The following is a 56,319-nucleotide window of genomic DNA, read 5'->3' as shown; positions in this document are numbered from 1 at the left end:
CGAGCCTGGAGCAGGTCGAGTACGCCGTCGAGTCGTGGCGCAGCGCCATCCACAACCGGACCGCGCAGGAGGGAGGCTGGCCGGTCTGGCTGAACGTGCCCTCGAAGGTGGCTCAGGTCGCCGCGGTCCGGGCGGTCGCCGCGGAACGCCGCGAACGCGATCTAGCGACGGGCACGCTGATCGCCTCCGTGTGCCCCGGCATGGTCGACACCGCCACCTCGCGCCCCTGGTTCAGCGACTACAGCCACGCCCAGTCACCCGCCAAGGCCGCCGCGGCCGTGCTCGACCTGGTCCTCGCCGAACACGTCGATCCCGCCCTCTACGGCGAGTTGGTCCGCTTCGGCAAGGCCCTGACCTGGCGCGACGGCACACCCCCGGTGGAGCAGGACCGGATGCTCACCCCCTGAGCGCACGGCCCCTGCAACCAGCTCGACCTGAGCGCCGGCCCCCTGCACGGCGCCGCCCGGTACGCCGTGGACCCTGTCGCAGGCCCTGCTCGGAGAACGTACCCCGCAGGCATGGGAGCGGCACACCTCACCCCATCTGGTCCTCGGCCGAGAGATGCTCCACCGTTCGGCCGGTCTCCGTGAACGTCCGGGTCACATGGCCCGACGAGTACACCCACAGGATGCGCAGCGGCCGGTCGCCGGTGTTGCGGAACAGGTGGGGGACCGGGGAGGGGACGTAGGTGGTGTCGTACTGCTTCAGCTTCGTCACCTCGCCGTCCACGACCACCTCAGCCTCGCCCTCCAGGACGGTGACGTGCTCGTCGCAGTTGTGCGAGTGCAGCGGTGCCCCGGAGCCGACCGGATAGACGCTCATGCCGCTGGTGATCAGGTTCTCTCCGCCCGCGGACGGCGTGGTGATCAGCGGCGTCGTCACGACCGATCCGCCCCGGTCGAGCAGGGGCACGGACGCGGCCTTGATGATCGTGGTCATCCGGGGTTCCTCTCCGGTGTTCCGGCTTGTGTCGGTGCTGCGCCGAACGACGTTAGGTCGCCGCCCCGCGAACGGCTGCCCCCTGGAGTGCAGCTTTACCTTGCATTTCGAGGAGGGTGAGCTTCTCGGACCCGCCGGTACCGTCCTCTGGCACCGCACGGCTGATGGACCCGTGCCCGAACACGCCGGAGAGAAAAGGCAGGTATCGGCTACATGAGGCTCCCCGTACTCACTGATGAGGAAATGGATCCGCGGCAGCAGGAGCTGGCCGCCCGGATCGCCGGCCGCCGCGGTGCCGTACGCGGCCCGTTCCGGGTCTGGCTGCACAGCCCGGAGATGTGCGAACGGGCCGAATCCCTCGGCGCCTTCGCACGTTTCGACTGCAGTCTGCCGAAGCACCTGCGCGAGCTGAGCCTGCTCATGGCAGCGCGCCACTGGGACGCCCAGTACTCCTGGAACGCGCATGTGCGGCAGGCGATCGAGGCCGGGATACCGGAGGCCGCCGTCGACGCCATCGCCGAGAAGCGCGCGGCCGTCTTCGACGACGAACGGGACCGGGCGTTCTACCAGTTCTGCCACGAGATCCTGGAAGACCACTTCGTCTGCGACGACACCTTCGCCCTGGCGCTCGGTCACTTCGGTGCCAGAGGACTGGTCGACACCATCGGCGCGCTCGGCAACTTCACCATGCTCGGCATGTGTCTGAACGCCTTCCAGGTGGACCTCCAGGCCGACAGGCAGCCCCCCTTCCCGGACGTGCGCGGCTACGGGCGTGTCGTCCCCGGCACCGACCGGTCGCAGCCGTGACACCCCTCACGGACCGGCCCACCCCGGGAGATACCGCCGTGACGCCACCGACACCGACATCGCCACCGACACCGGCCCGGCCGCCGGCCGTCGTCCGCGTACGAGGTCTCACCAAGGCCTTCGGCGGGGCGGCCGCGCTGAAGGGAGTCGACCTCGATCTGCACCCCGGCGAGATCCACGCGCTGATGGGCATGAACGGCGCCGGCAAGTCCACGCTGGTGCAGATCCTCTCCGGAGTTCACCAGGCCGACGCGGGCACCATCGACGTCGACGGGCAGCGGCGCTCCGCACTGACCGTGCGTCAGGCCCGTCGGCTCGGCATCTCCTGTGTGCCGCAGCGCCGGGAGCTGGCCATGGGGCTGACCGTCGCCGAGAACATCCTGTTGGGCAGCCTGCCGACTCGCCGCGGCGCGGTGCACTGGAGGGCGGTCGGGTCCGAGGCGTACGCGGCGCTCTCCGGCCTCGGCATCGACATCGGCGTCGACCGGATCGCCGGCACGCTCACCGTCGCCGAGCAAACCATGGTGGAGGTGGCGCGCGAGGTACGACGCGGCGGCCGCGTCCTCATCCTCGACGAGCCGACCGCCTGCCTCAGCGCCGGGGACGCGAACCGGATCCGCTCCCTGGTGCGGACCCTGCGGGACGAGGGCGTGGCCGTCGTCTACATCTCGCACTACATCGACGAGGTCATGGCCGTCGCCGACCGCGTCACCGTCCTGCGGGACGGTGACCTCGTCCGCAGCGCACCCGCCGCCGACTGGGACCGGACCTCCCTCGTACGCGGCATGGTGGGCCGGGACGTCGTCTCCCGGCGCCCCGAACGCCCGGCGCCCAAGGCCGAAAGCGGGCTCACCGTCAGCGGGTTGAGCCACGGCCGGGCCATCCGGGACTTCCGCGTCGAGGTGCGGAAGGGCGAGATCGTCGCCGTCCTCGGACCCGCGGGGGACGCCCAGTCCCGGCTCTTCGACCTGCTGTCGGGACGCCGGCGCCCCGACGCGGGCGCACTGTATGTCGACGGCAGGCCCGTGCCCTTCGGCCGTGTCGCCGCCTCCCTCGCCAGCGGGCTGCGCTGCGTCACCGGCGACCGCCGCTCCCTGGGCCTGGTGCCCGGCCTGACCCTGGACGAGAACCTGATGCTCGCCGACGACCGCTTCACCCGGCGCAGGCTGCACCGCCGCCGTGAACTCGCCCGCCGGGCCGCCCCGTTGCGCCACACGTACGGCGTGGTCGCCCTCACCGGCAACCCGCCGGTCGGCGCCCTCTCCGGGGGCAACCAGCAGAAGGTCCTGCTCGGCAAATGGCTGGAGACCGAGCCGGTCGCGTGCTTCCTGGAGGACCCCACCAACGGAGTGGACGTCGCCGCCATGGCCGACATCCACACACTCCTCGACGACCTCGCCTCGCGCGGCGTCGCCGTACTGCTCGCCTCCTCGTCCGCCGAGGAGGTCATGCGCCTCGCCGACCGGGTCGTCGTCGTCAGCGCCGGACGCACGGTCGCCGAACACGACATCTCCGCCATCACCCGCGACGAACTCGTAGCGACCGCTTTCGGAGGTCAGCCCCAGTGAGCCTCAAGACCCCCTCCGCCGCGCCCGAGGCCGTGGGCGGCTCGACCGACCGGGCCACCGCGCACCGTCCGACGCCGAAGCGGCTGATGCACGCGCCGCACGGGGGACTGGTCGTGGTCCTCCTCCTGGTGGCCGTGTTCACCACCGTCCAGGCCGACTCCTTCACGACCTCGCAGAACCTGCTCAACGTCCTCCGGCAGATCAGCGTGACCGCGGTGATCGCCGGCGGTCTGACCCTGCTGATGACCTCAGGCGGCATGGACTTCTCCATGGGCAGCAACGCCGCCGTCACCCTGTCCGTGGCCGCGCAACTGCTGCACGACGGCTGGTCCACGCCCGTCACCGTCGTCCTCACGCTGCTCCTGGCCACGGTGATCGGCCTGGTCAACGGGCTGGTGGTCACCTTCACCCGGGTCGCCCCGTTCGTCGCCACCCTCGCCTCCGCGATGCTGCTGGACGGCGTCGCCCTGCTCGTCCTGAACGGCATGAGCGTCACCATCGGCGACACGATGTCAGGGCTCGGCAACTCCGACGTCCTGGGCGTCCCGTATCTGCTCGTCGTGGCGCTGCTCGTGCTCGTGGTGATCGGTCTGGCCATGCGGTTCACCACCTTCGGCCGTGACGCCTTCGCCATGGGCGGCAACGAGCACGTCGCCCGGCTCAGCGGCATCAACGTCGCCGGACGCAAGCTCGCCCTGTACGCCCTGGCCGGAGGGCTCGCGGGCCTGGCCGGGCTGATGCTGCTGTCCCGGCTCGGCGCCGCCGCCCCCAACACCGGTGGCCTGCAACTGCAGTTGACCGCCGTGGCGGCCGTCGTCATCGGCGGCACGTCCCTCGCGGGCGGCCACGGCACCGTCGTCGGGACCGCCCTCGGCGTGGTGCTGCTCGGCGTCGTCGCCAACGCCCTCAACCTGCTCCAGGTCAACAGCTACTACCAGTTCGTCGTGACCGGAGCGGTGCTGCTCGTCGCGGCGGTCATCAACGAGTTCCAGCGACGGTCGGTGCCCGGGCACTGAGGCCGCGGCCCCCTTTCTCCCACCCCTGCAGGAAAGGCGTACCCAATGAAGCCAACCCCTCCTTCCCGTCGTGCGGTCGTGGCCTCCCTCACGGCCACCGCGGCCCTGGTGCTCGCCGGCTGCGGCTCGGAATCCGACGGCGCCGGTGCCGCCGGTTCGGTCAGCCTCGGTTTCGTCAACGGCGCCAACACCCACTTCCACAGCTGTCTGCTCAAGGCGGTCGAGCAGGAGGCCGAGGCGGAGGGCGCGACGGTCTACTCGGCCAACTCCAAGCAGGACGCCGGGACCGAGTTGTCCAACATCGAGGACATGATCTCCCGGAGCGTCGACGCCCTGATCGTCCAGACCGTCAATGTCGACGCCCTCGACGGCGACATAGCCAAGGCCAGAGCCGCGGGGATCCCGATCTACCTGACCTCGGTGGCCACCAGCGACATGTCCGACGTGCTGGGCGCCGCCGTCGTCGATCTGAAGAAGGTCGGCGGCCTGGACGCGGGCTGGATCGAGAAGGACGCGGCAGGCAAGGACGTGACGGTCGGGATCGTCGCGGGCGCCCCGGGCGCCGCGTCCGACCTCCTCGTGGGCGGGTTCCAGGCTGCTCTGCCGGCCAACGCGAAGGTCGTCGCGAACCAGCCCGGCATGTTCAACCCGGCCAAGGCGCAGGACGTCGCCGAGAACATGATCCAGGCCCACCCCGATCTCGACTACGCCTTCGTCGCCAACGAGGAGATGGGGCTGGCCGTACGCAAGGCGTTCGACGCGGCAGGTGCCGAGGACGTCAAGATCGTGACCGTCAACGGCACGGAGGACGGGCTGGCCGCCGTCGAGGACGGCCGCTTCTCCGCCACCGTCGCCAACTCCGCCATGACGATCGGGCGGACCGCGGTGAAGAACGCGATCGGACTCCTCGATGACGACAAGAGTGTTGACAAAATCTCCGACATTCCTCTTGTGTTGGTGACCAAGGACAACGTGAGCGAGGCCCCTCAGTACTGCCCCCAGTAGGCGCCGGCTCGTAGTAGGCGGAGGAACCATGGATCGCTTGCTCCTGATGCACAGCTTCGTCACCGTCGCCCACGCGGGCAGCTTCAATCAGGCCGCCAAGAAGCTGGGCTCATCGGGATCGCTGGTGTCACGGCACGTCGCCGAACTGGAACGGCAGGTGGGCGTGCGTCTGGTCAACCGCACCGCGCGCTCGGTGAGCCTCACCGAACCCGGGCAGCGGTACGCCGAGTTCGCCGCCCGGATCCTCGACGAGATCGACGCGCAGGACGCCGCCATCGCCCAGCTCCACGACCGTGCCGAGGGCTCCCTCAGCATCATCTGCCCCAAATGGATCGGCAGTCTGGACCTGGGCGACGCGATCGCGGCATTCTCCGCCGCCCATCCGAAAATTCAGGTCCGATTCGAACTCGGTGGTATGTCGGACCGCACGTACGACTTCCTGGACGGCGGATTCGACGTTGCTTTCCATACCCGCGACCTGCGGGATTCCAGCGTCCGCCTGAAAAAGATCGCCTCCCTGCCGTTCGTGCTGTGCGCGTCGGAGGAGTACATCAAGCGGTGCGGCCCGCTCGGCCATCCCAACGACATCGCCGTGCACGACTGCCTGGTGCACGTCAACGACCCGGTGTGGCGCATCGGGCACGGCCACGCGAGCACCCTGCACAAGATCCGCAACATCGCCTTCTCGTCCAACTCGTACCTCGCCCTGCAGAAGGCGGCGGTCCACGGGCGGGGCATCGCGCTGATCCCGCAGCGTCCGGCGTACGACGACCTCGTCACGGGCGCGCTGCGGGTCCTGCTGCCCGAACTGCCCGTACCCGACCGCCCGCTGTACGCGATCCACGGACCGGGGCAGGACACGCCACGCAAGATCAGCGTGTTCCTGGAGTTCCTCGCCGAGTGGTTCTCCCACCATCCCATTCCGGCGATCCGGCGCTAGCCGCAAGAAACGATTGCGAACTCGGGCGGCCTCGGGCCGTTGAGACGCCCACGTTCCGATACCTACGCTCACCGGGCGACCCGGAAGAACGAGGAATTCATGGGAATCCAGCGAATAGAATCGGTCACCTACGCAATCGACGACCTCGACGCGTGCGTGCGGTTCTTCGGCGACTTCGGACTGTTCCTGCTGGAGCGCACCGACGAGCACGCCGTGTTCGAGACGCTCACCGGCCAGACGCTCCACCTGGACACCCGCCCCGACCCGCTGCTGCCGCCGCCGGTGGAGAAAGGCCCCACCCTGCGCGAGGTCGTCTGGGGCGTCGACACCCCGCAGGAGGTGGAGCGGCTCGCGGCCGAGGCGGGCAGGGACCGCGAGGTCCGCCTGAGCGCCGACGGCGTCCACCACACCGTGGACCGGACCGGCTTCGGAGTGGGACTCACCCTCGCCCGCCCGAAGCCCACGGCCCTCACGCGCAGGCCGGCCAACGCGCCGGGCGACGTGAAGCGCTGGAACACCCCCGTGCGGGCCATCACCCGCGTACGGCCCCTGCGCATGTGCCACGTGGCGCTCAACATCCCCGCACAGGGCAAGGACGAAGCCGTCGCCTTCTACACGCGGCGCCTCGGCTTCCGGCCCACCGACGTGGTCGAGCCCATGGGCGTGTTCATGCAGGCACCGGGCGACGACGACCAGCACACCATGCTGCTGTGCCACCGCCCCGACAAGGCCGGCGTCAACCACATCGCCTACGAGGTCCCCGGCTTCGACGACGTGGTGGAGGGCGGCAACCACATGATCGAGCAGGGCTGGCGCGAGGCACGCCGACTCGGCCGGCACACCCTCGGCTCCAACGTCTTCCGCTTCCTGCACGCGCCGTGCGGCGGACGCGTCGAGTACGCCGCCGACATGGACCGGGTCGACGACTCCTACGAGACACGCGTCCACGAGACGGCTCCGCCCCATCACATCTGGGCGCTGCGAACCAACCGCGACCAGGAAGCCCCCGCATCCTGACCCGAGAGGGCACCCACCCATGAGCACCGACCACGCCTACCCCGCCGTCCGCATGCACATCGCGGGCGAGTGGTGCCAGGGCGCCACCGGCCGTACCGCCCCGATCGTCAACCCGGCCACCGAGGAGGTGATCGGAGAGGTACCGCTCGCCGCCGTCGCCGACCTCGACCACGCCCTCGTCGCCGCTGCCGACGGGTTCGAGACCTGGCGTGCGCTCCCCATCGCCCGGCGCACGGCCATCCTGCACAAGGCCGCCGACCTGCTCACCGAACGCGCCGCCGACATCGGCCGCATCATGACCCTGGAGCAGGGCAAGCCCCTGGCGGAGGCGGTGGGGGAGGCCCGCCGCGTGGCCGACACGCTGCGCTGGCACGCCGACGACGCCCGCCGCGCCTACGGCCGCATCGTCCCCTCCGCCCCCGGGACCGTGCTGACGGTGCGTCGTGAACCGATCGGCCCCGTCGCGGCGTTCGTGCCGTGGAACTTCCCGGCCGGCGGCCCGATGCGGAAGATCTCCTCGGCTCTGTCCGCCGGCTGCTCCCTCGTCATCAAGGCGTCGGAGGAGACCCCGGCCACGGCCATGGAACTGGTGCGCTGCTTCGCCGACGCCGGACTGCCGGCCGGCGCGCTCAACCTCGTCCTCGGTGAACCGGCGGAGGTCTCCACCCACCTGATCGCGTCCGAGGTCACCCGCCTGATCGCCTTCACCGGCTCGGTCCCCGTCGGCAAGCTGCTCGCCGCCGAGGCCGGGAAGGTCATGAAGCCCTCGCTGATGGAACTGGGCGGCCACGCCCCGGTGATCGTGTGCGCGGACGCCGACCCGGTCACGGCCGCCCGCCGCTCGGCCGGGGCGAAGTTCGTGAACGCGGGCCAGGTCTGCACCTCACCCAGCCGCTTCCTCGTCCACGAGAGCCTGGTCGAGGAGTTCACCACCGCGTTCGTACGGGCCGCCGAGGAGGTCGTCGTCGGTGACGGCCTGGCGGACGGCACGACCATGGGGCCGCTCGCCAACGAGCGCCGGCTGAAGGCCGTGGAAGAGCTGACCGCCGACGCCGTCGCGCGCGGCGCGAAGGTCCTCACCGGCGTCGAACGCCCCGGCCGCGCCGGGTACTTCCACCCACCGACCGTCCTGACCGACGTACCGCCGGACGCCCGGCTGATGCATGAGGAGCCGTTCGGGCCGGTCGCTCCCATCGTGCCGTTCACCGATCTCGACGAGGCACTGCGGACGGCGAACGCACTGCCGTACGGACTGGCCGCGTACGGGTTCACCGACTCCGCGGCCACCGCCGAGCGGCTGGCCGGCGAGCTGGAGGCCGGGATCCTGTCCATCAACCACTGCGGCGGCTCGGTCCACGAGGCACCCTCCGGCGGGGTGAAGGACAGCGGCTACGGCCGGGAGGGCGGGCCGGAGGCGCTGGACGCCTACCTCGTCACCAAGCGCGTCTCCCATCTGCTGGCGTCATGAGGTACGCCCGTGTCCTGGTGAACGGCCGGGCCGCATGGGGGCGGGTGGGAGACCGGGACGTCGAGCTGCTGTCCGGGTCGCCGATCGACGGCCGGCCCACGGTGAACGGCGCGATCCCGCGCGCAACCGCCGTCTGGCTGCCGCCGGTCGTCCCACCCGTGTTCTACGCGGTCGGCATGAACTACCGGCGCCACATCGAGCACGCCGGTGCCGCCCTCCCGGACCGCCCCGAGGTCGGCTATCGCGCCAACAACGCGCTCACCGGCCACGGTTCCCCCATCGTCAGACCACGCGACGTCGAGGGCCGCTTCGAGGCCGAGCCCGAACTCGTCGCCGTCATCGGCCGTACGGTCCGGCGCGCTTCCCACGAGGAGGCACGCGCGTCCGTCTTCGGCTGGACCATCGGCAACGACGTCAGCGCCCGCGCCTGGCAGCACCGGGACAGGACGTTCTGGCGCAGCAAGAACAGCGACACCTTCAAACCGATGGGCCCCTGGATCGAGACGGACGTCGACGCCCTCGCGCAGAGGACCACCCTGCGGGTCAACGGGCAGGAGCGTGCCGCGTTCCCCACCGGCGACATGGTCTTCGACCCCTACGACCACATGGTCGAGATCACCAAGTACATCACCCTGCACCCCGGCGATGTCCTGTGGATGGGCGCGGAGGCGACCTGCCAGTTGGAGCCGGGGGACACCGTGGACGTCGAGATCAGCGGCATCGGCGTCCTCACCAATCCCGTCCAGGAGGCACCGGCATGAGCCGAGAACCGCGCTACATCCACCACGTCAACTTCCCCACCACCGACCCCGACCGGACCGCCGAGTGGTACTCCAGGGTCTTCGGGATGAAGCGGATCATGCCCAAGTCCAACACCCGCGTGGTGCTGATGACCCGGGGCACCTTCGACCTGCACTTCACGCCGGTCGAGGAGATGGAACGCATGGCGCCCTACCACTTCGCCGTCGAGGTAGACGACTGGGACGACTTCCTCCAGCACCTGCGGGAGCTCGGCATCCGCCACACCCGCCCGATCGAACGCCCCGAGAACCAGTCCAAGTTCTGCTACATCCACGACCCCGACCACACCATGATCGAACTCGTCCACCACGGCAAGCGCCCCCACTGACCCGCCCGACAGGAGTGCGTCCGTCATGCCCTACGCCGACTCCGACGGCACCCCCATCTACTACGAGCGCCACGGCAACGGTCCCGCGATCCTCTTCGTGCACGGCAGCGGTGGGCACCACGCCGCGTGGTGGCAGCAAGTGGCCGCACTGCGCGCGGAGTTCACCATCGTCACCATGGACCTGCGCGGCTTCGGCAGGTCGGACTCGTCCACGCCCGAGTTCGACGGCCAGGACTTCCCCGGCGACGTCGTCGCCGTCCTCGACGCCGAGGACCTCACCGACACCATGCTGGTGGGCCAGTCCATCGGCAGCGTGGCCGCCCTGGGCGCCGCCCTGCTGCGCCCCGAGCGCGTCACCTCGGTCGTCCTCGGCCATTCCCTCGGCGGGATCAGCCACCCGGAACTCAGGGAAATGGCGGCCGCCGACCGTGCCGAGGCCGTCAGACTGCCCGTCCTCGACCGGCTGCTCACCTCCGGGTTCCGGCGGGAGCGCCCGGACCTCACCTTCCTCTTCCAGCAGATGGGCACCTTCAACGTCGCCAGGATGGCCGACCTGCGCAACCTCGACACGGGCGGCCCCTCCCTGCAGGACATCCAGCAGGCGGGTGTCCAGGTGGCCTTCCTGGCCGGCGAGAAGGACGCGGTGCTCGGCGTGAAGACGGTGACCCGCGCTCACGAGCTGCTGCCCGGCTCTCACCTGGAGATCGTCCCGGGCGCCCCGCACTCCATGTACTGGGAGGCGCCGCAGCAGTACAACGCCGCGATCGCCCGCCTGCGCCGCACCCCGACCCCACCGAAGGAAGCAGTATGAGCAGCCTGAGTCTCGACGCCGCCGAGAAGATCATCGCCGCCGCCCACCAGCGCGCCCAGGCGGTCGGCAAGGCGGTGAGCGTCGCCGTGGTGGACGCGGGCGGCTTCCCCGTCGCCATCCGTCGCGCGGACGGCGCGCGCCCGCTCACCCCGGACATCGCCCGCGCCAAGGCGTACACCGCGGCCGTCATGCAGCGCCCCGGCAAGATGCTGAAGACATGGCAGGAGAGCCAGCCGGTCTTCTTCTCCCAGCTCTCCCAACTGCCCGGCGCCGCCCTGCCGATCATGGCCACCGAGGGCAGCGTCACCCTCAAGAAGCACGGCGAGATCCTCGGCGGCCTCGGCATCGCGGGCGGCACGGCGGACGAGGACCAGCAGATCGCCGAAGAGGCCCTCGCGTCCCTCGGGTACGAACTGGAGTTCGCCGCCTGGGGTGTGGCGGGCGGGCCGGCGTCCCCCGATGGCGTCGACCGGTTGACCACCGCCGGAAAGGACTGACTCATGGCCGACACGTTCAACTACCGCATCGACCACCACGGCAGTCTGGTCCGGCCGGCGGGCCTGTCGCTCGACGACCCCGCGGCCGTGACGGCGGCCGTGCGGGACGGGGTGGCGTACCAGCGCAAGCTGCGTTCCACGGTCGTCACCGACGGGGACTTCCCCCGTGCGGACTTCCGCGGCGCGGTCCTCGACGCGGTGTCGGGCTTTCGGCGTACGGACGAGACCGACGCCGACGGCCTGACCCGCTGGGTGGCGGAGTCGCTGCCCAAGGCGGACGGCCCACTGGTGGCCGACCGGACCGCGCAGCTCGCCGATCTGACGGTGATCGCCCGCAAGGTGTCCCTGCCGTCCCCGGCCTATCTGGCGGCGACCACGTACCGGCCCGGCCTCGGCCCGGCCTCCGCACGTGCCCTGGGCGAGGCCCTCGCGGAGATCATCCGTGCCGAGATCGCGGACCTGGTCGCGGAGGGCGTACGCCTGATCCAACTCAACAACCCTCTCCTGTTGGGTCTGTTGGCTGGCGAACATCCCGGCGAGCTGTCCTTCGAGGACGCGCTCGCGGTCGACGCGCTCGCGGTACGGGTGGACGACCGCCCCGACGGCGTCCGCATCGGCGTCTGCCCCGGCTGGACCGCCCCCACCGAGGTCGACCGCTCCCGCGCCGAGCGGATGTACGCCGGGATTCCGGCCGACCGCTGGATCCTGCCCTTCGCCACGGGTACCGAGGCCGAACTCGACCTGGTCCGCGCGCTGCCGGAGCACCGGGACGTGTGCCTCGGCGCCGTGGACGCGGCCGTGCCCGACCTGGAGGACATCGACACGGTGATGACCCGCGTCGACGCCGCCGCCGGGATCAAGGACATCGAGGACATGGCAGTGTCCCCTTCCCGGGGCTTCGCCGACGTGGCCACCCGGCCGCTGCTCAGCGCCGAGGACCAGCGGCGCAAGCTGGTCCTCGTGGAGACGATCGCCCGGTACTGCTGGGGCAACGAGTTCTGAGCCCGTTCCTCACAGCACCTCGGCGAAGGTGACCGTACGGTCCGTCAGCAGCGGCCGTACGGTCGCCACGATCAGCTCGTCGAAGTACGCGGCGGACGCGTGGGCGTCGAAGCCCGCCCGGTCCGCGTACACCTCGTACAACACGAATCCGCCCGGCCGTTCCGCCTCGGCGTGCACCTCGTACACGAGGTTCCCCGGCTCGGCGCGGGTCTGCTCGCGCATCTTCAGCAGCGCCGCGCGCACCGTCGCCTCGTCGGCGGGCCGGCAGCGGTAGTGGGCGAAGACGGCGTAGGCCATGCGGTGCCTCCAGCTGGCTCGTTCGGTCCGCTGATTCCAGCACGGATCATGCGCGCACCGGCCTGCGCGCGGTGCAAGCAATGGCTGCCCTCGGGGAGCTGGTGGGCCGCCCTCACATGGTGTGTCGTCGCATCCGGCCCGCACCACCCGCCCTCGCGGACGACGAAGGAAGTGATCTCCATGCGCACCCTGGAAACCCTCTCCGGCGGGGAGTGGGTGACGACCGGCGACTGGATCGACGTCCACGACCCGGCCGACGTCCGCAGCCCGTTCGCCCGTGTCCCCGACCTCGCCGCCAAGGACGTCACCCACGCATACGACCACGCGGCGCGCGCCTTCCCCGTCTGGAAGCGCACCAGCCCCTTCGAGCGCTCCCGGATCCTCACCGACGCCGCCCGCCTGATCAGGGAGCGCGCCGACGCCATCGCGGCCGACGTCACCGCAGAGAACGGCAAGACGTCCGCCGAGGCGCGCGGCGAAACCCTGAAAGCGGCCGACTTCCTCGACTACTACGCCGGACTGGCCCGGCAGGGCTACGGCACCCTCCTGCACGACGCCCGCCCGGACACCCGAACCCACACCCAGCGCGAACCGATCGGAGTGATCCTGGTGATCAGTCCGTGGAACGACCCACTGATCACCCCGGCCCGCAAGCTGGCCCCGCTGCTCGCGACGGGCAACACGGCCGTCCTCAAGCCGGCCGGCGAAACCCCGCTGTCCGGCCTGCACTTCGCCCGGGCCCTGCACGACGCGGGCCTGCCGGCCGGGGTCCTGAACGTGGTCACGGGCCGTACCGCCCGGATCGAGGCGGCGCTCCTCGACGATCCGCGTCTGGCCGGCGTCACCTTCACCGGCTCCAACGCGGTCGGCAACCGGATCCGCCGCCGTCTCGCCGACCGCAACGTCCGCTTCCAGGGCGAGCTGGGCGGCAAGAACGCCTCCGTCGTCCTGCGGGACGCCGACCTGCCGAGCGCCGCGAAGGCCGTGGTCGCCGCCTCCTTCGGACAGGCCGGGCAGCGGTGCACGGCCACCAGCCGGGTCGTCGTGGAGCGGCCCGTGTACGAGGAGTTCGTCCGGCTGCTGCTCGCCGAGGCCGAAGCGCTCAGGACCGGCCCGGGCAGCGACCCGGCGACCACCCTGTGCCCGCTGTCCGGCCCGAAGCAGCGGGACTTCGTGCTCGCCGAGCTGAACAGGGCCGTCGCTCAGGGCGCCACCGTTCTCACCGGCGGTGGTGCGGACACGGAGGGGGACCGCGCACACGGTTGCCACGTCCAGCCGACCGTGCTCGCCGACGTGACGCCGGAGGCGGCCGTCTGGCGGGAGGAGGTCTTCGGGCCGGTCCTCGCCCTTCGCGTGGTCGACGACTTCGCCTCCGCCGTCGAGGCGGTCAACGACTCGGACTTCGGGCTCGCCGCCGCCGTCTTCACCCGCGACCTCACACAGGCGTACCGCTTCGTCGACGAGGCCGAGTGCGGGCAGGTGGCCGTCAACACGACCACCACCGGCTGGGACGTCCATCTGCCCTTCGGCGGGTTCCACGACTCCGGGACCGCCTACAAGGAGCAGGGCGAGGAAGTCCTGCGCTTCTCCACCCGCGTCAAGACGGTGGCCGTCCACCATGGCTGACGAGACGGTCGGCATCGTCGGCGCCGGCATCCTGGGCCTGGCCACCGGCCGCGAGATCGCCCTGCGCCGCCCGGGCACGCGGGTGGTGGTGCTGGAGAAGGAACAGCGGGTCGCCGTCCACCAGACCGGTCACAACTCGGGGGTCGTGCACGCGGGGATCTACTACACGCCCGGCAGCCTCAAAGCCCGCCTGTGCACCAGGGGCATGGCCATGCTCCGCGAGTACTGCCAGGACCGGAAGCTGCCCTACGACGAGTGCGGCAAGCTCGTCGTCGCGGTCACCGACGAGGAAGTACCGCGCCTGGAGGCCCTGTTCACCAAGGCCCGGCAGAACAGGGTGCCCGGCGTGCGACGCGTCGACGCGGCGGCCATCCACGAGGTCGAACCCCACGCCGGCGGCAGCGCGGCCCTTCACTCCCCGCGCACCGCCATCACGGACTACACCGCCGTCGCCGCATCCTTCGCGCGGGACATCGAGGAGTCCGGGGGAGAGGTACGGCTGGGCTTCCCGGTCACCCGCGTCACCCGGCTCGCCTCGGGCGCCGTCGAGGCCGGCTCGGTCGCCGGGACGCTGAGGGCCGACCGGCTCGTGCTCTGCGCCGGTCTGCACAGCGACCGCGTCGCCGGGCTCGCCGACGACGGCGACGAACCGCGCATCGTGCCCTTCCGGGGCGAGTACATGACGGTGTCCCCGGAGAAGGCGCACATGGTGCGGGGCCTCATCTATCCCGTGCCGGACCCCCGCTACCCCTTTCTCGGCGTGCATTTCACCCGCCGGGTCGACGGCGAGGTGGAGGTCGGCCCGAACGCGGTCCTGGCCCTCTCCCGCGAGGGATACCGCCTGGGCGACATCGACGTGCGCGAGCTGGGACGCATGGCCGCCTTCCCGGGCCTTTGGCGGCTGGCGAGACGTCACTGGCGCACCGGCCTCAAGGAGATGCGCGGATCGCTCTCCGTGAGGGCCTACATGAAGGCGGCCCGGGCGTACGTGCCCGACATCGGCGCCCGTGACGTGCGGCGCGGCGGCGCCGGTGTCCGCGCCCAGGCCCTCGCCCGGGACGGCGCGCTCGTGGACGACTTCGCCGTCCACACGATCGGGGCCGTCACCGCCGTACGCAATGCGCCGTCACCCGCCGCGACCTCGTGCATGGCGATCGCCGAGCACATCGCCGACCTCGTCCTCGGTGACCCGTCCCGAACCTGAAACGCCCTGCGTGCAGGGGTGTTTCACGCAAGAACAGCTTGCGCTCCCGGATCTCTGCAAGCCCTCCCCGGCCCCCTAGCGTTCGTGCCACACCCCCGCCAGGACCCCTCCGAATGCCACGAGAGAGAGCTGACGCCATGTTCGTCGTCGACACCCAGATCCACATCTGGAAGGAAGAGACCCCGGACCGCCCCTGGGTCCCCGGTGCGCGGGAGCGCATCCGCCTCAACGGCCACCGGGAGGAGCCCTTCTCGTACGACGAGGCCCTGGAGCTGATGGACGAGGCCGGCGTCAACAGGGCGCTGATCCTGCCCCCTTCCTGGGAGGGCAACCGCATCGACTACTCCCTCGAAGCCTGCGAGGCCCACCCGGACCGCTTCGGCATCATGGCCCGCATCCCGCAGGACAACGAGGCCGAGGGCACCGCCATGCTCAAGGACTTCGCCCAGAACCCGCACGTCAAGGGCACCCGCCTCACCTTCCACCGGCCGCAGGACCGCAACTGGATGATCGACGGCACCAACGACTGGTACTGGCCGGTCGCCGAAGGGCTCGGCATCCCGACCATGGTCCACGCGCCCATCTGGAAGCGGGAGCTGGGCCAGATCGCCGCCCAGCACCCCGGGCTGAAGATCATCATCGACCACATGGGCATCATGGCCCGCTGCGTCGACGACGCCATCGGCTACTGGGTGCAGGAGACCGCCGATCTGCACACGCACCCCAACATCTACGTCAAGGTCTCGGCCCTGCCGGGCTACTCCACGCACCCCTTCCCGAACAAGAACATCGAGAAGTACGTGCGCGAGATGGTCGACCGGATGGGCCCGCGGCGCTGCTTCTACGGCACCGACATCACCCGGCTCCTCGGTCACGGCATCACCTACACCGACACCGTCGAACAGTTCACCAAGCACTGGGACTTCACGCCCGAGGAACTGGAATGGATCATGGGCCGCGGCATCTGCGAGGTCCTCGACTGGCCGATCGAGGGCTGAGGACGCCGACATGACGGACGGCACGAACACACCCCGCACCGACCGACGCGACGGGGGCGACGCCCTCGTGTCCGCCTTCGACGCCGCCGGCGCCGACTACCTCTTCTGCTGCTCGGGGTCCGAGTGGGCCCCGGTGTGGGAGTCCCTGGCCCGCCGCCACCGTGACGGCGAACCGGCGCCGCGGTACCTGGACCTCACCCACGAGACGGTCGCGGTCGGCATGGCCACCGGCTACGGCCTGCTCACCCGCCGCCCGCAGGGGGTGCTCCTGCACGCGGCACCCGGCCTGCTGCAGGGCTCGATGGCGGTGCACGGCGCCCTGCTGGCCGGCGTTGCGATGGTGGTCGCCTCCTCGGAGTCGGCCACGTACGGGGACGGCCCCGGCAAGGACCCCGGCGGGCAGTGGTACCGCAACCTGTCCGTCGTGGGCGGCCCGCACGGGATCGCGGGCCCGTTCACCAAGTGGGCCACCGAGGCGGCCGCCCTGCCTGTCCTGCCCGCGATGATCACGCGGGCGGCGGAACTGGCCCGGCGCGCCCCCGCGGGCCCCGCCTACCTCAACATCCCGCTGGAGATCCTGCTGGAGGAGTGGGACGGCAGGGAGCCCAAGCCCGTCGTCGGGCCCGGCTCCACGCACAGTTCGCCCGACGAGGTCGACGCGGTCGCCGGGATGATCCGCGAGTCGACGCACCCGGTGATCGTCACCGAGACGGCCGGCCGGGAGGAGGGCGGCTTCGAGGCGCTGCTCGCCTTCGCCGAGGCGTGGCAGATACCCGTCGTCGAGCCCGACTCGGCGGTGTGCGGCAACTTCCCGCGCTCGCATCCCCTGCACGCGGGAGGCGACATCGGCCCGTGGCTGGACGAGGCGGACCTGATCCTCCTCGTCAACTGCCGCGCCCCCTTCTACCCGCCCTCACGCCGCCCGGCCAGGGCGAAGGTCGTCGTGATCGACGAGGTGCCCCAGCGCCCGCACATCGTCCACCAAGTGCTGTTCGCCGACCGGTACTTGGAGGGCGGCGTCGCCAACACGCTGCGTCAGCTGACCAGGCGCCCCCAGGAACTGGACGTCGCGGCCGTCACCGCGCGGCGCGCGGCACAGGAGGAGCGGCACCGCGACGAGCAGGCCGCGATCGCCGCGGCCGAGGCCAGGGCGGCACGGGCCGAGGGCGTCGACCCGGTGCACGTCGCCGCGGCCCTGCGCGCCCTGCTCGACGGCCGGGACGCGATCGTCGTCGACGAGACCATCACCCACAGCCGCGTCGTCAAACGCCATCTGCGCACCGACGCGCCCGACTCCTACTTCTACGTCCAGGGCGGACTCGGCCAGGGCATCGCGGTAGCGCTCGGCACCAAACTCGCCGCCCGGCAGCGGCCGGTGGTGCTCACCATCGGCGACGGCGCCTTCGCGTACAACCCTGTCATCGCCTCGTACGACGCCGCCCGGGCCTACGACCTGCCACTGCTGATCGTGATCTTCAACAACCGTGCCTACAGGTCGATGAACCTCAACCACCGTCGCTTCTATCCGGACGGCGCGGCCGCCGGAACCGGCGAATGGCTCGGCACCGAACTGCACCGGCTGCCCCGACTCGCCGCGTTCGCCGAGCCCTTCGGCATGCACACCGAGACCGTCGACGCCCCGGAAACGCTCACGCCCGCCCTGGACCGCGCGCTCAAAGCGGTGGCCGACGGCACCACCGCCGTCGTCGACGTGCTCGTCACCCGCTGACTCAGGAGCCCCCCGACCATGACCGACACACCGACCACCTCCCCGCAGCGCAAGGTACGCGTGCGCGCCGACGACCTGCGCACCCTCGCCGCCTCTCTCCTCGAAAAGGGAGGGCTCGGCCCCGAGCACGCCCGCACCACCGCCGACGTGTTCGTCTGGGCCGCCCTGCGCGGCATCGACTCCCACGGCATCGCCCGCATACCCGCCTACCTGGAGCTGCTGGCCAAGGGCGTCGTCAACGCGCGGCCCACCATCACGGTGCGGTCCGCCACGCAGGCGACCGCCGTGGTGGACGCCGACCGTGCGCCGGGCCCGGTGGCCCTGACCGTAGCGGCCGACGAGGCGGCGAACCGGGCCGGGGCGGGCGGTGTCGCGGCCGTCGCCGTGCGCGGTACCGTCCACACCGGTGCCATCGGCTACTACGTGTCGCGGATCGCCGAACAGGGCCTTGTCGGGCTCGGCTTCGTCGCGGGCATGCCCAACATGGGTTACACGGGCGCCAAGGGAGCCGCCGTGGCCACCAGCCCGCTCGCCGTCGCCGTACCCGCCCGCAGCCATGCCCCGCTGCTCCTGGACATGGCCACCGCGGCCATGGCCCTCGGCAGGATCCGCCAGGCGAAGGCGAGCGGCACCCCGCTGCCCGAGGGAACGGCCGCCACCGAGGACGGCACACCCACCACCGACCCGGAGAAGGCGGTCATGCCCGTCCCGCTGGGCGGCGCGAAGGGCTCCGGAATGTCGCTCGCCTTCGAGATGCTCACCAGCGTGCTCGTCGGCGCGCCGATCCTCTCCGCCTTCCACTCGGACGACCCTCAGGGCCGCAAGCACCGCCAGAACGCCCTCCTCATCGCCCTCGACCCGGCGGCCTTCGGGGACCCCGACGCCTTCGTCGCGGCCGTCGACACGACCCTGAGCACCGTCAAGACCTTGCCGCCGGCGGACGACGCGGTCGGCGTGCACTACCCCGGCGAGCGGAGCGCCGCGGTGGCGGAAGAGCGCACCGACCGGGGTGTGCCCGTGACGCCGAAGGTGTGGCGTGAGCTGACGCAGCACGCCGGGGCGCTGGGGGTCCCGCTGCCGGATATCGCCGCACAGGGCTGAGGCGCCGGGGCGACACCCGCCCCTCCTTTCCGGCCAAGACCGGAGACATCGCCGCCAACATTGTTGACGATATTGCCGACTTGCGGCACGCTCACCGCTCGGGCGGCGCGGCTGCCCGAGCCGCCCGCCCGCCCGAACCGATAGGGGTATCGATGCGTTGGTCCTTCGTCCGCGGCCGAACGAGATCGGCCGCAGCCGCCTGCGCGGCAGTGACGGCGGTACTCGTGGGAGTCCTGCTGCCCGCCACGAGTGCGAGCTCCACGAGCGGCGCGGCATCGTCACGCCATCCGGTGACCGCTCAGGGCCTGGCGGATCTGCCCGCCGTGACACCCGTGCTGAACTGCACCGAGGTGACGGGCCTCGACCTGAGCGACGTCACCGACGCGCCGGTCACGATCTCCTCGGCCAAGATCGTGACGACCGGAGCGGCTCCCTACTGCGAGGTGCGGGGGACCGTCACCCCGGCGAACACCGTCGTCATACGTCTGCCGGTGAACGCGTGGACACAGCGCTACGTCCAGACCGGCTGCGGCGGCCTGTGCGGGAGCGCCACCATCAACTACGGCCAGGCGTCGACCTGCCCCGTCATCAACGACGGCACCGTCGCGAGCGCCACGACCGACATGGGGCACCAGGGACAGAACGACGGCTCATGGGCCCTGAACAACCCACAGGCGCAGATCGACTTCGCCTACCGGGGCGTCCATGTCACCGCCCAGGTCGCCAAGGCGGTCATCACCAGGTTCTACGGAAAGCGCCCCGCCTACTCCTACTTCACCGGCTGCTCCGACGGCGGCCGTGAGGCCCTCATGGAAGCCCAGCGTTACCCCGACGACTTCGACGGCATCGCCGCCGGCGCCCCCGCGAACAACATGGTCGTCCAGAACACCTTCCACCACGCCTGGAACGTCACGACGAACAAGGACGACAACGGCGCCTACATCCTCCTCGCCGACCAACTGCCCCTGATCCACCGGGCCGTGCTCGACGCCTGCGACGCGCTCGACGGCCTGCAGGACGGAATCCTCGACGACCCGCGCCGCTGCGACTTCGACCCTGGGACGCTGGTGTGCGCCACCGGTCAGGACCCCTCGACCTGCCTGACGAAGGCTCAGGCCGCCGTGGTCCGGCGACTGCACGACGGCGCCACCGACGCCAAGGGCCGCAGGCTGGAACTCCCGATCTCCCACGAGTGGGGCTCCGAGCTGGAATGGACCCTGTTCGTACCGAAGGCGCAGGGCGAGAAGGTGGCCAGCGAGAACTTCGTGACGTCCTTCACCCGCTACCTGGCCTACACCAACGCCCCCGACCCGGAACTCCAGCTCTCCGACCTCGACTTCACCGCCCGGTCGTTCTGGAGGACGGTCCAGTCCTCCAGCTACCTCGCCGCCCTGGACCCCGACCTCGGCGCCTTCGCGAAGAGCGGCGGCAAGCTGCTCCTGTGGCACGGCTGGAACGACCAGCACATCTCACCGCAGGGGACCCTGGCCTACTACGACGCCGTGCGCAGGACGATGGGCGCGAAGACGGCGGACCGCTTCGCCAAGCTGTACATGTTCCCGGGCGTGGCCCACTGCGGCGGCGGCGAGGGACCGAACACCTTCGACGTCCTCACCCCGGTGATGGCATGGGCCGAGACCGCCACCGCGCCCGGCCGCATCATCGCCGGCGCCCTCACCGACGGCACCGTGACCCGCTCCCGCCCCGTGTACCCGTACCCCCGGGTCGCCCGCTACGACGGCACCGGCAGCATCGACGACGCCGCCAACTTCCGGCCGTACACCCCACGAACCCACGCGGACGCGAACGCCTACGACTGGCTCGGCAAGGACCTCTACTCCCACGGCTACCAGACCTCGTGCAAGGCCGTGGACGGCAAGCTGGTGTGCCGCCCGACGCGTACCTGGCTCACCGAACGGGAGTGAGGAGGCGTCCTTTTGGCAGGGAGCGGCGACATCCTCCGGGGCGGAGATGCCGCGGGCTACTGCCCCCCGGCGTCAGACCGTGCGTGACTGACGCGTGCCGCTGAGCGGTGCGGCCTGCGTGACGTGGGCCGCACCGACCGCGCTCCCTCCGTCGTGCCCTTGGCGGCCGCCGCGATCCAGCAGACGCCGGGCCAGAGCGAAGGCGTCCTCGGTCTTTGGATGGGTGCTGCCCAGACGGGTGCTCAGGATCAGCGCTCCCCTGCGCGCGAGGCTCGCCGCGGTCGGATCGTTCAACGCGTGTACCGCTTGAGCCTTGAGCAGCAGGGCGTACCCGATGTACAGGTGGTCCGGCGCGTAACTGGCCTCGCGGATCCGGAGCGCCCGGGAGATCAGCGGCACGGCCACGGCGTGGTCGCCCAGGTCGAGATGGACACTCGCCAGCGCGATCAAGTCGAAGCTCACGTACGGGTCGTCCGGCCCGTACGCCGACTCGTCGATCCGCAGCGCCCGTTCCGCCAACGGCACCGCCGCCTCGTGATCACCGAGAAGGTGCCGGATCCGCGCCAGCGTGGCCAGGTCCGTCGCGATCGCCGGGCTGTCCGCCGGCAGGCAGGACTCGTGCACGTTCAGAGCACGTTCCGCCATGGGACGCGCTCGCTCCGGCGCGCCGCGGTCCCGGTGGATCTGCGCCAAGGTGATCAGGTCGAAGCCGACTTCCGCAGCCCTGTGGTCGAGCGACTCGTCGATCGCGAGGGCACGCTCGCCCAGGGGCAGTGCCACCGAGTGGTCCCCGACCGACAGGAGGAACTCCGACGCGAGCCGCAGCAGCATCGCCGTCTCCGCGGCGCACTCGGCCGGTGGCGCGTCCTTGGTGACCACGAGTGCGTGGGGGAGCAGTTCCTGCCATCGCGACCGGGCGTCCGGGTCCCCGTGAATGTCGTGCGGCACGGCCGCGAGCAGCGCCCGGCTCAGCCGTACGCGGGCGTCGGTACGCACGTCGTCCGGCATCGCGGCGCGGATGGCAGCCTGCACCAGCCGGTGCAGCACCAGGGAGCAGGCACCGCGCCGCGCGAGCCCCAGGCCGGCCAGAGCCCCGACCGTCGTGTCCCACACCAGAGGGTCGGCCGCGGCCGCGATCAGTGTGTCCGCGTGGCCGCTGAACAGGGCCAGCGGGATCGGCTCGGGCGCCATCAGGGCACACAGCTCCAGGAGTCGCACCGCTTGCGGCCGCTCGACCTCCAGCCGCCGCACGCTGAGCTGCCACAGGGTCGCGACCACCACCGTCGGCCGGTCCGCCAGCTCGCCCAGCGCGATCATGTCCTCCAGCCGCGACGTCAGCAGCGCCAGGTACTCCTCGGGCGGGGTGTGGTTGTAGTCCATGTACCCGGCCGCCTGCTCCAGCGCCAGCGGCAGATCACCCAGGTGCTCGGCGATCCGGTCGGCGACCACCGGGGTCATGCCGCACACCCGCCGGGCCAGCAGCTCCACCGCCTCCTGCCTGCTGAACACGTCCAGATCCATGACGCCGGCGACGCTGGACCAGCCGCGCAGCCTCGTGGTGACGACGATGTGACCGCCGCTCGCCACGTCACCCGACGGCAGCGCGTGCCGGAGCGTGCCAGGTCGCTCCCCGTTGTCGAAGATGATCAGCCAGGGCCCGAGCTCCGGCAAAGTGCCGTACACCTGCGCGACGACCTGCTCGGAGCTCACCTCCGCCAGCCCCAGCTCCCTCGCCAGCGACGCGAACTGGGACGCCACCAGATCGGGATCCTCGGCGTCCACGAACGCCACGAACCGGTATTCCGACCGGTAGAGGTAGGCGTACTCCACCGCGAGCTGCGTCTTGCCGACCCCACCCAGCCCGCGCACGACCTGCCTCGCGCCCTCGGAGCCGGAGGTGAGGCGCTGCCGCAACTCCCGCAGCGCGGCGTCGCGGCCGGTGAAGTGGGTGTTGCGCGGCGGCAGCCGATAGGTCGCCGGGCGGGGCAGCGAGGCCGAAGAACGCGCCGCCGGTGCGCGGACCTCCTTGACACCTGTCTCGAAGAGGTCGGTCAGCGTGGCATGGTCACCGCGCAGGCGTGCGAGTTCCTCCTCGGAGGAGAGGTCGATCCGAACGGCGTGCGCGGCGCGGACGCACGCGGTCGCGTAGGCAGCGACCCGCTCCCAGGGGGGCGGCTTGGTGAACTTGCCGGTCAGCAGGTCCGACAACGACGACCGCGTGAGGACCTTGTTCTCGTCGTGGGTCAGCAACTGCGCCTGGGTGGGTGACCCCGAGGACGTGCGCAACCGCTGCAACCGGCCGACGAACCAGCTTTGTGGCGAGTTCGGTCCCCTCATGTACGCCGCTTCCCCCGTCTCGCTCTCCGGAGTCGTCCGGACTTCCGAGTCGAAAAACGTAGCTCATCCAGCGGGGGAGCCGATCGGATCCGGACTCCTCCGGGACTGCCGTGCCCGGGCGGCCCCACCCCTCAACGTAGACGGCGGCTCAAGTACCCATCCGAACCAGAGGGGATCGATCATGGAACTCAAGGGCAGCCTCATCCGACTCGCCGGTGCGGGCGCGGCGATCGCGTTCGGCTCCACGCTGCTGGTCGGCGGCGCGACCTCGGCGCAGGCGGCGCCGGTGAACTACCAGGTGATCAATGGCAACAGCAGCAACTCCTGTCTCCAGGTGAACATCTCGGGCGGCAAGGGCAACCTCGTCCTCGGCAACTGCGACCGCAGCGCCAAGCAGGTGTGGCAGATCAGCGGCGGCATCTTCAGGAACCCGGCATCGGGCCACTGCCTCGACGGGAACGGCGCGGACGTCTACACCTTCCCCTGCAACGGCGGCGCGTACCAGAAGTGGACGACCACGTCCGGCAGTCCGAAGTCCATCAAGCACAACCAGAGCGGCAAGTACCTGGACGCGAACGGAACGGTCGGTGCCCAGGTCGTCTTCCAGCCCACCATCGGCACGGCGTCCCGATGGGTGATCGACGCGGTCTGACGAACCGGCCGCCGCGCCTGAGGCCCGGGCCTCAGGGGCCGCTTCCGGAGGCTGGGACGTCGGCTGACCACCCGGGACCTGCTCCGGGGGGCAGCATTACGGGGACGGGTGTCTCGGTGGTGCTGACCGGAGCCGTCCGTCCTGCTCAGGAGAGCAACTCCGCGATGCTGCGGGCCGTCAGCCACAGGCCGAGGAGCAGGGAGAGCGTGACGACCAGTTGCTCCTGGTGCTGCTCCAGCCAGGTCCGCAGGGCGTTCAACCGGGCGTTCGCGACCGCGGGCGCTCGGACCACGTACAGCTCCATGACGATGAGGCTGAGTGTGGCGAGCAGGCAGTAGCCGATCAGGGCGAGCCAGGCGGTGAGCGTGGAGAGGTCGGCGTCGACGGCGGACGCGGCGCCGGCCCCGACCAGCGCCCAGGGCTGCAGCAGCCAGGCCAGGCCGGCAGCCGTGACCGCGGAGGCGTCGTCGATGCGGGCGGTCCAGCGTGGCGGGCCGTGCGGTCGGGGAGGCCGGTGGTGCCGGTACGCGCCGTACAGCACCAGCGCCAGACCGATGGCGAGCTTCAGATCGATCGCGGCGGTCGAGGGCGCGCTGTGCCGAGCGGGTGGCTGACCGCCCGTCAGCAGGACCACGACAGCGATCACCGCGACCAGGTTGGCCAGCCAGGACACCATGAACGCCAGGCCCTTGCGAACGCCGCGCCGTGAGGAGAGCAGCAGGATGAAGGCGCTGTTGTGCAAGGGCCCCAGCGTGATGGCCAAACCGATCACAACCAGGTCGAGGACCATGGATCAGCCGCTCCGGGGTGTCAGGGCCGTCTGTCGTCGGTGGACGGACGGCGGACCCTCCGCACCGCCTCCCGGATCGGGGCCGGGGCTGCGGATGGGCACTGGGCGTTCGTCGTCATGACAACGACGGTGCACCAACGCGACAGCCCCGCTCCGGCGACACGCCAAACAGTCCCTTACGCGTGTTGCCCGCCTGCGCGGGTGTGCTGGAGCTTGCGAGTGAAGCGGTGCATGTGGGGGTCGAGCACTTCGCCCGGCTCGTCCAGGACCTGATCGCCGGTCAGCCAGCGAATCGCACGGAATTCGCGTGGGTCGTACCAGGTGAGGGCGTCGGGATCGGTGACGAGGAGGTACCAGAGCGAGACGTCGGTGTGCGCGCCCTGCCCCCGGGTTCGGGTGACGGTGAGGAAGAGCGGTCGACGACCGGTGAGCGGCGACGCCACGGCCTCGACACCCAGCTCCTCCTCGCATTCCCGGGCCACGGTGGCCCATGGGTCCTCGCCCGGTTCGACATGCCCACCGGGCGGCAGCCACAGGCCCGCCTCGCGGTGGGCGACGAGCAGCAGCCGCTCGTGGGCGGTGTCGAGGACGACGAAGTAGCTCACCAGGTGCATCGGCGGGACGTCGGGCTTGCGGACCCGGTGGAGAGGGGCTCCGCCGGCGATCCACTGCGCGGCGGTCTCCAGATGGGTGCGCTCCAGGTCGTCCCACGGGGCGATCGTCCTGAGAAGCTCGAGGAGACCGGCACGTGGCTGATCGTCAGGGGCGCTGAACGGGTGGTCGGTTGTGGCCATCCGCGCATGCTGACAGAGGCCACTGACAACCGTCCGTGGCCTTGGCCCAGCTGCGTCAGACGGGAGCGCGCAGTGCGAGGAGTGCCACGTCGTCGTGGTTCTCGGGCGGGCGGACGCGGCGCAGTACCTCGTCGGCGAAGGCGGTGAGCGGGCGGTGGACGAGAGCTGCCGCGTGTCGGCGCAGGCGGTTCAGGCCGACGTCGATGACTTGGCCGGGATCCTCGACGAGACCGTCGGTGTACATCACCAGGGTGGAGCCGGGCTGCAGCACCACTTCGGCGTCCGGACGCGAGGTGCGCAGCCCCGTGCCCAGGGCGACACCGTGGCCGGCGTCGAGATAGCGGGCCACACCGTCCCGGCTGATCAACAGCGGCGGGGGATGGCCCGCGTTGGTCCAGGACAGCTGCCAGTGGCCGCCGTCCAGCACTTCGATCCGGGCGTAGATCATGGTGGCCATGCTGACGTCGGTGATGTGTTCCATCGCCTCGTCGAGCCGTGCCACGATCCGGCTGGGGGGTTCCTGCTGCGCCCAGGCGTAGGCGCGCAGCATGTTGCGGACCTGCGCCATCCCGGCCGCCGCCTCCAGGTCGTGGCCGACGACGTCGCCGATGGCCAGGGCGGTGGCTCCGTCGGACAGGGGGAACGCGTCGTACCAGTCGCCGCCCACCTGTGAGGCATCGGGCGCGGGCAGGTAGCGGGCCGTCATCTGCAGGCCCGGAACGCCCGGCATCTGCGGCAGCAGATGGTTCTGCATGGTCTCGGCGACCTTGCGCTGACGCTCGTAGAGGCGGGCGTTGTCCAGGGCGAGGCCCGCGCGGCGCGCGATGTCCTCGACCAGCGTGAGGTCGGCGGCGGTGAAGCCGACCGGGTCCTCGGCGCGCCCCAGGGTCAGCGCGCCCAGTACCTCGCGGGTGCCACGGATGGGTGCGATGGCCGCCGAGTGCATTCCGGTGGTGTCGAACAGCCGGCGCTGCTCGACCGCGATGCCGGAGTCCGGCGCCCGATGGTAGGTCTCGGGTCCGGTCACTGTGGAGGCCACCCCGCGCAGGGCCCGGGACAGCGGCATCAGGGACTCCTCCAGCACCGGAGGCATCGGTCCCTGGAGGTCCTCGTGGTGGGTGAGCGTCTCGCCGTCCGCGTGGACGACGACGGCACGCCACACCTCGTCGCGCTCGGTGAGCAGGTCGACGATCACCCAGTCCGCGAGCCGGGGCACCACGAGGTCGGTCAGCCGTCGCATGGCCTCCTCGATGTCGAGCGTCGAGGTCAGCTGTGCGGTGGCCTCCGCCAGCAGGGCCAGCCGTTCGAGCTCGGGCAGGGCGGATTCCGGCGGCGCGGGTCGCGAGCCCGCCTCCTGCCCGTTCTCACGGGAGTGGAAGACGACCAGGGTGCAGGCCTGGTCGTCGCCGATGTCGTACGGCGTGATCAGCCAGGAAATGGGCCGTACGGAGCCGTCGGGCAGCGCGAAGTAGTCCTCGTCGGCCTGTGCGGGACGCCCTGCGTGGAAGGCCTGCCGCATGGAGCACTGGCTCCGGGGGAGCGGCTGACCGTGGGGGCCGCGGTGCAGCAGGTCGTGCGCGTCGTAGCCGAGGAGGTCGTCGGCGGGCCTGCCGAGCTCGTCCTCGGCGCGGGCGTTCACCGCGATGATGCAGCCCCGCTCATCGACGACGTAGGCCCCGGCGCCGATGGCGTCCAGCGCCCGGGACAGCGCGGCGGACACGCTCGCTACCGTCTCTCTTCGAACGGCCCCCGCATCCTGCAGCCCTTCCACCTCATGCCTCCCAGCTCATCGGACCGACGCCCACCCACACGCCGGCACATCCGTGCAGACGGCGACCTGGCCCGCCGTCCCCACCCGTGTGCCCCCGGATGCCCAAAGTCCACCTGGTATCGACGCCGGTCGGGGCGGATGTGAGACCTGTCACCAAGAGGTGACCGTGGGTGGCCGCCGGGCCGGATTCCGGGATCGCGCCTGGGCGCGGACGTTCTTGCCGCGGCCCTCACGGGCGTCCGGCGGCGTGCGATGCCGGTGATCAGGATGTGGGGATCGGGTCGGTGCCGGGCTCCAGAGGCAGCCGGAGCGCCCTCACGGCGAACGAGATGGCGTGGTACCAACCGCAGATCAGGACCAGGTCCAGGGCGGCATCCTCATCCGCGACAGCGACCAGGTTCGCCCAGGTGTCGTCGCACAGATCAGAAGTCGCATGGAGCTCGTCGACTGCTTCGAGTACGGCTCGGTCGCCGGCGTCCCAGCAGTCGTCCGTCGGTCTTCCAGTGGCGAGGGACGCGAGCTGCGCGGCGTCGAGGCCCGCCTTCTCGGCGAAACCGGCGACGTGCACGGCCCACTCGTAGTCGGCACCGCACAACGCGGTCGTCCGGTCGATGACCAGCTCGCGCCGGCGGACGCCGAGCGCGGAGCGTCGAGAGAAGTAGTAGCTTCCCCAGCCCGCGATGGAACGGGCGAGCTCAGGGCGGCGGGCCCACACCCGGAACAGCTGGATGGGTGCATGCCCGAGGAGTTCGAGCGCCTGCCGAGCCTCCTCGTCGTACGGCGGTGAGAGCGGTTCGATGCGAGTCTGCTTCGATTTTCGAGGCATGCTCGCACGCTAACATGGGTGCTTCGGAAAGGGAAGCGGATGACGCGATCGACACCACTGCCGGGACGCCCGGTCCGGGGCTCGCACACCGGGCGGCCGATCATGGCGCTCCTCGACCTCCTCGGGCGACGCTGGACGCTGCGCGTCCTGTGGGAGCTACGGGACGGCTCGGCGCCGACCTTCCGTCAGCTCCAGCAGCGATGCGACGGCGTCTCATCAAGTGTCCTGGCGGACAGGCTTCGTGAACTCGGACAGGCCGACCTCGTCGAGCACCCCGGCGAGGGCTACCTGCTCACCGGCCAGGGCAGGAGCCTTCTGGAACATCTCGGCCCGCTGGACGCGTGGGCCTCCGGCTGGCGCCCCAAGGTCTGAACGCCGTCCCGCGGCAAGGCCGGGCGGGCTGCTGGGCTGCTGGGCTGTCGGGCTGTCGGGCTGCGGGGCTGCCTGGGCGTCGATGCCGCCGGTCTGCCGTGCGGGGCCCTCCGCCTTGCAAGGTCCGCAGCTTCTCGTGCAGTTGGTCTATACCAAGCACCCCCGGTCCCAGTATCCTCATCCGCAGCCGGCCGTTGAACACCGCTCTCTCCCCCCACCCGCACCAGGTTGCGCGTTGGCGCCAGCGGCATTGCACGACGAGCCTTCCAAGCCGCGTGACCTGCTGATTCACCGCCTCCAGGAGGAACACGGTGAAAATTCGCACCAGGAGCTCGGCGATCATCGGCACGATCTGTCTCGTGGCCTCGCTCGCACTGACCGCGGCGTCGGCCGATGAACAGACCCACGAACAGACCGATGTACAGCAGTCCGCGAAGGTCACCCTCAAGAACGTGGCCACGGCCAAGAATCCGATCGCCGGCGCCGCCGGTCCGGGAGGCAGGCTCTGGATCGCCGAACGCGCCGGCACTATAAGGGTTTTGGACGGCAAAGGGCTCGGCAGGCCCGTCCTCGACATCTCCGCCGAGACGACCACCGACGGCGAACGCGGGCTGCTGGGTATCGCGTTCGACAAGGGGTTCGCGCACTTCTACATCTCGTTCACCAACCTTGAAGGCACCAGCACGGTGGACGAGTTCGCCGTACGGCACGGCAGGATCCAGCCGCACACCCGCCGTACGGTCCTCACCCAGACGCAGCCCTATGCGAACCACAACGGCGGGGACATCAAGATCGGCCCCGACGGCTACCTCTACATCGCACTCGGCGACGGAGGGTCGGGCGGAGACCCGCACGGCAACGGACAGAACCTCGACACCCTCCTCGGCAAGCTCCTGCGGATCGACCCGAGGGGCGCCAAGCCGTACGCCATCCCGCCGGACAACCCGTTCGTGAACGACCCGAACGCGAAGGACGAGATCTGGGCTTACGGGCTGCGCAACCCATGGCGATTCTCCTTCGACGCCGGCACAGGCGACCTGTTCATCGGTGACGTCGGCCAGAACGACTGGGAGGAGATCGACTGGGCTTCGGCCGGCAGCAAGGGCGGAGAGAACTACGGCTGGGGCCAGATGGAGGGCACCCATCCCTTCCGGGGCGGCACGGAACCCGCGAACCATGTCCCGCCGGTCCACGAGTACGACCGCGCCAACTTCGGCTGCTCGGTGACCGGCGGCTACGTCTACCGGGGCAAGGCGATCCCGGCCCTCAGGGGCCAGTACGTGTACAGCGACTACTGCGACGGCACCGTCCGCTCCCTGCAGCTGACGAACGGCAAGGTGACCGCCGTGAACGACCTCGGAGTCAACGGCGGCGAGGTCATCTCCTTCGCGCAGGCCGGCAATGGCGAACTGTACGTCCTCGCCATCGGCGGCAGCGTCTTCCGCATCGACCCGGCCTGACAACTCCCACGAGCAGCCGCGGGGGAGCACAGCGTGGGCCGGAACACCTCCCGGAGTTCCGGCCCACCCGCCCCGGCACGCTCGTTCGGAGTCACACAGGCAGCTCATGAGCTCCAGATCGGGTCGTCCGCAGCGGGTCGCCCGGAGAAACGCTGAAGCGGACCTCCTGCAGGCGACAGCCGGCGGCGGGCGGTGACGATGAAGTTGTTCTGCGCTGATTCCACGTGTGCACGGAGATCGAACCAGTTCTCCTCGGGAGTCAGGCCGCGTCTGACCTTGGTGTGAAGGCGCCATATCTGCTCGTCAAGGACGTGAGCGGCTTCCGCGATGTCCTTGTCCGCGACGAGGTTCATCATGCTCAGGGCTTCGTTCCATGGTCGCCAGTCAATGGTGGTCCGGTGGACGACACCTTGAGGGACGGAACTGGGTCGCGCTGATTCAGCCTCGCTGAGGCTCACGAGCAACCCTGACGATTCACGGAGAACGTGAGCGCACGCTGTCGCCAGTTGCTCCCGGGCCCAATGCCTGTCTTGCGCCCTCGTGCTGACCGCACTTCCCACAAGGACACCGATCAGTGTGGTCGTGACGGCCCCTGCGGGGGCGGCAAGCAAGCTCCACAGCGCAGACATGGGATCCAGTTTGAAGCCACCCGGACGTCTCGGAGGGTCGATTCGCGGGCCGGCTGCCGCTGAACTCATCACTGCAACGCCTCCCGAGTTGGTGAACAGGCACCGACCGTTCTCGTGAACTCGGCGCAACGCCTGAGCGTCGAAATGGGCTTCGCACTTCAGCGCTACAACCGCCGGAGCGGCACAGGGGTCACACAGGTGTCCGCAGTACCCGCATCCGGGGATCGAGGGAACCCGATCCCGTCATCCGAGGGCTTTCGATGAGACTCCGTCCTGCTCTGGCCATCACCGCCGCGTTGATCCCGGCGGCACTCATGGCCGGGACCACCGCGTCCGCCACCGAATCGCCGGCGCCGTCCGCGTCCGCTTCCCCGGCCGCGAGCGATTCGCCGACCCCGAGCGCGTCCGGGACACCGTCCGTATCCGCTACCGCCGCCGAGCCCGTCGCGTCGACGTCCTCGTCGTCGACGGTCTCTCCACCGTCCACCGGTCCGCAGACGTGCCCCAGCGAACCGGGCGATGAGTTCCTGTCCGCCACCGTGGCCGGTGAGACCAGACGATTCGTCGCGGGAGGCGGCTGGCACGGTCTCACGATCGAGTTGGAGAACGTCTCCGACACCGCTCTGCGGAACGCAACCGTCGAGGTCGTCAAGAATGCCTACGAGATGGCGCCCGACGCCCCCGTGGAGCTGCAGGAATACGTCAACATTCAGCGCTGGGACGAGGAGTCCCGTACCTGGGCGGAGATCCCCTGGGATCAGTACGAGATGGAGGGGCAACTCCCGCCCGTCGACATAGCGCCTCGCAAGTCCGTAACGCTCAAGCTCCGTATGAGCGTTGAAAAGGACTTCCCCCACGGCACTTGGCCGGAGCTGGAGACCAAGTCCATCGGGACCGGCTACATCAACCTCCATGTCTTCGGCATCGGCGAGCAGGGCGTGTGCGGGTACGGGGAGATCTGGTACTACAACGTCGTCAAGCCCGGGACGGAAACCGGTGACGCGGGCGAGTCCACGCCGCCGAGCAGCAGCGAGCCCACACCGCAGACCGGCGCGACGGCGACCACCACGACGACTCCCGCACCCACCGGCGACCTGGCCCACACCGGCTCCTCCTCCGCCCTGCCGGTGATCGGCCTCGTCGGTGGCACGGCCGTGGTGCTCGGCGCGGGCGCGCTGTATGCCGTACGCCGCCGAAGGGCGGGCACGGACGCCGCCTGACGACCCCAAGCGCGAGCCCCAGGCCGTCAGGCACGCCCAGTCCGCGCCCGCCAGAAGACGAGATTGCGGCGGGCGAACCGCGTGAGCAGGTGCTCGGACCCCAATGCCTCCACACAACCGTCCAGGACCTGCTCCAGCTCCATCACCGCATCCGCCGGGTGGCCGCCCAGTGCGCGCCAGCAGGCCGCGATGCGGCGGATCGACAACGCGCTCTGCGCGTCCATCGGCGCTGTGCGCTCGCGCAGCAGGGATTCCCACAAACCAGCCATTCCGCCGGCCTCGTTGCGGAAATATCGTGAGCTGATGATGCCACGCATCTGCGACAAGAAGTATTCGTTGGAGCCGTGTTCGCGTTCGTACTCGTCCATCACCTGCCAATAGGCGCGGTGCCAATGGTGATCCAGCAGATCACGGGTGCTCTTGAAGTCCCTGTCGTCAGGTGACAACACGCGGCTCGCGTAGTTCATCGCGAGTTCCAGCTCGGCCAAAGCACCCACTTTGTCGCCGAGTTCGCTGTACGTGACGGCGAGATTTCGCCGCACCGCCAACGTCTCGCGGTGGTCCGCGCCGAACCCCCTGGTGAAATCCGCGAGCACTTCCTCCAGCTCGGCCGCGGCTTTGACTGTGTCGCCGCGTCTCATGCGGACGACCGCGAGGTTGTGCCGGGTGAGCAAAGCCTGCTCGCTGTTCCGGAGTAGCGCCTTCCTCTGATCCTCGATCAACTCGAGCAGGACCTCTTCGAGACCCGCCGTGTCGTCCTGGGACATGCGCAGCTCGGCCAGCAACTGTCGCGTGTGCAGCGTCCGGACGTCGCGGACCCCCAACCTCCGCCGCTGGTCCTTCAGCACCTTCTTGAGTTCGCTCATCCCGCCGTCGACGTCGCCGGACATCACCCGCAGGTAACCGAGGAGGTAGCGGGTGAACAGCGTGTCCGTGTCCTTGCTGCCCAAGACTCTTTGCTGGTCGGCCAGCACGTTCCGGAGTTCGTCGGCGCAGCCGCGGTCGCCGGGTGCGGGGGAGGCGTGGGCGAACGCCACCTGGCTGCGGGTGGCCAGGGTTGCCCGGCTGTCGGGACCCGGCGTCCGGGTCTGTTCCGCCAACAGTTTCTCGAGCTCGGTGACTGCACCGCGCAACGAGCAAGCTGGGTACGGTCAAGAGGTGGCCGTGGACGCTCCGGTCCCGTGGTGGTCTTCGCCCAGCCAGCGTTGCGCCATGCCGTGCAGGTACTGGAATTGGCTTCCTCGCCCATCTAAAGGCGGCCGATTCCCGCCTGCCGTGCCGTTGTCGGGCGTGGCTTCGGGTGGGTTCCTGTTTCATCGCGCTGTGCCGGGAGGAGTCCCGGTCTTACCCGCGCTCGGCAGGCTGATACCGCCAGTCCGGCGGCCTTGGCGACATTGACCGCCGCATTGATGTCCCGATCGAGATGGGCCCCGCAGGCTCCGCATTCCCAGGTGCGGACGTGCAGGGGCTTGGGGCCGTCCTTGACGCCGCACTGCGAGCACACCTGTGAGGTCGGCTCGAACCGGCCGATCTGGTTGAGGATGCGCCCGTACCGGGTGGCCTTGTATTCGAGCATGGCCACGAACTGCGACCATCCGGCGTCGTGAACCGATTTGGCCAGCTTCGTGCGGGCGAGTCCTTTGACCGCCAGGTCTTCCACCGCTATGGCTTGGTTTTCGCGGATCAGCTTGGTGGAGAGCCGATGGTGAAACTCGCGCCGCGCGTCGGCCACCTTCGCGTGTGCGCGGGCGACCTTGAGCCGGGCCTTTCCTCGGTTGCTTGACCCCTTCGCCTTCCGGCTCAGCAACTGCTGCGCCTTCTTCAGCTTCTTCTCCGCCCGGCGCAGGAAGCGCGGGCTGTCGATCTTAGTGCCGTCGGAAAGGATGGCGAAGTGCGACAGACCCAGGTCGATGCCGACCTCGCGAGTCACATCGGGCAGGACTTCGGATGCCGCGGTCTCCACCACGAAGGACGCGAAGTACCTTCCGGCCGCGTCCTTGATCACGGTCACGGTGGACGGGACCGAGGGCAGAGTGCGGGACCATTTCACCCGCACGTCGCCGATCTTCGGGAGCCGCAGAAAAGACCTATACCCCATTGCCACCACGCATCCCAGCGCCTCGACGTCTCTCCGCAGCCGTCCCGCGCTCGCGGTCCTCCCCGCCCGAAGACGATCAGGCCTTGAGCCCCACGCCACCGAACATGGCCACCTCGGCGGGCAGATCGGCCTCGCCGGCTTCCGGTCGCCAGCGGTTGCAGGACACGACGCCGGGCTGAAGGAGCTCGAGCCCGTCGAAGAACCGAGCCACGTCGGCCGGTGTGCGCTGGGTCAGCTTCGGCGTGCCGTGCTCGTTCCAGAACGCCACCGCGGCGTCCACGTCCGGCATGTCCGGCCGGGTGATCGTGTGCGAGAGCACCAGGTGACTTCCTGCGGGCAGTCGGTCCATCAGACGACGCACGATTCCGGACGCCTCGTCGTCGTCCTCGATGAAGATGACGACGCCGAGCAGCATCAGCGCCACGGGCTCCTTGAAGTCCAGGGTTCGCCCGGCCTGTTCCAGGATGGTGTCGACGTTGCGCAGATCCTCGTCGAGATAGTCGGTACGGCCCTCGGGCGTGCTGGTCAGCAGGGCTTCGGCGTGGGCCAGGACGATCGGGTCGTTGCCGACGTAGACGATGCGGGACTCCGGCGCGATGCGCTGAGCGACCTCGTGTGTGTTGTCGGCCGTGGGCAGCCCGGTACCGATGTCGAGGAACTGCCGTATCCCGCGCTCCCCGGCCAGGTACTGCACGGCGCGCCCGAGGAACTGCCGGTCGGCGAGGGCGTAGTCGCCGATGCCCGGGTGCAACGTGCGGATCTGATCTCCGGCAGCCTGGTCGACCTCGTAGTTGTCCTTGCCGCCCAGCCAGTAGTTCCAGATGCGGGCCGTGTGCGGCTGGTCGGTCTTGATTCGCTTGCGCGCCTCGTCCGAGGCGGCGGGAATCTCGGTCACGCGAAGTCCTCCAGGTCAGCCCGGTTCATGGGTCAAGGAGCAACCTAGCGGGACGAGTTGGGGAAGGCGACTTCGACCCGGGAGTGGTCGATCGAGGGGCACGCGTCGTCGGAGGGGGCGCGTCGGTTGAGGGGGCGCGTCCTCGCCGCCCTGCCGGGCCAGATCCGCTGACGGTTCGTGATGTCACCTTCCCCCGCCCCTCTTTACATCGATGTAATATCCGTGCTGCCATGGGCAACCGCCGCTTCACGCAACGCCGTCCGCAATCCGATGGACTTCGAGAGATGTGGGGAGTCGCCGATGCGCGCCCGTTCCGTCACCTCCCTGGTGACCGTCCTGTTCGCCCTGCTCGTGAGCCTGATCTGGATACCGCAGGCGACCGCCACCGCCCCTGAGCGTGCCACCGCCGACGACCGCACGGCATTCGCGGCACCGGCCACCGCAGCCGCAGCGGGAACCTTCCGTAATCCGCTCAACACCGGACCCGACCCGTTCATGACCTACGCGAACGGGGCCTATCACCTCACCACCACGCAGGGCGACAGCATCAAGATGTGGCGCTCCTCCTCACTGAGCACCCTGCTCGCGACCGACCCGATCACGGTGTGGAGAGACACCGACGCCACACGCAACCAGCACATCTGGGCAGCCGAGTTCTACCGCTTCAACAACCGCTGGTACATGTACTACACGGCCGATGACGGAGTGGACGACCACCACCGGCTGTACGTCCTCGAATCGCAGGCCGACGACCCGACGGGGCCTTACCACTTCAAGGCGAAACTCACCCCGCCCAACCACGCCGACGACTTCGCCATCGACCCCGGGATCCTCCAGCACAACGGCAGGCTCTACCTCGCCTACAGCGGCATCAACGCCTATCAGCACAACGGCCTGAACATCGCGCCGATGTCGAACCCGTACACCGTTTCCGGCAACGCCATCGCCCTCGACGGCGCCGGAGGCTGCCCCGAGGTGCGTGAGGGCCCCGAGTTCCTGTACCGCAACGGCCGCACGTGGATGACGTACTCGGCGTGCGACACCGGCAAGCCCGACTATCAGGTGTGGATGATGTCCCTGCCCAGCGGCGCCGACCCCCTGGTGCCCGGCAACTGGACCCAGCACAGCGGGCCCGTCTTCTCGCGCAACGACGCCCGGGGCGTGTTCGGCCCCGGCCACCACGCCTTCTTCCGTTCCCCCGACGGAACGGAGGACTGGATCATCTACCACGCCAAGACCACGTCCGTCTTCACCTACGACAACCGCACGACCCGGGCCCAGAAGATCGGCTGGCGTGCCGACGGCAGCCCCGACCTCGGCACCCCTCTCGCCCTGGGCGCCACACAGGACCTGCCTTCCGGCGACCCGGGCTCCGGCAACCACTGGATCAACGACGACGGCCGTTCCAGCGGCAACGGCACGGTGACGTACCAGGGCGCCTGGAACTCGGGCACCGGCTGCGCGGCGCAGTGCTTCTGGAGCGACGATCACTGGAGCGACCGCGCCGGCAACACCGCGACGTTCAGTTTCACCGGGACCCGGATCGCGCTGCTGTCCGTGAAGGACACAGGAAACGGCATCGCGGCCATCCGCATCGACGGCGGTGCCGAACAACGCGTCGACTTCCACGGAGCGATCCGCACCGGTGAGACGCTCCAGTACCTCAGCCCACGCCTGCCGTACGGCGCGCACACGCTACAGGTCCGCGTCACCGGGGAACGCAACTCCTCCTCCACGGCCGCGTTCGTGAGCGTGGACCGCGCCGAGGTCTACACCCATGAGGACGCCGCCCTCCGGCAGCCCGTGTGACCGCTCCGCGTCTGCCTGGAGAGGAGGCGGATTCAGCGTGTGAGGCGCCGTCAGAGCGGCCGCTGCGGCTGAGGTCGCTGCAGCCGCTACTGTGGCCGTGCGCCTGCGCTACGAAGGAGGGCCGGCATGGCGATCCATCGGTTGGACAACGTCCTCATCGTCGTCGACGACCTTGATGCTGTCATCGCGTTCTTCGTCGAACTCGGCATGGAGCTCGAGGGCAAGGGGCCACTCGAATGGCGCGGGGCGGAGCGCGTCATCGGGCTCGACGACGTCCGGCAGGACATCGCCATGCTGCGGGTCCCGGACGGCCACGGGAGAGTGGAGCTGGCGAAGTTCCACCGGCCGAAGGCCATCACCCCCGAGCCGAAGGACGCGCCGGCGAACACGCTCGGCCTCCGTCGCGTCATGTTCGCCGTCGACGACATCGAGGACGTCGTCGCCCGACTGCGGGCCCACGGTGCCGAACTCGTCGGCGAGATCGTGCAGTACGAGAACGTCTACCGGCTCTGCTACGTCCGTGGCCCCGAGGACATCGTCGTCGGACTCGCCGAGCAACTGGGCTGAGGGACCGCCATAAGGGCCCGTGCACTCCAGTACGGCAGCCCGGCCCGGCCCCGCTCGGCGGACTCGCGGCTTCCTCGCACCGTCGGCACGGCCGTGTTCGTGAACGAAGGCCCGATGGGCTCGCACCGCACCCCCGACCCGTAAGGACGACACACATGACGGCGGAGTCACCGGCCCAGACCGTGCAGCGCCTGTTCTCGCTGCTAGCCGAGGGGAAGAGCGCGGAGGCGGCGGCACTGTTCGCCGACTCGGTGTCGTTCTCCATTCCGCACCCTCCCGGCATTCCGTGGGTACCGGAGGTCGACTCGGCGCAGGGCATGCGGACGTTCTTCGAGCTGCTGCAGACCCATGTGCAGGCCAAGGAGTTCGACCTGCGCCAGATCATCACCGAAGGGGACGACGTGGTGCTCATCGGCCGCATGGTCTCCGAGGTCAGGAAGACGGGCCGGGACATCGACACCGCGTTCGCCCTCCACACCACGGTCCAGGACGGGCGGATCACCCGCTACCACCTCTACGAGGACACCTACGCCGTCGCCAAGGCCTACTTCGGCGCCGCGGGCTGAGCCTCCCCGACCGGACGCAGCACCCGGCGCACGGCGCCGCGCAGCCACTGGTGGGCCCCGTCGGCGCTGTGCCGAGGGTGCCAGGCCATGCCGATCGTCAGGGGTGGCAAGGGCAGCGGGATATCCAGCAGGCGCAGCCCCAACGCGTGCGCCGCGTCGCTGATCGGTGAAGGGGGCTCGCCCGGCAGCGACGTCGGCACCAGGCACACCACGTCACCGGCCGCGGCCAGAGCCATCGCCGCCAGATGTCCGGGCAGGACGGCGCCGACGTGCCGGCTGAGCCCCTCCTCGGCCAGGGCCGCGTCCAGTGGGCCGGCGAACCGACCCCGGCGGCTGACCACCACGTGCTCGGCCGCGGCCAGCCTGGCCGGCGTCAGCTTTCCTTCGGCGAGCGGGTGCCCGGCCCGGACACCGGCAGCCATCCGCAGCGTGACCAGTTCTTCGACCCGGGTCTCCGGATCCACGTGGTCGATGGACCCGATCTCCAGGTCGATCCGGCCCTCGCGCAGGGCGGGGCCCGCCTCCCACTCCTCGGCCAGCACCCGGAGCGACACCCCCGGTGCCCGGCGCCGGGCCAGCCCGAGCAGACCCGGCGCAAGCGCCGCGCCGACCAGGTCCGAGGCCTGGACGGTGAAGGTGCGCCGCAGCGCGGCGAGGTCGATCCCGCCGCTCGGGGTGAGCAGCGCCTCCAGCCGACGCACCACCGAGGCGGCCTCGTCCCGCAGCTCCTCAGCCCGGGGCGTGGGCACCATCGTCTGTCCGGCGCGTACCAGGAGCGGATCCTGCAGCACCCGGCGCAGCCGGGACAGGGTGCGGCTCATCGCCGCGGGGGAGGTGTGCAGCCGCGCGGCGGCACGGGTGACGCTCTGCTCGGTCAAAAGGGCGTCGAGGGCGACGGCGAGGTTGGCGTCGAGGTTCGGAAGTGGGCTGCTCACCGGCATTATTCCATTCCAGGCAATGATTGGATGCTCAAGTTCCCATTGTGGCAACGCGGTTCGGATTCGCACGATGAACGGGCTGTACCGATCCGACACAGACCGCGAGGTATTCATGATCGTCATTACCGCGCCCACCGGGAACATCGGCCGACGGCTGCTGTCCCTGCTGGTCGAGGCCGCTCCCGCGCACGGAGAGGAGGTGCGTGTCGTGGTCCGCGATCCCGCCCGGCTTCCCGAGGCCGTGCGCGGACGAGTCGAGGTGGTCACCGGTTCACACGGAGACGCCGCGACCGTGGAGCGCGCTTTCCGCGGGGCCGACGCCGTCTTCTGGCTGGTGCCACCGGACGCCTCGGTCACGCCCGACGAGGCGTACAGCGGGTTCACCCGCCCTGCCGCGCGGGCGTTCGCCGCCCACGGAGTCGGCCATGTCGTCGGCGTCTCGGCGCTCGGCCGCGGCACTGCGCAGGCCGCCCGGGCCGGGCTGGTCACCGCCTCCCTCGCCATGGACGACCTGATCGCCGACTCCGGCGTCGCCTACCGGGCCCTGGCCAACCCGTCCTTCTTCGAGAATCTGCTGGAGGAGGCCGACTCGATCCGTGACCACGGCCTCTTCACCGACACCGTCGCCGCGGACCGTCCGGCCCCGCTGGTGGCCGTGGCCGACATCGCCGCGGCGGCGGCCGGGCTTCTGTTGGACCGCTCCTGGAACGGAGTCGGCAGTGTCCCGGTGCTCGGCCCGCAGGACCTCTCGCCCAACGACCTGGCTCGCATCATGACCGCGGAACTGGGCCGCCCGGTCCGCTACGAGCGCCGGCCGCTCGACGAACTGCGCGCGACCCTGCTCGGCCACGGCCTCAACGAGGCGTTCGTCGAGGGCATGGTCGACATGAAGCGTGCCAAGGACGACGGCTTGGACGCGGGCGTCGAGCGCTCGCCGCAGTCACACCCGGCCACCGGATTCGCGCAGTGGTGCGCACAGACCCTCAAGCCCGCCGTCCTCGACACACCGGAGGCAGCCGATGTCCACTGACCGAACCGAGCCGCAGGTCACCGCGTTCATGCTGGTCAAGACCACGCCCGAGTGGCTGGCGATGACCGTGGCCGAACGTATCGAGGCCTTCACCACCCAGGTCATCCCGGTGATCGAGGCCCGCACCCGCGGGGTCCGCTCCCGCTTCTACGACACCGAGTTCTACTCGGCGCGCGTCACCGACGTCTGGGTCTGGGAGGCGGACGACCACGACGCCTACCGGCTGCTGATCGACGCGCTCCGCGAAACCCCCTTCTGGGACCGCTACTTCGACGTCGTGGACCTGCTCGTGGGCGTGGAGAACGGCTATGCCCGCACCTACGGCGTGGAGCCGGTCACCACCATCGCCACCTGACACTCCTCCCTGACCGGCCGGTGCCGCCGCCTCACGAAAGCACCGGCCGGCAGGCCGACGGACCCTCGTCGGCGCAGCGCTTCGACCACGCGAGGGGAAGTACACCCGACACCCGCGCCCTCACGGGCGACGCGGCGCCACGCGCCCTGGCCACCACGATGCACACCGCGTGGACGTCCTTCGCCGCGAAAGGGGACCCCGGATGGGACGAGTGGAGCGACGAGCGCCCGGTGATGACCTTCGGCGCGGGAGATTCGGACGTCGTATGGGCTCCGAGGGAGGAGGAGCGCCGTCTGTGGGGGCGAGCGTGGGTGGAGAGACGCGATCCCCGGCGGCTGACCACCACGTGCTCGGCCGCGGCCGGCCCGGCAGGCGTCGAGTGGCCCTCTGAACGCCAGGCCCGGCCGCTGGGTTTCGCTCCTTCATCTCCTGCACCATCGGCGGGAATCCGGAGGGTGTGTCAGGAATCCCCGGCCTGTCGGGCGCGGTGAGCCCGGAGCTTGTGGCGGTTGCCGCAGCGCTCCATCGCGCACCAGCGCCGGGCGCCCGGACGGGACGAGTCCACGAACACCAGGGGGCAGTTGTCGCCCGCGCACTCCCGGATACGCCCGGCGAGCGGACCGGACAGCAGCTCGATCATCTCCCGCGCCAGTGTTGACAGCGCGTGCGTGGCCCGTACCGGTGGCGCCCATCCCGTCGTCGTGCCGTCGGTGGCGAGTTCGGGAACCAGCGGCGCCGCGGCCGCGGCGCGATTGATGATCGCGACCGCCTCGCCCGGTAGGGGGCGACACGCCGCGCGGGCGTGCGCGGCGTCCCAGATCGCTTGACGCAGGGCTTTCGCCGCGGCCAGCTCGCGGGCCGTCACGGGCACGGTCATGACCGCGGCCGGCGGAGGCTGAGCCAGCCATTCACCCAGGTCGGCGGGCTCGTGGAGGGTCTCGAACACCGCGTACCGGCCTTCGCCGCCGGTGTGCGCGAAGTCCAGGCAGGTGGCTCCGGCGTCGAAATGGAACGACCCTCCCTTGGGGTCGTGCAACACCCGTCCGGTTGCGCTCGCTCGCATGACACCACTATAAGTGGTTACGAAGGTAACCTCCATAACCGGTTTCGTTCTCGAAGGAGGGCAGGACATGGGTGTGCGGCACATCAATCCCGACGGGCTGCATCGGAGCCCGGCGTTCAGTCAGGCCGTCGTGGTCGAACATCCGGCGAAGACGATCTACATCGGCGGGCAGAACGGTGTCGACGCCGACGGCAAGGTCGTCGGTCCCACGGTCGGGGAGCAGGCCAGGCAGGCGTTCCGGAACCTCGCGACGGTCCTGGAGAGCGAGGGGGCAGGCCTGGCGAACATCGTCCACTGGAACATCGCCGTCGTGGACGGCCACACGTTCGAAGAGGGCGTAGCCGCCTTCCAGGAAGTGTGGAACCGAGCCGACCCGCCGCCGGCCATCACCGTCCACGTCGTGGCCGGCCTGGGTCCCGGGTTCCTCGTGGAGATCGACGCCGTGGCCGTCGTGTGACCCCCTCCGCGGTTCGGCCGGGGCCCGTTGCGGCACCATCCGCAGCACGGACATCGTCAAGGCAGTCCTGGCCCGTAACGGCAGAGGCGTGGCCGAGGTCTGATGGCAGGCGGATTTTCGGGGTACCTGCGTCGACATGACACCGGGAACCGATCACGCGGAATCGACACGAGCCCTGCGGCAACTCCGCCGGATCCGTATTGCTTACGCCGGAGGTGCCGTCCTGTGGGCCGCTGCGGCGGTGCTGGCGGGGCGGGACGACCCCGGGAGCCGACAGATGTGGGTATCGCTGGTCCTGCTAGTGATCTTTACAGCTCTGTCGTTCATGACGTCACTGTGGTTGCGGCGTCAGCAGCGCGGCAGTTCGCAGGAGCCGGCCCACCATGCCGCCCAGCGAAGGATGACCTGGCATCGCCACGCCAAGGCTTGAGCGCTGAACCTGAGCCCACGTTCGGAGCGTGGGAAGAGGGCCTCCGCTTCGGCGGAGGCCCTCTGTCGTTCACCTGAGCGGGATCTCTACGGCCGCCACGGCCCCAGCGGGCTGCCCGCCGACGGTGACAGCTGGCGGCGGACGTGCAGTTCGCCGTCCGTGCCGACGACGGCCACGACAAGGGCGCCGGTCGCGTCGTACGCCATCGCCGGGGCCTGCGCGAACATCGCGCCGGACTCCTGCCAGTGGGTGCCGGAGACGTTCTTGTCCCGGTCGGGCAGGGACGTGACGAGGCGGCCGCGGTGGCCGCGATGGGCCAGGAACGCCTCGCGGGCGCCACGTTCGGGAGCCCACAACGCCGCCACCGCGCCCGTGCCGCCGTGACCGCCGAGCCCCGCACCCGAGCCGGGCCAGCGGCCGTCGGCGTGCTGGCGGTAGGCCATCACCTGCTGGGTGCCCGCCTCGCGGAAGTAGAGGCAGGTGCGGCCGTCGCCGGAGTCGACGGCGGTGATGCCGCCGGTCGCCGGCCGGCCCGTCTGCAGGGTGTCGTCCAGGAGGAACGGCCCGCCGGGCTCCGTCTGGTGCCAGCGCCAGACAGAGTTCTTGCCCGGCACATACAGCTCGACGGTTCCGCGTGAGGTGGCAAGGGCGGTTCCGGCGTCCTGGACGAAGCTGCCACCGAGGTCCTCCCAGGGCAGCCAGGTGCCGTCGGGCTCGCGACGCCTGCAGCTGATGCCCTGGTCGAAGTTGCGGATGAAGACATACAGCCGGCCGGCCGCGTCCACCGCCGCCGACGGCACGCCCGCCTCGCGCTGCCGGCGTCCGTCGCCGTGCGCCCAGTCCGGGTTCTGCAGGGTCTGCCAGCCGCTGAAGCCGTTCCCGCCCGGGTCCTGCACGGTGTGCACGACATCGACGGTGGCCCCGCCGCCGACGACGTTCTGGCGGCGCAGCCCGATCAGTTCGGCCGGGCCGCCGGGCAGGCCGGTGACGGCGAGCGTGGGGGCGATCCAGCCGTCACCGAGCGCGAAGGGGCCCTTCCACTCGCCGCTCGCGGGACCGGTCTCCGTCCAGAAGGCGAGCCGCCCGGCCAGTACACCGAAGGCGTTGAGCCGTCCGCCCGGCCCGAGCCGCAGCCAGTGTGTGGTCGGCGAGTAGCGGTACGCGGCGCTCATCATGTGCGTACTGCGGTACGGGTCGGGCCCCAACTGGCGGTCGCCACAGGTCCGGCAGGTGCCGTGCGGGCAGACGGAGGGGGCGTCGAGGCCGCCGTAGGTGGCCAGGTACTCGGCCTTCTCCGTGATCGCGGCCGAGTCGAGGTTGTAGCCCCAGAAACGGTTGGCGTAGGCGCGGTAGTGCTCGACGACCGGGTTGTGGCCGGCCTCCCGGTGCCGGGCGAGAGCGGCGAGCGCGAACTGGGTGGTGGTCGTGTGGTCGACATGGTCGGAGCAGACGAACTCCGCGCGGCCGCCGTCGTGTTCGGGATCGGGGTCCATGGTGCGCACCGTGGTGGGCCGGACATGTCCGAGGAGGGCGGTCAGGGCGTCGATCACCTGGTCGCGGGTGATGTGCTGGACCTCGCCGACGGTGCAGCCGTGCACGGGCAGCGTGGCCTGCGTGCGCAGGGCGCCCTCCCACAGGTCGTGCAGCCGGGTCCGGACGCCGCGCTCGGTGGGCGCCCCCATGTGCAACTGGAGGAAGTAAAGAGACACGTCGTGGTGGCCGGCAAGGGTGAACCGCTCCGCGGCGAACCCGGGGACGAGGTCGACGGGTTCGCGCCGCCAGGGGTGGTCGCGGTCGCCGGTGGCCATACGGGCGTACGCGGAGCGCAGCCCGCAGCCGCGCTCGGTGCTGTAGCGGGCGAAGTCCGGTGCGACGGCGGCGCGCTGGGGCTCGGCGGTGTCCACGTTGACGCCGTCGCCCTCGCCCGCGGTGACGATCACCGTGGTGATGCGGTCGCCGTCCTGCAGGGAACGCACCAGATCGGGGTTCATGAAGTACAGGTCGTCGTCCTGGTGGGCGACGATGTGCAGGATGGAGCGGGTGGACTCGGTCATCGGCCCTCCTCGGCCGTCGGGGTGGGCAGCGCTCATCGGTCGACCACGTTCATGGCCATGGCGCCCGAGGCGGAGCAGTAGGGCCGCACCCACACCGGGCGGGCCGGATGGACCACGGCGTAGGGCGAGACCTCGTCTCCGGTCAGCGGGACGGAGGGGTGGACATAGGCGCCCTTGACGTCGGGGAAGTCCTCGAGGAGATGGCAGACGCGCACCTTGCGCCGGTCGAACGGGTCGGGCTGGAGCCACCAGTCCCAGTCCTCCCAGCGCTCGAGGCGGTGGTCGACGACGTGCCGCAGGGGTGCCTCGGCGCGGAACGCCTGCCGGCCGAGGACCTCGACGGGCACGGAGAAGGTACGGGCGTGGCGGCCGCGGCGGCTGACGATGAACAGCGCACCGGGCTCGATACGGCCCCCGCCGGTCAGCACGCCCCGCACGGTGATGGCGCCGTCGGCCGACTCGACGTGCGTGCACTCGGCGTGTTCCTCGCGTACGACGGTGCGCAGCATCAGCCGGCCGTTGGGCTGGGCGTAGGGCAGGTTCCAGCCGATCGGGCCGGCCGGGGGGCGGGCGATCAGCCGGGCGCGGGCGTCGATGAGGGCGCGGGTGTCGCGGACACCGGCCTTCATATGGACGGGGGCGGACTTGGGGGCGCTCATGGTCACCTGCCAGCGTCCGTCGCCGAGTTCGTCGAGGGCGGAGGGGGCGACGACGGCCGTGTAGCGGGTGCCGCCGTGGTCCAGGTCCTTGCGGGTGGTGCGCAGGGGCAGGTCGGGCCGGCGGTCGCCGTCCGCGGGCTTGTGGCGCAGCACGAACTGCCAGCGGCGTCGGCCCTCTTCGGGTCCGTCGGCCGACAGCCGCAGCCAGCCGGCGTCGTCGGCGACGACGTCCACGGTGGCCGCGCCGAGCGAGACAGGCGGAACGGTGAGCCGGACCGGGCCGCTCCTGCGGGCCCCCGCCGGGGCGCGGTAGCCGCGCTGGGCGGCGCTGCGGCGCCGGGCGGCGTCCTCGAACAGGTCCACGTAGCGAACGGCGACAGCCGCGGGGTCGTAGCGGGTGGCGTTGCGCAGGGCGGCGGCGCCCATGGTGCGGCGCAGTGGTTCGTCGGCCATGAGACGCCGCAGGCCCCAGGCGATGCCCTCGACCTCACCGTTGGGCACGAGGAAGCCGTCCTCGCCGTCGCGCAGGATCTCGCGCGGGCCGACGGGACAGTCGGTGGAGACGACGGGCAGTCCGCAGCGCATCGCCTCGACCAGGGTCATGCCGAAGGACTCCGCGCTGGAGGTGACCGCCGCGATGGATCCCTTGGCCCACTCCGACTCGATGGGAGAGAAGCCGCCCATGAGCAGTGCCCGTCCGGTCAGGCCGAGTTCGGTGACCAGGGCGCGCAGCTTGCCGGCCTCCCCGCCGTCGCCGTAGATGCGCAGCTGCCAGTCGGGGAACTCGTCGGCCAGGTGGCCGAAGGCGCGGATCAGGAGGTCGTAGCGCTTGATCTCGTGCATGCGGCCGGCGCTGACGACGATCTTGCGTGAGCAGTCGGAGGGGGCGACGGCCGGCTCGGGCACGCTGTTGGGGATGCCGACGACGGGGATGCCCGGGATCGGCGTGTTCTCGCTGAAGGAACGGGCGTCGGCGTCGGTGACCGTGGTGATCGCGTCGAGGCGCGGATAGACCCGGGCCATCTCCTCGCGCACCGCGAGCGGGATCGCCAGGTGGGTCATGTGTTCCTGGGCGACGCGCAGGGCGCCGTCGCGGGTGTGGGCGGCGACGAAGAGATTGAGGCTGGGGCGGGTGCCGACGACCACGTCGGCGGTGGTCCGCTGAAGGTCGCGGATGATGCGGACGTCGGTGAAGCGGCTGTACTGGGCGTAGAACTCCTCCTGGCGCGGCACGACTTCGCTGGGTTCGTCGCTGCCCGCGGCTTCCTTGTCGGTGGAGCCGGGGCGCAGGTCGACCAGGGCGCGGACGGTGACACGCGGCGAGATCTCGAACTTGGTGGCGGTGGCCCGCCGGAACACGGAGACGATCTCCACGTCGTGGTGGACGGACAGCGCCTCGGCGAGGTTGATGACCGTGCGGTTCGTGCCGCCGATGCCGTAGATGTTGTTGATCAGGAAGGAGATCTTCACCGGACCTCGCCCTCTTTGCGCTCGAAGGGACTGGGCACCGGGTAGTAGGCGCGCAGGAACGTGCTGAGCATCCGTGTCTGGCGCTCCACGTCGTGGCCGTCGGAGAGCGTGTCGTTGATGCAGAACGCCTGCCGGTCGCGGCGGGCCAGCAGGATGCCCAGCCGGCGCTGGATCTCGGGCTTGGCGAGGTCGAGGTAGGCGAAGGTGATGTCCGAGGGCACGGCGCGTCCGGTGAAGTAGGCGTAGTAGTGGTACAGCGAGGACGGGATGGAGATGTCGCTCGCGCTGCGGAAGCGGCTGTGCGAGGTCGCGCGGTGCTCCCCGGCGAACTCGCGCTCTATCTCCGCGAGCACGCTGCGCCGCAGGGGGTAGGGGGCGTGCCGCAGCTTCTGCACGATGGCGGTGCCGAAGTGGTCCTGGAGCAGGCGGCGATTGTTCTTGCCGGCCGCGTCGACCGGGCGGTCCACGGGGGTCAGGTCCCAGCGGGGCACCTGGGACGGGGAGAAGAAGGTGCGGGTCATGCCGTTGGACAGGAAGAAGTCCTGCGGGGTGACGGGGCTGCCCAGGAACATGTCGTCGTTGAAGTAGAGGAAGTGCTCCGACAGGCCCTTGATGTGGTGCAGCCGGCTCTCGATGGCGTGCGAGTTGAAGGTGGGCAGCGCCGCCGGGTCCTCGAAGATCTCCGAGTGGTCCACGACCGTGATGCGGTGGTGGCCGTCGTTGAGCCACGACGGGCGCTGACGGTCCGTCACCAGGAAGACATGGCGTACCCAGGGGGCGTTCTGCTCCAACGCCCGCAGGGAGTAGCGCAGTTCGTCGCGGCTGATGTAGCGGGCCGCGTTCGCGGACTCGGTGTGGTAGCCGTTCTCGCCGTACGCGCCGCGCCGCCGCTGCCACGCGGGGTCGCTGCCGTCGACCCAGGTGTACACGACGTCGACGGGGAAGCGCACGTCCTCGGGGAGCGGGTCGGCGCAGGGCCGGATGGTGCGCACCGAGCGGGTGCGGCGGGTGTGGAGGGCGGAGAAGCCGGTGAGCCGGCTGATGGGCACGGTGACGCGGGGTTCGTCGAGGGCGACGTCCTCGGTGACCCGGTTGGGGCGCGGCGCGTGCAGCCGGCCGTCCTCGGGCCGCCAGAACTCGATGTCGCAGCCGTACTCCAGACCGAGTACCAGGGATCCGGCCGGGTCGCTCCACACCATGCCGACACGGAGCACATCCGCCTGCCGGGTCAGCTGCCGGCCGGCCCGCGACCCGGCCAGCACGGCGCGGCCCTGCGCGGACTCGCCCCGGCAGGCCCGCAGATAGACGGGCCCGCGCTCGGCGACCCGCGCCAGGACCCGGCTGATCTGGTCCCGGTCGGCCTCGGCGACGGCGATGCAGGAGCGGAAGTCGCAGGCGCCCCGTACGGCGAAGTGGTCGACGCCGATCTCCTCCAGGGCGGTGACGACGAGTTCGAGGTTGGCCTCGCGCAGGCCGAGCGGCGAGACCGTCGGCCGTACCAGTGCGATCCGCGAGCCGTGCCCGGAGAGGGCGGCGAGCCGCTGCCCCGCGCCGAACAAATGCGGCCAGCGGCGGCGGGCCCGGGCGCCGCGCACCATACGGGCGCCGAGATTCAGCGTGTGCAGGCGGCGCAGCAGCTGCTTGAGCACCATGCGCAGGCGTAGCGGTACGCGGCGCGCGATGCGGCGTCTGAGGCCGACCGGCACCAGGGTGCGGTAGGCGCCGACCGCTGCGGAGGCCTCGGGATTGCCCATGCTCACGGCCGGTTGTCCGCCTTGTCGGTGTGGTGGTCGCCCTCGAAGACGCTCGGGACGGGGAAGTAGCGGTGCAGGAAGTCCAGTACGGCCTTGGTGCCGCCGCGGGCACGGGCCTCGTCGGTGCCGAGGCCGAACAGCTGGAGCTGCCGGATGTCCCGGCGCACCAGGAGCCGCTCCAGGTGATTGCCGATGCCGGGCAGCGCGGCGTGCAGCGCCACGAAGGCCTCACCGGAGGGGTCGGCCAGTCCGGCGGTGTGGCCGAAGTGGTGCACCACGCCGTCCAGTGGCTGTGTGCCGGGGGCGGTGGGTGCGAGCTGCGCGTCTCCGAGCGGCAGCGGCGCGACACCGGTCCCGGCGAGCCGGGTGAGCGTCTCGGCGCGGTGCGGCTGAGGGCCGTGCGCATAGCCGTGGGCGGTGACGCGCCCGGTGGCCGTGTACGCGGTACGGGTCCACGGCGCGAAGGACTCCTGGGCGTTCCACGGACCGCGCCGGGGGCGAGTGGCGCCGTTCGGCGTGAAGTAGTCGAAGGGGCGGGACGGCCGGCCGAGCAGAGCGCCGGGGCGCAGCAGCAGGAAGTGGTCGGCGAGGTCGGGCAGTTGGTGCAGGTACCACTCGGAGCCGGGTGGGGCGGGGACGACGGTGAGCCGGTCGTCGGCCGTCAGCCAGGCCGGTGGCTCGGCCTCCGCGACCACGTGGACGACGTCCACCCACGGCGCGTACTGGTGCAGGGAGCGCAGCGCGGCCCGCAGGAGCGCCTCGCCCCACGGCGTGCGGTGCTGCCACAGCAGCACGGCGTCGACCGGGAAGGTGATCTCCTCCAGGCGCAGGACGTCGAAGTCCTCCAGCGTGACCGTCGGCTCCAGGTCGCCGTCGATGTCGCAGTAGCCGGACAGCCGGTCCAGGCCGATCTCGATGCCGGGGGCGTCGCTGGGCACCGCGCGCTGCACCCGGTTCGGGCGCGGTCCGATCAGCCGCTCGGTGGGCAGGTCGGTGTTGGTGGTCCAGAACTCGATCTCGATGCCCTGTTCCTCACCGACCCAGAGGTTCTCGGTGGGCTCGGTGCGCAGCCAGGTCAGCCGGATCACCTTGGCTTTCCCATAGTGCTTCCACGCCTTGACATGGCTGCCGGGCAGCGCGCCCGTGTCGTCGCGGGCGGGCGAGACGGAGACGACGTAGCCGGTGTGCTCCTCCAGCAACGCGCGCAGCACGCGGCGGACGGCGCCCTTGTCCTGCTGGTCGACGGCCAGGCAGACGCGCCGGTCGTCGAGTGCGGGCACGGCGAACCAGGGGATCTCGGCCGCGTCCAGGGCCTGGGTGACCAGGTCGTGGTCGAGCCGCCTGGCCAGATCGGCGGTGAGGCCGGTGTGCACATGGCCGACTCTGCCGTCGGGTGTCTGGGTACGGCGCTCCGAGTGGCCGAGGCCCGCCTTGCGCACCCTGCGCAGGGCGCGCCGGTGCAGCCGGGCCTCGCGGCGGCTGAGGGTGCGCGCGAGGCCCCGCTTGACCTTGCGCCTCACGCCCGCCGGGACGGTGGTCGCGGCGGCGGAGCGCACGGGCTGGGGGACGAGGCGTTTGTAGACGTTGACCGCGGAGCTCATGGACGTCGGGTCCGACACGTCATGAACTCCGTTTCATCGCTCGTGAGGGCTGGGGGTGGGGAAGTAGGCGTTGAGGAAGCCGTCGAGGAGTTCCTGTTGCGCCTCGATGTCCTCGGGTGTGGAGAACGCGTCGTTGAGGCAGAAGGAGTCCTGGTCGCGGCCGTCGAGCAGCCGTTGCAGCCGGTCCGCCAGGTCCGGTACCGCCAGCTGCAGGTAGGTGAAGGGCATCGATCCCGGTTGTGCCCGGCCGGTCAGTGCCGCGTAATAGAGCGCGAAGGACGACGTGGGCGACAGGTCGGTCATGGCCCGGAAGCGGCTGCCCGCCGTACGGGCCCAGGCTTCGGGGAAGTCCCGCTCGGCCTCGTCCATCGCGCTGCGGCGCAGGGCGTACGGGATGTGCTCCATGGGCTGGGTGATCACTCTGCCAAAACGTTTCAGCAACAGGGCGCGATTGTTCTTGCACGCCGCGTCGACCGGCGTGTCGGTCTCCATGACCGGGCCCTGCGGGATGCGGTTGCGCGAGGGGAAGTAGCGGGCCGTGCCGCTGGGGGTGAAGAAGGCCTGCGGGGCCACCGGACGGCCCATGAACATGTCGTCGTTGAAGTACAGGAAGTGCTCCGCGAGACCCTCGATGTGGTGCAGCTGCGACTCGATCGCGTGGGAGTTGAACACCGGCAGCACCGAGTGGTCGCGGAAGATCTCGCGGTGGGTGGCGATGCGCAGCCCGGGCACGTCCTCGCGCAGCCAGTCCGGCACCTGGTCGTCGGTGACGATGTAGACATTGCGGATCCAGGGCGCGAACAGGTGCAGCGAGCGCACCGAGTAGCGCAGTTCGTCCCGGCTGATGAAGCGGGCGTCGCTCGCGGACTCGGCGTGGTAGACCTCGCCCTTCGCCATGGCCTTGCGCTGCTTCCAGGCCGGGTCGTTGCCGTCGACCCAGGTGTAGACGGCGTCGACCGGGAAGGCGATGTCGTCCGCGCAGTTCACCAGGAACTCGGGACGGGTGGGCAGCGCCGGCGCGACATGCGCGGGTGTCCAGTCGGAGACGAACCGGCTGAACAGCCGGGCGGCGCCGAGGACATTCGGGCCGTCGGCGGCGACGGCCCAGGCGGCCCGGTTGGCGCGCGGCGCGACGAGGTGGGTGTCGTGGCGCTGCCAGAACTCGATCGCGCAGCCGTACTCGTGCCCGAGCAGCAGGTGGCGGCCCGGGTCGGTGCGGTACCAGCTGATCTGAAGGATGCGTGCGGTGGCGACGTCCCGCCATGCCTTGGCGTCCCGGGAGGAGACGGGTTTGGCCGGCCGGGGCGCGTCGGGGTCGATCACGCTCAGGTGTCCCGGGTACTGACTCAGCCCTCGGAACACCACGCCCAGCACCCGCTCCCGGTCCTCCTCGGCGACCGCGACGACCGTGCCGTGGTCGGCGGTGCCGCGGACGGCGAAGTGCGGGACGCCGGCCGAGTCGAGCAGAGCGGTCAGGGCGGAGCGGTTGGCCTCGCGGGCGGAGAGCGGGGTCAGGCCGGGTTCCACGTAGACGTCCGCGTGCTCGGCGGTGACCGTGGTGGGCGCGGTCCGATCCGCGGAATGTCGCGCGGCGCCGCCTGATGCTCTCCGGCCGGCGGCCACACCCCGCATCCCGCCGACAGCACGATCCGATACGGCCGTCACGCCCCTCGCCCCCCACGGGCTGACGCACGCACCAGCACAGCCACTCCACCGCCCATTTAATTTTGAACTCAACCTTCACAGGACCGGCACATCATCAGCAAGCGCATACCGGCCTGTCAACGGCATTCAGGAATGACGGATGACACATACAACCATTAACGCCTAATGAACGTCTGATGACCGGTGGACGACTGTCCATCACCGCAGACAGGCCCGGCTTCTCCCCCCACTCGTGCCGCGTGCCACCTGTTCGACGAGAGAGGACCGACGCACATGACGCACGCCCTGACGGAGCGGGGCCCCGGGGAATCCCGGCGCGCACCGTCGCGCCGACGGGCCAGGCCACCCCGGCGGCGCCGTCGGGTCTGGCGGTGGATCGCCCTGAGTCTCGTCCTGCTGGTCCTCGCCGCCGGGGGCGTCGGCTACTGGCTCTACAGCGACCTGAACGGCAACCTCAAGGGCGTCGACCTGGAGAAGGCGATCGGCGACGACCGCCCCGAGAAGCTGCCCACGTCGGGACAGAATCTGCTGGTCCTGGGTTCGGACTCGCGCTCCGGCGCCAACGCCTCGCTGAACACGGGCCAGGTCTCCGGGGCACGCTCCGACACCGCACTGGTGATCCACATACCCGAGGGCCGCAGCAAGGCGGTCGCCGTGAGCATTCCGCGCGACACGCTGGTGACGCGCCCCGAGTGCACGGCGAAGGACGGTTCGGCGCTCCCGTCGGCGAAGCGGGTGATGTTCAACTCGGTCTACTCCCTTGCCGGTCCGGCCTGTGTCGTGAAGACGGTCGAGCAGATGTCGGGGGTCCGGATGGACCACTTCATGGAGATCGACTTCGCGGGCTTCAAGGGACTGGTGGACGCGATCGGCGGAGTGAGCGTGACCGTCGACCAGGACATCCACGACAAGGCCAGCGGCCTGGACCTGACGGCCGGCACCCACCGGCTCGACGGCACGCAGGCGCTACAGTTCGTGCGCACGCGGCACGGCGTCGGGGACGGGAGCGACCTCGGTCGCATCGGACTCCAGCAGCAGTTCATGATCGCCCTGCTGAGCGAGATCAAGCAGCAGGACCTGCTCGGCAGTCCCACCAAGACCTTCAGGATCGCCGACAGCCTCACCGAGTCCCTCACCACCGACTCGGGCCTCGCCTCCCTCACCGCGCTCGCCGAGTTCGCCCGCAGCATGAACGGCATCGACCCCGCCACCATGGAGACGATCATGCTCCCGGTGCGGTACGACACCCAGGACCCGAACCGCGTGGTCGCGGCCGAGCCGCAGGCGGGCCGACTGTGGCAGGCCCTGCGCGAGGACCGGGCGATCCCCGAGTCGGCGAAGAAGTCACCGGCGACGGGTGGTTCGACGTCCTGACTCAGACCCGGACCGACGGGGCCAGGGACAGACCCTGGCCCCTCGCCTGGCGGGCTATGTGCAGCGCACCGTCCTGGTCGACCGTGGCCAGGACGACGCGGGCGTGCGCGTCCAGGGCCAGGGCGGGGGCGCCGATGGAGTGCTCGCCGGTGGGGGACCACCACAGGCCCGCCTGTTCGTTCTCCGTGCCGCAGACGGCCAGCGCGATCTGGCCGTCGAGGCCGCGAAAGGCCAGCACGGTGCAGTCGTAACCGTCGAGTGCCGCTCGCAGCAGCGCCGGGGGCTCGGCGGCCGGGGCGCCCCCGAGCGGGATCAGCCAGCCGCCCGGTCGGTGGGCGACCAGCTGGCCCGTGCCCTGGTCGGTCCAGTAGTACGTCGCCCGGTCCGGCGCCGTCTCCAGAGCCGCGGCCGACCCCGGCGTCACCTGCAATGCGATGTTCGGCTCCTGCCGAAACGTTCCGTCCGCTTCGGCCTGCCGCCACCACATGGCGTCCTGCCCGCCGCCCGCCAGTACCTCGATGCGCCCGGAGGCATGGGCCACGGCGGCGAGCCCGTCCTGCACCCCGCTGCCCTTGAGGTCCTCCCAGGCCTCCCACTTCCCGGTCGGCCCCTCCCGGCGCAGCATCAGCCCGCGACCGGCGTTGCGCACGAGGACATGCACACGCCCCGACGCGCTCACCGCCGCCACCGGCACCCCGAACCGGGCCGCCTTCTCCCGGTCCTTGTGCGGATTGCCCAGCGACCGCCACTCGGTGACCGGACGGCCCGTCTGGTACTGGATGGCGTGCACGATGTCCACGGCGGGTGGCCCATCGCCCTTGCGCACCTCGCGTCGTCCCACGAAGTGGACGTAGGTGTCCGCCCCCTGGGTCACCGAGAGATGGGTCAGGTCCGGCACCTGGATGAGCTCGGGCCCCGTCCAGTCCGGGCCGCCCGGCCGGGTCTCGGTCCAGCGAAGCAGCCCGCCGCCGGCGCGGGCGTACGCGGTCAGCCGGCCGTCCTTGCCCAGCACCAGCCAGTGGCCGGCCGCGGTCGACTGCGCCGCGTGCCGCACGGACCCCTGGGTGATGACGACGCGGTCGGCCGCTCTGCGTCGGGCGCCGCGCCCCGATCCGGTCCGCATGACGTGGCCCGCCCCTTCTCTGCCGCCCGGCGTGGCTGACCTGCCGCTTCCCGAGCACCTGTCGCACGGGGAAGCCGAGCGGGCCCCATCATAGGTCGAACGCTCAACGAACACGGTGTGACGGTTACGTGTACGCCCGGCATGCGCCCTGCCACGCTTCCAGCACCGGTACCGGCCGGGATGCCGCCACGTCGATGTCGCACTCCGCCGGCAAGGGCAACACCTTCACCGGTCGAAGGGCGGTTCAGCAGGTTTCGTGGTCCTTGACCACGTACAAGATCACTGCCGCCTCCGTCGGGAGGGTGCCGGCCTCGGGCTCCTGGCTGCACACGGTCAGGTTGCGGTCGAAGACCTGCACGGTTCTGGCCGCTGGCGTCCTGGTCGTCGAGGACATGGAACCCGGGGGCCTGCGCGGCCCAATGCAGTTGCCTTAACGTCCCGGCCTCATGGCGCCGCGTGCAGTCGAGAGAATGACGGCATGACCATCTTCCGCTGTGCCAACTGTCAGCAGCCCGTGACCAGCGAAGTGGTGTCGGGGGAACCAGTGAGGGGTCCCGAGCGGCCGCCGGGCCACGAGGTCGCTCCGCCGCGGATGGCTCTGGGGACCTTCAAGACCAACTTCGATGGCAGCCTTCTGTCAGTGGTTGCTGCGGGCTCGCGGGCCAAGACGGGCCCAACCTCGTCTGCGGCGGATGCGGCGTTGAGGTGGCGACGAAAGAGTCCGATTGCTGGACCGACAACCTTGTGGCACTGATTGCCGCCGCAGTGACTGATGGGCGTATGACAGACGCTGGCATCTAGGGCGAGGTCCGGGCTTGCGTTCCCTTGAGCACCGGCCTCCCGGCCCGGCGGTTGCTCTTTGGTTTCGAAGTCTGGTTGTGCGCCCAGCGACCGGGCTGGACCTTGCCGCGTCTGGCGCGAGTCCTCAACACAGGCCAGCGGTTCGGCTTCTTGATCGCGCGTGGGGCAGTCCCGGCCGCGCCGGGTGTGGAGGAGGCGTGCACGTGCCTCCCGCCCGGCCTCGGCGACCGAACGGGTGAGCTTGGGGGGGCGCTCCGAGCTGGGCCGGGATGCTGCGGCGGATGATGCGGACGCACTTCAGGTAGGAGACACGGTCGGCGTCCACCGTCGGGCGGGCGAGCGCGGCCGTGTGGGCGAACTGGCGGATGGCGTGGTGGACCGCGGGGTAGGCCCACAGTTCCTGCCGGACACCGTCCGGGGTCCGCGACCTGATTGGCCCGCCGGGGCCGAGGTTGTTCTTGATCTCGTCGAAGGCGAGCTCGATCTCCCAGCGTTCCCGGTAGAGCGCGACCAGCTCGTCGGCCGGGTACTGCTCGGGGTCCAGCAGCGTTGTGCCCAGGTGGACGACCTTGTCGCCCTTGGCGAAGGTGATGACGCGGTAGATCACGTGCTTGGGCAGCATCCGGCCTTCCCGCGCGGCTCGGAGTCGGACGTCCTTTCCCGGTCGGGCCATCGACAGGTACGAACCGTCGGGAAGTTCTTCCTGGGCGGTGCCGAGGTGGTTGGACTGGAGCCTGACCAGCAGATCCGAGCCCGCCGCGGTGAAGACGTGAGCGAACTGGACCGACCAGTAGCCGCGGTCGGCGATGACCAGGTCGCCGGGGCCGGTGGAGCCGGCCAGCGGGTAGGCGAGACTGCGTTCTCCGTCGCGGTAGCCGCCGAGGCGGGCATCGAGGACTCCGTGCGTTCCGATCTCGACGAGGACCACCGCCCTGACCTGGGGGAATCCGAAGGGGACGCCGCCGGTGGTGGAGGGGCCGTCGAAGGTGTCGCCGTTGCTCGTCGAATCCGGGAGATCGAACTGGGTGCCGTCCAGGGCAAGGAGCCGCAGTTCTCGCCACCATGCGCCGGGCGTGTCCGGGGTGGCGAGCGGGTCGGCCACCTGTCGGAACATGGTCTCCAGCACGTCCTCGCCGAGGCGGGCGCGGGCCCGGCACAACGACGACCGGTTCACCCGCGCGAGGGCCCGGCTGCCCGGGATGCCGCTGGTCAGCACCCGCAGCACCTCCTCGTACGACTCCCGAGCGAACAGGCACAGGGCCAGGACGAAGTACACGACCAGCCGCGCCGGAAGGAGGCGGCAGCGCCGCTCGCCCCGGTCGTGCTTGGCTATCGCCGCGTCGACCAGCTCGGCGGTGAACACCTTCGTCAGGATCCCGATCCGCACCCGCTGGCCCGCATCCCACCCCGTCACACGCGGGGCAACGATCCCCGCGACTCAAAGGCAACTGCATTGGCCTGCGCGGCCTCCTCCTTGGCGGCCTGGAGGTCCTGGCCGTCGAGTTCCGGTTGCCCCGGCGGCCTCCCGTGCTCGGAAGCCTCGGTGATCACGTCACGGCCGTGTGCCGAGCCGTCTTCCGCCCCGAAGCGCCTGTGCGCTCCTGGCCGACGAATGGATCCAGCGAGGTCATCAGACGTGGTCAGGCGGCCTGAGGCCGTCCCTCCAAAGTGCCGGCGAGG

50 protein-coding genes and 1 pseudogene (1 of these 51 cut by a window edge) are annotated in these 56,319 nt (G+C 70.6%); 30 read left to right on the top strand and 21 right to left on the bottom strand.

Annotated features, from left to right (window positions below):
• Positions 1 to 407: the 3' portion of an SDR family NAD(P)-dependent oxidoreductase gene (locus ACGFW6_RS01440; protein ID WP_393503231.1), read on the top strand. The gene continues 481 nt to the left of window position 1, outside the view; 407 of the gene's 888 nt are visible here — the last part of the coding sequence; its start codon lies off the left edge, out of view; the stop codon is at positions 405 to 407.
• A 127-nt stretch (positions 408 to 534) separates the two neighbouring features.
• Here ACGFW6_RS01440 and ACGFW6_RS01435 read toward each other — a convergent pair whose 3' ends face one another.
• The gene (locus tag ACGFW6_RS01435; RefSeq protein ID WP_393503229.1) at positions 535 to 939 is read right to left on the bottom strand and encodes a cupin domain-containing protein; all 405 of its coding nucleotides are present in this window, start codon (positions 937 to 939) and stop codon (positions 535 to 537) included.
• Positions 940 to 1,182: 243 nt separating this feature from the next.
• On the opposite strand from ACGFW6_RS01435, the gene ACGFW6_RS01430 reads away from it, so the two are divergent.
• From ACGFW6_RS01430 to ACGFW6_RS01375, 12 genes are all read left to right on the top strand, one after another.
• The gene (locus ACGFW6_RS01430) at positions 1,183 to 1,746 is read left to right on the top strand and encodes a carboxymuconolactone decarboxylase family protein (RefSeq protein ID WP_393503227.1); all 564 of its coding nucleotides are present in this window, start codon (positions 1,183 to 1,185) and stop codon (positions 1,744 to 1,746) included.
• A 38-nt stretch (positions 1,747 to 1,784) separates the two neighbouring features.
• Positions 1,785 to 3,314 (top strand): sugar ABC transporter ATP-binding protein, encoded by a 1,530-nt coding sequence (locus tag ACGFW6_RS01425; protein WP_393503225.1) that lies wholly within the window; start codon positions 1,785 to 1,787, stop codon positions 3,312 to 3,314.
• Positions 3,311 to 4,330, top strand: coding sequence for an ABC transporter permease (locus ACGFW6_RS01420; RefSeq protein WP_393503223.1), 1,020 nt, complete (start codon positions 3,311 to 3,313; stop codon positions 4,328 to 4,330). Before ACGFW6_RS01425 ends, ACGFW6_RS01420 begins: the two co-directional genes overlap by 4 nt.
• A gap of 45 nt (positions 4,331 to 4,375) precedes the next feature.
• Positions 4,376 to 5,335, top strand: coding sequence for a sugar ABC transporter substrate-binding protein (locus ACGFW6_RS01415; RefSeq protein WP_393503221.1), 960 nt, complete (start codon positions 4,376 to 4,378; stop codon positions 5,333 to 5,335).
• Between the two features lie 28 nt (positions 5,336 to 5,363).
• On the top strand, positions 5,364 to 6,275 hold the full coding sequence (locus ACGFW6_RS01410) for a LysR family transcriptional regulator (RefSeq protein ID WP_393503220.1): 912 nt from the start codon (positions 5,364 to 5,366) through the stop codon (positions 6,273 to 6,275).
• Between the two features lie 99 nt (positions 6,276 to 6,374).
• A complete protein-coding gene (locus ACGFW6_RS01405; protein WP_393503218.1) occupies positions 6,375 to 7,292 on the top strand; it encodes a VOC family protein in 918 nt (305 codons plus the stop codon).
• A gap of 19 nt (positions 7,293 to 7,311) precedes the next feature.
• Entirely contained in the window at positions 7,312 to 8,760 is a 1,449-nt protein-coding gene (locus ACGFW6_RS01400; protein WP_393503216.1) for an NAD-dependent succinate-semialdehyde dehydrogenase, read from the top strand.
• The gene (locus tag ACGFW6_RS01395) at positions 8,757 to 9,521 is read left to right on the top strand and encodes a fumarylacetoacetate hydrolase family protein (RefSeq protein ID WP_393503214.1); all 765 of its coding nucleotides are present in this window, start codon (positions 8,757 to 8,759) and stop codon (positions 9,519 to 9,521) included. Before ACGFW6_RS01400 ends, ACGFW6_RS01395 begins: the two co-directional genes overlap by 4 nt.
• Positions 9,518 to 9,889, top strand: a complete 372-nt coding sequence (locus ACGFW6_RS01390) for a VOC family protein (protein WP_393503212.1) — start codon at positions 9,518 to 9,520, stop codon at positions 9,887 to 9,889. The genes ACGFW6_RS01395 and ACGFW6_RS01390 overlap by 4 nt, the downstream gene beginning before the upstream one ends.
• Positions 9,890 to 9,914: 25 nt before the next feature.
• On the top strand, positions 9,915 to 10,700 hold the full coding sequence (locus tag ACGFW6_RS01385) for an alpha/beta fold hydrolase (RefSeq protein WP_393503210.1): 786 nt from the start codon (positions 9,915 to 9,917) through the stop codon (positions 10,698 to 10,700).
• Positions 10,697 to 11,197 (top strand): heme-binding protein, encoded by a 501-nt coding sequence (locus ACGFW6_RS01380; RefSeq protein WP_393503208.1) that lies wholly within the window; start codon positions 10,697 to 10,699, stop codon positions 11,195 to 11,197. Before ACGFW6_RS01385 ends, ACGFW6_RS01380 begins: the two co-directional genes overlap by 4 nt.
• A gap of 3 nt (positions 11,198 to 11,200) precedes the next feature.
• A complete protein-coding gene (locus ACGFW6_RS01375) occupies positions 11,201 to 12,199 on the top strand; it encodes a methionine synthase II (cobalamin-independent)-like protein (RefSeq protein ID WP_393503206.1) in 999 nt (332 codons plus the stop codon).
• A gap of 9 nt (positions 12,200 to 12,208) precedes the next feature.
• Here the strand turns inward: ACGFW6_RS01375 and ACGFW6_RS01370 are convergent, their stop codons facing one another.
• Positions 12,209 to 12,496: a putative quinol monooxygenase gene (locus ACGFW6_RS01370; protein ID WP_393503204.1), complete on the bottom strand. Its 288-nt coding sequence runs from the start codon at positions 12,494 to 12,496 to the stop codon at positions 12,209 to 12,211.
• 180 nt (positions 12,497 to 12,676) lie between these two features.
• On the opposite strand from ACGFW6_RS01370, the gene ACGFW6_RS01365 reads away from it, so the two are divergent.
• From ACGFW6_RS01365 to ACGFW6_RS01340, 6 genes are all read left to right on the top strand, one after another.
• On the top strand, positions 12,677 to 14,122 hold the full coding sequence (locus ACGFW6_RS01365) for an aldehyde dehydrogenase family protein (protein ID WP_393503202.1): 1,446 nt from the start codon (positions 12,677 to 12,679) through the stop codon (positions 14,120 to 14,122).
• Positions 14,115 to 15,326: an L-2-hydroxyglutarate oxidase gene (gene lhgO, locus ACGFW6_RS01360; protein ID WP_393503200.1), complete on the top strand. Its 1,212-nt coding sequence runs from the start codon at positions 14,115 to 14,117 to the stop codon at positions 15,324 to 15,326. The genes ACGFW6_RS01365 and lhgO overlap by 8 nt, the downstream gene beginning before the upstream one ends.
• 113 nt (positions 15,327 to 15,439) lie before the next feature.
• Complete coding sequence (locus tag ACGFW6_RS01355; RefSeq protein WP_393503199.1) at positions 15,440 to 16,324, top strand: amidohydrolase family protein; 885 nt, start codon at positions 15,440 to 15,442, stop codon at positions 16,322 to 16,324.
• Positions 16,325 to 16,334: 10 nt separating this feature from the next.
• Positions 16,335 to 18,053: a thiamine pyrophosphate-dependent enzyme gene (locus ACGFW6_RS01350; protein WP_393503197.1), complete on the top strand. Its 1,719-nt coding sequence runs from the start codon at positions 16,335 to 16,337 to the stop codon at positions 18,051 to 18,053.
• A gap of 18 nt (positions 18,054 to 18,071) precedes the next feature.
• Positions 18,072 to 19,154: an Ldh family oxidoreductase gene (locus tag ACGFW6_RS01345; RefSeq protein WP_393503195.1), complete on the top strand. Its 1,083-nt coding sequence runs from the start codon at positions 18,072 to 18,074 to the stop codon at positions 19,152 to 19,154.
• 290 nt (positions 19,155 to 19,444) lie between these two features.
• Positions 19,445 to 21,079 (top strand): tannase/feruloyl esterase family alpha/beta hydrolase, encoded by a 1,635-nt coding sequence (locus ACGFW6_RS01340; protein ID WP_393503193.1) that lies wholly within the window; start codon positions 19,445 to 19,447, stop codon positions 21,077 to 21,079.
• Positions 21,080 to 21,151: 72 nt separating this feature from the next.
• Here ACGFW6_RS01340 and fxsT read toward each other — a convergent pair whose 3' ends face one another.
• A complete protein-coding gene (gene fxsT / locus ACGFW6_RS01335) occupies positions 21,152 to 23,416 on the bottom strand; it encodes an FxSxx-COOH system tetratricopeptide repeat protein (protein ID WP_393503191.1) in 2,265 nt (754 codons plus the stop codon).
• A 181-nt stretch (positions 23,417 to 23,597) separates the two neighbouring features.
• Between fxsT and ACGFW6_RS01330 the strand changes: the two genes are divergently transcribed.
• The gene (locus tag ACGFW6_RS01330) at positions 23,598 to 24,068 is read left to right on the top strand and encodes a ricin-type beta-trefoil lectin domain protein (RefSeq protein WP_393503190.1); all 471 of its coding nucleotides are present in this window, start codon (positions 23,598 to 23,600) and stop codon (positions 24,066 to 24,068) included.
• Positions 24,069 to 24,213: 145 nt separating this feature from the next.
• Here the strand turns inward: ACGFW6_RS01330 and ACGFW6_RS01325 are convergent, their stop codons facing one another.
• The 4 genes from ACGFW6_RS01325 to ACGFW6_RS01310 form a co-directional block, all read right to left on the bottom strand.
• Complete coding sequence (locus ACGFW6_RS01325) at positions 24,214 to 24,858, bottom strand: GAP family protein (RefSeq protein ID WP_393503188.1); 645 nt, start codon at positions 24,856 to 24,858, stop codon at positions 24,214 to 24,216.
• Between the two features lie 176 nt (positions 24,859 to 25,034).
• Positions 25,035 to 25,652, bottom strand: a complete 618-nt coding sequence (locus ACGFW6_RS01320; protein ID WP_393503186.1) for an NUDIX domain-containing protein — start codon at positions 25,650 to 25,652, stop codon at positions 25,035 to 25,037.
• A 55-nt stretch (positions 25,653 to 25,707) separates the two neighbouring features.
• Complete coding sequence (locus ACGFW6_RS01315; protein ID WP_393503184.1) at positions 25,708 to 27,372, bottom strand: SpoIIE family protein phosphatase; 1,665 nt, start codon at positions 27,370 to 27,372, stop codon at positions 25,708 to 25,710.
• A gap of 313 nt (positions 27,373 to 27,685) precedes the next feature.
• A complete protein-coding gene (locus tag ACGFW6_RS01310; RefSeq protein ID WP_393503182.1) occupies positions 27,686 to 28,249 on the bottom strand; it encodes a carboxymuconolactone decarboxylase family protein in 564 nt (187 codons plus the stop codon).
• A 39-nt stretch (positions 28,250 to 28,288) separates the two neighbouring features.
• Here ACGFW6_RS01310 and ACGFW6_RS01305 point away from each other — a divergent pair, with 39 nt between their 5' ends.
• Complete coding sequence (locus tag ACGFW6_RS01305; RefSeq protein WP_393503180.1) at positions 28,289 to 28,621, top strand: winged helix-turn-helix transcriptional regulator; 333 nt, start codon at positions 28,289 to 28,291, stop codon at positions 28,619 to 28,621.
• Between the two features lie 311 nt (positions 28,622 to 28,932).
• On the top strand, positions 28,933 to 30,081 hold the full coding sequence (locus ACGFW6_RS01300) for a PQQ-dependent sugar dehydrogenase (RefSeq protein WP_393503178.1): 1,149 nt from the start codon (positions 28,933 to 28,935) through the stop codon (positions 30,079 to 30,081).
• A 104-nt stretch (positions 30,082 to 30,185) separates the two neighbouring features.
• Here the strand turns inward: ACGFW6_RS01300 and ACGFW6_RS01295 are convergent, their stop codons facing one another.
• Positions 30,186 to 30,437 carry a hypothetical protein gene (locus ACGFW6_RS01295; protein ID WP_393503176.1) on the bottom strand — a complete coding sequence of 84 codons (252 nt, stop codon included), beginning with the start codon at positions 30,435 to 30,437 and terminating at the stop codon, positions 30,186 to 30,188.
• Between the two features lie 533 nt (positions 30,438 to 30,970).
• On the opposite strand from ACGFW6_RS01295, the gene ACGFW6_RS01290 reads away from it, so the two are divergent.
• Positions 30,971 to 31,930: an LPXTG cell wall anchor domain-containing protein gene (locus tag ACGFW6_RS01290; RefSeq protein WP_393503174.1), complete on the top strand. Its 960-nt coding sequence runs from the start codon at positions 30,971 to 30,973 to the stop codon at positions 31,928 to 31,930.
• A gap of 26 nt (positions 31,931 to 31,956) precedes the next feature.
• Here ACGFW6_RS01290 and ACGFW6_RS01285 read toward each other — a convergent pair whose 3' ends face one another.
• The 3 genes and pseudogenes from ACGFW6_RS01285 to ACGFW6_RS01275 form a co-directional block, all read right to left on the bottom strand.
• Positions 31,957 to 33,063, bottom strand: a complete 1,107-nt coding sequence (locus ACGFW6_RS01285; RefSeq protein WP_393503172.1) for a tetratricopeptide repeat protein — start codon at positions 33,061 to 33,063, stop codon at positions 31,957 to 31,959.
• 116 nt (positions 33,064 to 33,179) lie between these two features.
• Positions 33,180 to 34,010, bottom strand: a pseudogene (locus ACGFW6_RS01280) (RNA-guided endonuclease InsQ/TnpB family protein); the annotation flags it as partial.
• A 94-nt stretch (positions 34,011 to 34,104) separates the two neighbouring features.
• Positions 34,105 to 34,923: an SAM-dependent methyltransferase gene (locus ACGFW6_RS01275; protein ID WP_393503170.1), complete on the bottom strand. Its 819-nt coding sequence runs from the start codon at positions 34,921 to 34,923 to the stop codon at positions 34,105 to 34,107.
• 300 nt (positions 34,924 to 35,223) lie between these two features.
• Here ACGFW6_RS01275 and ACGFW6_RS01270 point away from each other — a divergent pair, with 300 nt between their 5' ends.
• From ACGFW6_RS01270 to ACGFW6_RS01260, 3 genes are all read left to right on the top strand, one after another.
• The gene (locus tag ACGFW6_RS01270; RefSeq protein ID WP_393503168.1) at positions 35,224 to 36,732 is read left to right on the top strand and encodes a glycoside hydrolase family 43 protein; all 1,509 of its coding nucleotides are present in this window, start codon (positions 35,224 to 35,226) and stop codon (positions 36,730 to 36,732) included.
• 126 nt (positions 36,733 to 36,858) lie between these two features.
• Positions 36,859 to 37,299, top strand: a complete 441-nt coding sequence (locus ACGFW6_RS01265; RefSeq protein ID WP_393503166.1) for a VOC family protein — start codon at positions 36,859 to 36,861, stop codon at positions 37,297 to 37,299.
• A 155-nt stretch (positions 37,300 to 37,454) separates the two neighbouring features.
• A complete protein-coding gene (locus ACGFW6_RS01260) occupies positions 37,455 to 37,865 on the top strand; it encodes a nuclear transport factor 2 family protein (protein ID WP_393503164.1) in 411 nt (136 codons plus the stop codon).
• Here ACGFW6_RS01260 and ACGFW6_RS01255 read toward each other — a convergent pair.
• Positions 37,844 to 38,806 carry a LysR family transcriptional regulator gene (locus ACGFW6_RS01255; RefSeq protein WP_393503162.1) on the bottom strand — a complete coding sequence of 321 codons (963 nt, stop codon included), beginning with the start codon at positions 38,804 to 38,806 and terminating at the stop codon, positions 37,844 to 37,846. The genes ACGFW6_RS01260 and ACGFW6_RS01255 overlap by 22 nt on opposite strands.
• A gap of 109 nt (positions 38,807 to 38,915) precedes the next feature.
• On the opposite strand from ACGFW6_RS01255, the gene ACGFW6_RS01250 reads away from it, so the two are divergent.
• Together ACGFW6_RS01250 and ACGFW6_RS01245 are read left to right on the top strand one after the other, a co-directional pair.
• On the top strand, positions 38,916 to 39,833 hold the full coding sequence (locus ACGFW6_RS01250) for an NAD(P)H-binding protein (protein WP_393503160.1): 918 nt from the start codon (positions 38,916 to 38,918) through the stop codon (positions 39,831 to 39,833).
• Complete coding sequence (locus ACGFW6_RS01245; protein ID WP_393503159.1) at positions 39,823 to 40,188, top strand: darcynin family protein; 366 nt, start codon at positions 39,823 to 39,825, stop codon at positions 40,186 to 40,188. The genes ACGFW6_RS01250 and ACGFW6_RS01245 overlap by 11 nt, the downstream gene beginning before the upstream one ends.
• 460 nt (positions 40,189 to 40,648) lie before the next feature.
• Here ACGFW6_RS01245 and ACGFW6_RS01240 read toward each other — a convergent pair whose 3' ends face one another.
• Complete coding sequence (locus tag ACGFW6_RS01240) at positions 40,649 to 41,251, bottom strand: CGNR zinc finger domain-containing protein (protein ID WP_393503157.1); 603 nt, start codon at positions 41,249 to 41,251, stop codon at positions 40,649 to 40,651.
• 67 nt (positions 41,252 to 41,318) lie between these two features.
• Here ACGFW6_RS01240 and ACGFW6_RS01235 point away from each other — a divergent pair, with 67 nt between their 5' ends.
• Positions 41,319 to 41,708 (top strand): RidA family protein, encoded by a 390-nt coding sequence (locus tag ACGFW6_RS01235; protein ID WP_393503155.1) that lies wholly within the window; start codon positions 41,319 to 41,321, stop codon positions 41,706 to 41,708.
• Positions 41,709 to 42,224: 516 nt separating this feature from the next.
• Here the strand turns inward: ACGFW6_RS01235 and ACGFW6_RS01230 are convergent.
• Genes ACGFW6_RS01230 through ACGFW6_RS01210 form a run of 5 tightly spaced genes read right to left on the bottom strand, consistent with a single transcriptional unit; the run spans position 42,225 to position 51,203 of the window.
• Entirely contained in the window at positions 42,225 to 44,192 is a 1,968-nt protein-coding gene (locus tag ACGFW6_RS01230) for a hypothetical protein (protein WP_393503154.1), read from the bottom strand.
• A 32-nt stretch (positions 44,193 to 44,224) separates the two neighbouring features.
• Positions 44,225 to 46,321, bottom strand: a complete 2,097-nt coding sequence (locus tag ACGFW6_RS01225) for a glycosyltransferase family 4 protein (RefSeq protein ID WP_393503152.1) — start codon at positions 46,319 to 46,321, stop codon at positions 44,225 to 44,227.
• Positions 46,318 to 48,075: a stealth family protein gene (locus ACGFW6_RS01220; protein ID WP_393505037.1), complete on the bottom strand. Its 1,758-nt coding sequence runs from the start codon at positions 48,073 to 48,075 to the stop codon at positions 46,318 to 46,320. The genes ACGFW6_RS01225 and ACGFW6_RS01220 overlap by 4 nt, the downstream gene beginning before the upstream one ends.
• Before the next feature lie 2 nt (positions 48,076 to 48,077).
• Positions 48,078 to 49,694 (bottom strand): sugar phosphotransferase, encoded by a 1,617-nt coding sequence (locus ACGFW6_RS01215; protein WP_393503150.1) that lies wholly within the window; start codon positions 49,692 to 49,694, stop codon positions 48,078 to 48,080.
• Positions 49,695 to 49,709: 15 nt separating this feature from the next.
• The gene (locus tag ACGFW6_RS01210) at positions 49,710 to 51,203 is read right to left on the bottom strand and encodes a stealth family protein (protein WP_393503148.1); all 1,494 of its coding nucleotides are present in this window, start codon (positions 51,201 to 51,203) and stop codon (positions 49,710 to 49,712) included.
• A 411-nt stretch (positions 51,204 to 51,614) separates the two neighbouring features.
• Between ACGFW6_RS01210 and ACGFW6_RS01205 the strand changes: the two genes are divergently transcribed.
• Complete coding sequence (locus ACGFW6_RS01205; protein ID WP_393503146.1) at positions 51,615 to 52,715, top strand: LCP family protein; 1,101 nt, start codon at positions 51,615 to 51,617, stop codon at positions 52,713 to 52,715.
• Position 52,716: 1 nt separating this feature from the next.
• Here ACGFW6_RS01205 and ACGFW6_RS01200 read toward each other — a convergent pair whose 3' ends face one another.
• The 3 genes from ACGFW6_RS01200 to ACGFW6_RS01190 form a co-directional block, all read right to left on the bottom strand.
• Complete coding sequence (locus tag ACGFW6_RS01200; protein ID WP_393503144.1) at positions 52,717 to 53,838, bottom strand: hypothetical protein; 1,122 nt, start codon at positions 53,836 to 53,838, stop codon at positions 52,717 to 52,719.
• A 244-nt stretch (positions 53,839 to 54,082) separates the two neighbouring features.
• A complete protein-coding gene (locus ACGFW6_RS01195; protein ID WP_393503142.1) occupies positions 54,083 to 54,232 on the bottom strand; it encodes a hypothetical protein in 150 nt (49 codons plus the stop codon).
• A gap of 531 nt (positions 54,233 to 54,763) precedes the next feature.
• The gene (locus ACGFW6_RS01190; RefSeq protein WP_393503140.1) at positions 54,764 to 56,053 is read right to left on the bottom strand and encodes an IS4 family transposase; all 1,290 of its coding nucleotides are present in this window, start codon (positions 56,051 to 56,053) and stop codon (positions 54,764 to 54,766) included.
• Positions 56,054 to 56,319 lie beyond the last annotated feature (266 nt).

Source organism: Streptomyces sp. Y7 (assembly GCF_043195415.1).
Taxonomy (GTDB): Bacteria; Actinomycetota; Actinomycetes; order Streptomycetales; family Streptomycetaceae; genus Streptomyces.
This window is presented reverse-complemented; position numbering and strand designations above follow the sequence as displayed.

What these genes read in the sequence shown, in the direction of transcription:
- ACGFW6_RS01435 (WP_393503229.1), bottom strand. Translation starts at nt 939, where the DNA reads ATGACCACGATCATCAAGGCCGCGTCCGTGCCCCTGCTCGACCGGGGC.
- ACGFW6_RS01430 (WP_393503227.1), top strand. Translation starts at nt 1,183, where the DNA reads ATGGATCCGCGGCAGCAGGAGCTGGCCGCCCGGATCGCCGGCCGCCGC.
- ACGFW6_RS01415 (WP_393503221.1), top strand. Translation starts at nt 4,376, where the DNA reads ATGAAGCCAACCCCTCCTTCCCGTCGTGCGGTCGTGGCCTCCCTCACG.
- ACGFW6_RS01410 (WP_393503220.1), top strand. Translation starts at nt 5,364, where the DNA reads ATGGATCGCTTGCTCCTGATGCACAGCTTCGTCACCGTCGCCCACGCG.
- ACGFW6_RS01405 (WP_393503218.1), top strand. Translation starts at nt 6,375, where the DNA reads ATGGGAATCCAGCGAATAGAATCGGTCACCTACGCAATCGACGACCTC.
- ACGFW6_RS01400 (WP_393503216.1), top strand. Translation starts at nt 7,312, where the DNA reads ATGAGCACCGACCACGCCTACCCCGCCGTCCGCATGCACATCGCGGGC.
- ACGFW6_RS01395 (WP_393503214.1), top strand. Translation starts at nt 8,757, where the DNA reads ATGAGGTACGCCCGTGTCCTGGTGAACGGCCGGGCCGCATGGGGGCGG.
- ACGFW6_RS01390 (WP_393503212.1), top strand. Translation starts at nt 9,518, where the DNA reads ATGAGCCGAGAACCGCGCTACATCCACCACGTCAACTTCCCCACCACC.
- ACGFW6_RS01385 (WP_393503210.1), top strand. Translation starts at nt 9,915, where the DNA reads ATGCCCTACGCCGACTCCGACGGCACCCCCATCTACTACGAGCGCCAC.
- ACGFW6_RS01380 (WP_393503208.1), top strand. Translation starts at nt 10,697, where the DNA reads ATGAGCAGCCTGAGTCTCGACGCCGCCGAGAAGATCATCGCCGCCGCC.
- ACGFW6_RS01375 (WP_393503206.1), top strand. Translation starts at nt 11,201, where the DNA reads ATGGCCGACACGTTCAACTACCGCATCGACCACCACGGCAGTCTGGTC.
- ACGFW6_RS01370 (WP_393503204.1), bottom strand. Translation starts at nt 12,496, where the DNA reads ATGGCCTACGCCGTCTTCGCCCACTACCGCTGCCGGCCCGCCGACGAG.
- ACGFW6_RS01365 (WP_393503202.1), top strand. Translation starts at nt 12,677, where the DNA reads ATGCGCACCCTGGAAACCCTCTCCGGCGGGGAGTGGGTGACGACCGGC.
- lhgO (WP_393503200.1), top strand. Translation starts at nt 14,115, where the DNA reads ATGGCTGACGAGACGGTCGGCATCGTCGGCGCCGGCATCCTGGGCCTG.
- ACGFW6_RS01355 (WP_393503199.1), top strand. Translation starts at nt 15,440, where the DNA reads ATGCCACGAGAGAGAGCTGACGCCATGTTCGTCGTCGACACCCAGATC.
- ACGFW6_RS01350 (WP_393503197.1), top strand. Translation starts at nt 16,335, where the DNA reads ATGACGGACGGCACGAACACACCCCGCACCGACCGACGCGACGGGGGC.
- ACGFW6_RS01345 (WP_393503195.1), top strand. Translation starts at nt 18,072, where the DNA reads ATGACCGACACACCGACCACCTCCCCGCAGCGCAAGGTACGCGTGCGC.
- fxsT (WP_393503191.1), bottom strand. Translation starts at nt 23,416, where the DNA reads ATGAGGGGACCGAACTCGCCACAAAGCTGGTTCGTCGGCCGGTTGCAG.
- ACGFW6_RS01330 (WP_393503190.1), top strand. Translation starts at nt 23,598, where the DNA reads ATGGAACTCAAGGGCAGCCTCATCCGACTCGCCGGTGCGGGCGCGGCG.
- ACGFW6_RS01325 (WP_393503188.1), bottom strand. Translation starts at nt 24,858, where the DNA reads ATGGTCCTCGACCTGGTTGTGATCGGTTTGGCCATCACGCTGGGGCCC.
- ACGFW6_RS01320 (WP_393503186.1), bottom strand. Translation starts at nt 25,652, where the DNA reads ATGGCCACAACCGACCACCCGTTCAGCGCCCCTGACGATCAGCCACGT.
- ACGFW6_RS01310 (WP_393503182.1), bottom strand. Translation starts at nt 28,249, where the DNA reads ATGCCTCGAAAATCGAAGCAGACTCGCATCGAACCGCTCTCACCGCCG.
- ACGFW6_RS01305 (WP_393503180.1), top strand. Translation starts at nt 28,289, where the DNA reads ATGACGCGATCGACACCACTGCCGGGACGCCCGGTCCGGGGCTCGCAC.
- ACGFW6_RS01295 (WP_393503176.1), bottom strand. Translation starts at nt 30,437, where the DNA reads ATGATGAACCTCGTCGCGGACAAGGACATCGCGGAAGCCGCTCACGTC.
- ACGFW6_RS01290 (WP_393503174.1), top strand. Translation starts at nt 30,971, where the DNA reads ATGAGACTCCGTCCTGCTCTGGCCATCACCGCCGCGTTGATCCCGGCG.
- ACGFW6_RS01270 (WP_393503168.1), top strand. Translation starts at nt 35,224, where the DNA reads ATGCGCGCCCGTTCCGTCACCTCCCTGGTGACCGTCCTGTTCGCCCTG.
- ACGFW6_RS01265 (WP_393503166.1), top strand. Translation starts at nt 36,859, where the DNA reads ATGGCGATCCATCGGTTGGACAACGTCCTCATCGTCGTCGACGACCTT.
- ACGFW6_RS01260 (WP_393503164.1), top strand. Translation starts at nt 37,455, where the DNA reads ATGACGGCGGAGTCACCGGCCCAGACCGTGCAGCGCCTGTTCTCGCTG.
- ACGFW6_RS01255 (WP_393503162.1), bottom strand. Translation starts at nt 38,806, where the DNA reads ATGCCGGTGAGCAGCCCACTTCCGAACCTCGACGCCAACCTCGCCGTC.
- ACGFW6_RS01250 (WP_393503160.1), top strand. Translation starts at nt 38,916, where the DNA reads ATGATCGTCATTACCGCGCCCACCGGGAACATCGGCCGACGGCTGCTG.
- ACGFW6_RS01245 (WP_393503159.1), top strand. Translation starts at nt 39,823, where the DNA reads ATGTCCACTGACCGAACCGAGCCGCAGGTCACCGCGTTCATGCTGGTC.
- ACGFW6_RS01240 (WP_393503157.1), bottom strand. Translation starts at nt 41,251, where the DNA reads ATGCGAGCGAGCGCAACCGGACGGGTGTTGCACGACCCCAAGGGAGGG.
- ACGFW6_RS01235 (WP_393503155.1), top strand. Translation starts at nt 41,319, where the DNA reads ATGGGTGTGCGGCACATCAATCCCGACGGGCTGCATCGGAGCCCGGCG.
- ACGFW6_RS01230 (WP_393503154.1), bottom strand. Translation starts at nt 44,192, where the DNA reads ATGACCGAGTCCACCCGCTCCATCCTGCACATCGTCGCCCACCAGGAC.
- ACGFW6_RS01220 (WP_393505037.1), bottom strand. Translation starts at nt 48,075, where the DNA reads ATGGGCAATCCCGAGGCCTCCGCAGCGGTCGGCGCCTACCGCACCCTG.
- ACGFW6_RS01205 (WP_393503146.1), top strand. Translation starts at nt 51,615, where the DNA reads ATGACGCACGCCCTGACGGAGCGGGGCCCCGGGGAATCCCGGCGCGCA.
- ACGFW6_RS01200 (WP_393503144.1), bottom strand. Translation starts at nt 53,838, where the DNA reads ATGCGGACCGGATCGGGGCGCGGCGCCCGACGCAGAGCGGCCGACCGC.
- ACGFW6_RS01195 (WP_393503142.1), bottom strand. Translation starts at nt 54,232, where the DNA reads ATGTCCTCGACGACCAGGACGCCAGCGGCCAGAACCGTGCAGGTCTTC.